Genomic DNA, 42,315 nt, shown 5'->3' on the forward strand with positions numbered 1-42,315 from the left:
TCATTTTCCTAAAATAAATGATTTAACTAAATTTTCTGATTTTATTAAAACCATCAATCCCGAAACTACTTTTGTTGCGCATTGTAATGAAAATCTGGAGCGATTTGATTTAAATGCAATTAATCCTCAAAAAAACATTACTTTCTTAATCGGTCCAGAAGGTGACTTTTCTGATAAAGAAATCCAACTTTTGGCGGAAAAAAAAGTAAAAGCAGTTTCGCTGGGAAGCCAAAGATTGCGAACAGAAACCGCTGGTCTTTTCGTAGCAGCATGGAATTATATGAAAATATCTACAGCACTGATTGAAACAAAATCATTATAAATCTTCGACAAAAATTAATTCTAAAAAAACACCTATGAGCAAAAACAACATTCTTTTTATTTTTTTCATTACTTTCTTTTTGAAGCCTTCTGCTCTTCAATCACAGACCTTAATTCATCACACTACCAATTATTTTGGTCCGAACGCCAATCCTGTACCTGATTTCACTGATGCCACTATTCCAAAAAGTACAGAATTTTCGGTATATGGCGATTACTATTATGGATATGGCGACCAAACAATTAATTCTTTATTAAAACTAGAAATCCCTTTACTTCCTGAAAAAATATCTGTAAAACTATGGGCAGTTCCCATTGAACATTATTCTGTTACTGATGCCATTAAAAACAGACGAATGATGCAAAAAAATTCTGGTACTGCAACTGGTGATCTTTTTCTACAAACAAGAATAGCACTTTTCAGTGAGAAAAATAGCAATATCTCTGTTATATTAAATACCACTTTAAAAACGTCATCCGGAAGTGATTTTAAAAACAGAAGAACCTTTAATACTGCCGGCTATTATTTTGATACTGAAATCGGGAAAAGCTTTGCAATTTCTAATCATTTCTTGAATGAAATCCGTCTGGTTGGCAATATAGGATTTTATTCTTGGGATGTGCTAACACCCAATAACAATGTACAAGATGACGCTCTGATGTATGGGTTAAAAATGATTTTAAAAAAGAAAAACATCTCTTGGGAAAATACAATTTCCGGTTATAACGGCTGGATCAAAAGAGCACCCGACTATGGTGACAAACCAATTATACTCGGAACAAAACTTAATTTAAAAGGAAAACAAAACACGTACTTTTTACAGTATCAATATGGAATTAGATATTTTCCTTTTAATCAAATTAGAATTGGAGCAGTTTTTTCACTTCCAACTTTGACTCCTCATTTTCTGAAATAAATTTCAACCTCATTTTCCTGAAATTCATTTAAAATTGTTCTTGATCTTTCAAAAGAGTTCATCGGTCAACGAACTTCTATTTACTATAATTTTTCTGGAGCAAGTTTTTTTTTAATGCATTTGAAATGCCTTGCGAATCCAAGGATAAAAATAATGATAAGGAAAAAACAAAACAATTAATCCATATTTCATACTTCGCCAATCTGCTAGCACAAAATAGACATTGTAAAAATGAAAAGCAACAAGAAACACCAAACAAAAAGTAAGATATTTTCTGCTGAATGCTCCTAAAAAACACAATGCTTGTAGAACAATGCCAATAATCGTAATTACAATCCACAGATTTTCATATTCGTACATTTTAAACATCCATTGCGGTAATTTTTCGTCAACGATAAAATAGTTCAACATGGAATTATATTTTGCAGCGTTGGTCTCAAACCATGAAGTTTCTGGGTTTGCAGTAATCCAATCTCTCGCTATTGAAACGAGTTTCCAAAATCCTGCTAAGGAGTACGTTATTAAAAGACCCAAATAATAAATCTGTACATACTTATAATCTTCGTCTTCAAGCTTTTTAGGATTTAAAAATATACTGAAGAAATAACTTAAGATCAAGACGTGATTATGATGACCAACTCCTCGGTAAGCGATTACTGGGAGAGAAATATAAGCTACGAGAAAAAACAATGAAATATTTACTAAAACTGAAAACCTAAATAAACTATATACAAGCATGAGTACCGTTACAAATACAACAGAATAATAAAGAAAATCTGATGGAAATACTGGCATCACAATTTTCTGCAGCCATATTGTCGGCTCGTAAAGATCACTAGGCCGTTTCGCAAATATTTTGAAAAAATTCACTTGTTCAAACAACCAGAATAAAGTGAAAATTCTAAAGAGATAATAACTTACTTTAAAATTGAAAACGGTGAGTTTTGGATAGGTCATTGGAGTTCGCTTATTATTTCAGTATTAATTTTAAAATCTTTTTCATCAATTTTCTGCGCATTAAAAGACTCTTTTACAAGCAGATACTTCTGATAATTGGGTTCTATTACTTTTGCAAAATGATACAATTTCACTTTCGAATCAGCATCGTTTCTATTTTGATCAATTTTACTCCCAAGATTATTAATCATCGATTCCTTTTGGTTTCCATCAAAAAGTGGAGATTCGGTATTTGTTAAACGCACAGTATCTTGCTCGGAAACCCCATACAATTTATATCGAAAATCAGTTGTGGAGGTACCAGAAGGTTTTGTAAAAAGGCGCCATGTGTAAAAAGGAAAAACCTCACCATATCCACCTTTATTAGTGCAAAAAGATAAAAACGAAAACACAAGGCTAAAAGCAAAAAGATAATAGGTATATTTCTTCATGTTGAATCTTAAGAATTATGAATATTTAAAAACACTGTATATTTTTCACATAATGATCTAAAATCTGTTCGCCACTTTTAATGGAATTTAGCGCCCAACGAACTTTCATTTGCCACAATTTTTCTTCGGAGAGTTGGTAATCCAAATTTGATTTGATGAGTTTCTGTTTTAATTCGTAAAAGCAAATCGCCGCCGCCACAGAAACATTAAAACTTCGGGTAAAACCATACATCGGGATCGCTAAAGTTTCATCTGCGAAATGTAATATTTCCTCGGTAACTCCTTCTTTTTCTGTCCCGAAAACCAAAGCGACAGGCTCGTTCAGTTGATAATCAGGAAGCATTGTTGCATTATTTTCTGGTGAAACGGCAACAATTTTATAACCACGGCTTTTAATTTCCTTTAAAGATTCAAGATTGTGCGGAAGTTTTTCCACTTCAACCCAAGTTTCGGCACCTTTCGTAACTCTTAAATTAGGATTAAATTCATTCTCACTTTCCATCGCCACGATTTTATGAAATCCGCACGCTTCCACCGATCGTACAATTGCCGCTGCATTTCGAAACTGAAAAATATCTTCCATCACGGGCAAAACAAAATCGGAACTTCCAGGCGCAAAATGGCTGATTTTTTCTAATCGTTCCTCTGTTAAGAATTGCTGAAGATATTCAAAGGTTTTTTGATCATTCATGGGTTCAAAAATAAGGATTTTTTTTGAGCGTAGAAAAGTGCTATTAATGCTTTCAAGTCAATGTTTTCGTTATTCTGCAAAATACTGTATTTTTGAAGTTATGAAAAGAAAAGTGCTTCTAATTTATACCGGTGGAACAATCGGCATGGAAAAAGATTACGAAACGGGCAGTTTACAAGCTTTCGATTTTGGAAACATCTTCCAAAAGTTACCCGAAATGAAATTAATTGAGTGCGAGGTTTCGGTATATCCGTTTCGAAAACCGTTGGATTCATCCGATATGGGACCCAAAGAGTGGAAAATAATTGCAAATCATATCGCTAAAAATTACGAAAGCTACGATGGTTTTTTGATTCTTCACGGCACAGATACGATGTCGTACACTGCTTCTGCACTGAGTTTCATGTTAAAGAATTTAAAAAAACCTGTAATTTTAACAGGATCTCAATTGCCCATCGGAGATTTGCGAACCGATGCAAAAGAAAACCTTTTAACAAGTCTTTATTATGCAAGTTTATACGAAAATAACGAAGCAGTTATTCAGGAAGTTGCGGTATATTTCGAATATAAATTATTGCGTGGAAACCGAACTTTGAAATATTCTGCAGAGTTTTTTGATGCTTACCAAACCCCGAATTATCCGGTTTTAGGACAATCTGGTGTTCATTTAAATATTGCAAAAGATTTTTTGTGGCGCTCGAAAACTAAAGATCCGTTTACAGTGGACACTCATATTTCGCAAGATGTTTTGTTTTGGCGAATTTTCCCAGGAATGCATCTGAATCATTTTACTGAAATCCCGAATGTAAAAGTTTTGGTATTGCAAGTTTTTGGTTCGGGTACCATTTTCAACACTGAAAAAACAAAGGAAATTTTACAAACACTTCGAAATAATGGAACTGAAATCGTAGTCATTTCGCAATGTGTTTCTGGCGGAATTAGTTTTGGCAAATATTCAAACTCGAATATTTTCAGAGAAATTGGCGCCATCAGTGGAAATGACATTACTTCAGAAAGTGCCATTACCAAAGCGATGCATCTTCTCGACAACCCAAATTATGAAGGTAGTTTTGCCGATAATTTTGTTAAAAGTCTTTGCGGCGAAGTTTCCGTATAACTCTTGTTTCAAATGTTTTTTAAAGCAGAATGAACTATTTATTTCTAAAATTATGAATTTCGGTTTTTAGAATTCAATAAAATACGCTATTTTTGCAGTCTTCAATTAGAGAGGTGTCCGAGTGGTTGAAGGAGCTAGCCTGGAAAGCTAGTGTACGGGCAACTGTACCGTGGGTTCGAATCCCATCCTCTCTACAATTTCGATTGATTGCCAATTCTTAAGGTAATTATAGCTAAAAACACAGCCAAAACTTATTGAGTTTTGGCTTTTTTATTGAATGATAGGATTATAGCCTTTGCAGACCATAATCAAAACCTGGTGACAACAATTGTATTCGAGTCGGGTTTATAAATAAATTTGCCACGAATCACGAATTGAAAATATTCGTGTATTCGTGGCAAATTCTTCAAAGCATGATAAGAATTAATATTGTAGAAACAACCGATGATTCTGTCGCTTGTAAACAAAAATTTAATTGATCGTATTATTCCATTTTTAATTATTTATCCCTTTATTTTTTCACCACGGCTTTCATTAATCCACTATCAATTTTATAATCGGTACTGCCGTTGATTTTTACATTTTCAAAGACTAAATTAGAAGCGTTTTTCCCTACGACGCCGCGCTTGCTGTTAATATTAATATTTTTAAAATAAAGGTTTTCAATGAATTTATTCGGAAGTCCTGTAAAACTAAAGGCGGTTTCGGCACTTTCACAATTTACATTACTGATGAAAAAATCGTGTAAATATGGTATTTTATCACCAGTGAATTGGGCTTCCTGACTTTCTTTACTGCTACCAGCGGGAGCGTCTGCATACAGTGTATCAAATAAAACCGCTGCTTCCACAATATTTTTCATTTCGATATTCTGAATATAAATTTGACTCACATCTCCACCTCTTCCAGAATTACTTTTCACACGAATTCCGATATCGGTTCCGTCGAAAAGACAATTGGAAACAAAAATATTTTTCATGCCGCCATCCGTATTACTTCCGATGACAAAACCGCCGTGTCCTTCGTAAACGGTACATTCAGCAATGATGATATTTTGAAGTTGTGCTTCTCCGTCTTTCGGTTCTCCGCTGGATTTCATGCAGATTCCATCATCCCCGGCATTTACTTTCGTATTGTAAATAATAACATTTTTGGAGGCGCTGATATCAATTCCATCTCCATTTTGTGCCCATTTCGGATTATAAACGGTGGTATTTTTAATGACCAGATTGGTAATGTTTTTCGGGTTAATGACAAATTTCGGAGAGTTTCTGAAGGTTGGTCCATCAATCAATAAATTAGTTACTTTTGACAAAGTAAACATCATCGGACGCAGAAAATGATGAAGTATTTTATAATCTTCAATGGTCGGATTTTTAGTAGCAGCAAGCACTTTTACCCATTTCTCACCGTTCATTGCATTGACACTTGGCCACCAAATTTTGCCATCTTCGCTTACTACTCCACCTTTAGCAATTAATTTTGCCCAATCTTCTTTGCTCAGTTTAAATTTCTTCACGGGTCTCCAAGCTTCACCTGCACCATCAAAAATTCCTTCGCCCGTAAATGCCACATCATTTAAATTATTCCCCCAAATTGGCGGCGTAACATCGAATTTTCCTTTTGAATATTCACGCAAAGGGAATTGATTAATGTCATTTGAAAACTGGACAATTGCCCCTTTTTCCACATGAAAATTAATTTTACTTTTCAGCTCGATTGGTCCTGTGAGCCAAATCCCGGCAGGAACAATTAACTTTCCGCCCCCTTTTTCATTGATGGCTGTAATAGCTTTTTCAAATGCTTTGGTATTCAAAGTAGTTCCATTTCCTACACCACCGAAATCCTTAATATTATAAGATGTTTCGGGAATTGTGGGTAAAACCATCTCACCAAAATCGAAAGGTGCATTTTTAATGTAATATTCGATGCTATTTTTTTGGGCTTTACAGCTTGCAATTGCGAGAAAAAGGATAAAAAAGAATGCTATTTTTTTCATGGTATTTAAATTAAGGGGTTCAAAATCACTATGATATTAATGGTTAAAATTATTTTTTTTCAAACGAAAATCTGCGGTCTCATTGAAAACAGATATTCTAAATTTTTATTTTAAATAGTTCGCCAAAGGATGTTTTTGATCTTTTAAATCTTTAACAAAAAGTTTGGCAATTTCGGTGGCTCCCAAAACAGACAAATGGGTATTATCATCAATCCCTTTTGGATAATAAGGATGTTCCCCCGCAAAATAATGAAGATGAAGTTTTTTTGAATTTTCTACGCCATATTTCATTTCTAAATTTTCGGTAAGATATTGCATATCGAAAAAGGGAACATTCATTTCCTGTGCAACCAATCGTGCAACTAAAGTATAATTTCCGTGGGCATCTAAAAGGACACCTTGTTCATTAAATTTCCGCCGGGCAATTGAGGAAAACATCACTGGAATTGCCCCTTTTGCACGAGCTTCTGTGATATAATTCATAAGATTATGGCGATAAGAAGTTTGCGGATTGGTGTATCTTGTAGAATCGGTTTCTTTGGCATCATTATGACCAAACTGAATGAACAAATAATTGCCCGGTTCCAAAGAATCCACCACATTTTTCCAATGTCCCAAAGTGCGGAAGCTTTTCGTACTTCTGCCATTTACTGCATGATTCTTAATAATAACATGATCATTAAAGAATGGTGCTAAAACCTGAACCCAACCTCTTTCCGGGTTTTTTTCCGGATCTGGTTTGTTCGCCATGGTAGAATCTCCAATGGTAAAAATGGTCATTTTTTTTGAGTTTTTATTTTGTGAATCTGCACTTTTACAGCTCGAAATAAGCAAAATAAAAATAAGTAATAAATGATGTATTTTCATAAGTTTAAAGTAAAATTAATTTTTCAGCTCAAACCAATTTTGATGAAACTGATCTTTTAGAACGATTGGTTTTTGATATTGAGATGCTTCTTTTGTTGTAAGTTGATAAGACCATTTCACACGCAATTTAGAATTTGAACCTGCTCCAGAATTATTAAATTCCGCAAAAAATGATTTCGTTTCAGCCTCTTTTTTATCCCAATTACTCCAACCTTCTGGGAGAATATGATTTCCAAGATTGGAATTCAGAATCACCGTTTTTGCATAGATTCTCCACGGTCTGCCCAAATAAACTTTAGAAACGCCTTTAGTAGAAATAAATTTACAATCATTAAATACAAATCCAAATTTCGTATTTTCTGGTGTAGAAGCCGCCGTAATATAAGAGTCTTTTTTGCTGACGATTTCGCAGTTCTCAAAAAAAGCAGTTGCACTACCGAAAATAAAATCCGTAGTTCCTTCAATGAAGCAGTCTTTAAAATAATGTTTTCCTTCTCCTGTTAAATAAAGCGTATCTTGATTTCCCAGGATTTTGCAATGAAGAATACCTACTCGATTCGCATTAATACTCAAAGCGATTGCTTGCCCGATATCTCCTGCCGAATTTTCAATCGTAAGGTTTTTTAGAACGACATCATTTGCTTCTACTAAAAATGTTGGCGTAAAAAAAGTGTTATTTCTCCCCAAACCCATCTTATCAAAATAATCATCGAAAGTGATGATCGTAGAATCCCGATTTTCACCAATCAAAGAAAGATGAGAATTCCATTCGTGGAGTTTTATTTTTTCTTTGTAAATTCCGTTTTTAATGAAGATGGTCATTCTTTGATAAGGAAAAGCTTTTGTATTATTAATGGCTTCCTGAATGGTTAGAAAATCTCCTTTTCCATCTTTTGAAACTACAAACGAATCTTTCTCCTGCGCAAAAGTGAGCGAGGAAATGAAGAGTGAAAAGACGATTAAAAAAAAGTTCATCTTTTTATTTATTCAATTCTAAAGCTGCCAGAATAAAAGGTCCGGTTGCTTTCGGATCGTTGTCCTTCTTTTTTTCATTGACGTAATATTCAAAAGAACCATCTCGGTAAGGCGTGCCACCCAAACCGGCAACAGCACAAGCTTGAGTAATCGTTACCAATCCATCTGGGGAAATTTTTACCAAATTATTAATTAATCCATCAAAACCTTTTTCCGCTAAATTTTTATATTCTTTGGGCAAATAACCTTTGTTGGCACCTTTCGCAAAAGCGTAAACGAACATTGCGCTTCCGGTTGCTTCCAGATAATTTCCGCCTTGGTTTCCTTTATCCGTCACTTGATACCATAATCCTGATGGATCTTGAAACTTCGCAATCGCTTTTGAATTGGAATTCAAATAAGAAATAAGTTCCGCTCTTTTAGGATGATCTTTCGGAAAATAATCTAAAACATCCACCAAAGCCATGACATACCAACCTAAAGATCTGGACCAGAAATTGGGTGACGTTCCCGTGGTTTTGTTTGCCCAAGGCATTTGTTTACTTTCGTCCCAACCGTGGTAAAGCAAACCGGTTTTTGAATCAACCAAATGTTTTTGAATAATTTCAAACTGAAGTGCGACATCATCTAATTTTTTTCCGTTTTCATATTTCGCAGTGTAATGCGCATAAAACGGCGCTCCCATAAAAAGTCCATCCAACCACATTTGATTCGGGTAAATCTTTTTGTGCCAAAAACCACCTTCTGAAGTTCGGGGCTGTACATCCAATTGACTGCGCAAGATTTGCATCGCCGTGAGGTATTTTTTATCCTGGGTTTTATCGTATAAATCAAAAAGTATATTTCCCGCTTCAATCATGTCGATGTTATAATTATCGAATTTATATGACGGGATTTTTCCATTTTCATCGATGGTGGCATCAGCGTAACCTTTTACATAATCGTAATATTTCTGGTCTTTTGTTTTGTCATAAAGTCCTTCAAAACCAGTCATCACTAAACCATGAACATAATCCCATTTCGGTTCTTTTTTATCATCTAATTGATAGGCTTCAGGATATTGTTTCATTAAAGTCAAAGCCATTCTCTCCGACCATTTTTTATTTTTCGAAATCGTGGAATCGTCAGTTGAATTGATCCTTTTCTTTGCTGTACAACTTAAAAAAAGAGCTAGTGTAAGAAAAGGAATTCCTTTAATAATATTTTTAAAATTCATAATTTCATTCTTAAATTTCAGATGGATTTAAAGTTTATTCTTGGAATCCAATTGATTTAACTTCTCATTCAAATAATTAACAAACTCTTCCTGCGTTTTCAAAGCATCTTGTTCTTTTTCCCAAGAAGCTGTAAAATAATAAGTTACCGGTTTTGTCGTCGGTTTAAAAACCAATAAATGATCGAAAGGCCCGTCTTTCACTTCGGCAACGGTAGAAGTTTCATAGAAAACTGCCATTCCTAAACCGTCATCAAACATCGACTGATTTCCGAACGTTGCAATATAAGCCCATTTTCCAGAGTTGCTTTTTTTCTGAAGGAGAACTGGCGATTGATCTTTTGTTTTTACTTTTACAATTCCGGTAGCGATTCCCGAAACTGGAGCCGAGGGCGTGAAAGTATATTTGGTAAATCTTTCATTTGGGTAAATAGACAGATTTGCCTTCAAATCAATTTTATCATTTAAAGTTTCCCAACCTTTGTAATCGATAATAACGGTAGATTTTTGGGCTGAATTTTGAACTTCCGCAGAGGTTTTATCAACGGTTTCGAAATGGTACATTTTATTGTCAACAATTCTGGCGATGGAACCTAAACCTACTCCTTTCCCCACTTTCAGAACATCGGAACCCCAATCTTGTTTTAAATGATAGGAATCAAAACCATCTTGTCCTACTTCTGGCAGAATAATCTTCTCGCTAGTTTTCCCAAAGATATCGATTGCATTTCGCCAATCAAGATACAATCGGTAAGCGATTTTATTACTTTCCCAACCCGGACCTTCATAGCGGATGTCAAAGGAATGATCGGTATGCAAAGGATCAAGGGTATGCGATTTCACATTTTTCCAAGTTCCGCCTTCATATTTTCTACCATTCCATTTTCCACCTTCTTTTACAGAGATTTCTGCATTTGTTTTTCGGTCTTTATGTAGATTTCCGTTTTGCGAATTACAACTTATAATTTGACTTAATACTACTGCGATTGCAGTTGTTTTATAGATTTTCATTTTGATCTTTTTTGAAAGTGAAATTGAGAAAATTAACAATATATTTTGTGGTCGGTTGAAACCAAGGATCGAAAAGCCAAAAAGTGTGCGGACTGTTTTCTATTCTTTCGACTTTAGAATAGATTCCGAACCCGTTCAGTTTTTTGATAAAATCGCTTTGTCCGGCACTGAATCTTTTGAATTGACTATTGATGAAAAGAAAAGGAGGTGTTTTATCCGAAACATGAGCTAAAGCAGAAGCATCATTCCAAACCTCAGGGATTTCTTCATAAGTTCCTCCTAACCATAACGCAGCCATTTTTCCTTCTTGGGAATCGGGATGGTGAAAAGCTAAAATCCCATCAATATCGATTACCGCATTTACTTCTGCTGGATATTTAGCCCCAATTAAGGAAGCCATTTGTCCTCCGGAAGAGCAACCCAAAATAGCAATCTTAGCAGCATCAATTTTAAATTCTTTTGCATTTTTTTTGATGAAATTAATAACATCATGGACATCATCAATTGCAGCAGGATATTTTGCTTCCTCTGAAAGTCGGTATTCGATGGTAAAAGTTTGATATCCTTCAGTAGCTATTTTTTCTGCTAATGCATTTTGCATTTCTTTCGAACCCGATTTCCAGCCGCCGCCATGAACCAAGAGTACGGCAGGTAGATTTTCTTTAGACTTATGAATGAAGGCATCCAAATGCAACTTTCTGTTCGGTAAATTTTTATAGACCAGATTGTCTTCCATTTTAATTAATGGATTATTTTGAACTCCTATTTTTTTAATAAATGGATATTTTTTTAGTTGTTTTAAATATTCAGATTGGAGGGCAAAAGAATATTCTTCCTTCATCTGTGCAAATACGATGAAGAAATTAAAGAGAAAAAAGGGAAATAGAATCTTTTTAAACATTGAGCGACATATTGCCTTAAAGCAATCGATTACACAAATCTAATTATTTTTGAGTTAAGAGCAAAACAAATGCTTTTTTTAGATGCTTTTTTTCACATTGATTTAATAAATCACTAAGTAAACCGCTGAAAGCATTCCGATTAATGCAGGAGTCTCTGCAAATAATTAAATTTATTTAAAAAAATATTCAACATTTCGATTTTTTTTATAGTTTTGTGTAATCCATTACATAGACGTAATACATTAATATCTAAACAGTTTTACAATGAAAAAATTATTATTTTTGATGACATTTTTTATGATGTCAATTTCTTTTCAGGCGCAGTCTGTAAACATCACCCAGGAAACAGGATGGCTAGAATCTGCCTACCTGAAATGGCTTCCGGTGGATGGCGCGGATAGCTACAACGTTTATTACACTGGAGGAGGTCTAACCGATAAAAAAATAGACACTCAACTAATCAGAAGTTACGGATCGTATTTTCGTGCCGACATTTTGGGTTTGACAGCAGGAAACTATACCATCAAAGTGGTTCCTGTAATTGGAGGAACAGAAGGAACTGCAACAATTTCTAATCCTATTGCCGTTGTGGCGCACGACCGAACAGGTTTTGCATACCGAGGAGGCAGATTGCCAGGAGGCTATAAATTTGACGGGACTTTGAAAGATAATGCACAGGTAATTTATATTACTCAAAATACAAAGAATACAGTTTCACTCAATGTTACGGGAGCAACAGCTAATCCATGTATCGGTTTACAAAACATTCTTGATGGTTTCAAAAAAGGAAGCGATTCTCGACCATTGGTTGTAAGAATGATCGGAAACATTACTGATTTAAGCAATATGCTAGCAGGTGATATTGTAGTTGAAAATAAAAACAATAGCAATGGTTCGATTACTATTGAAGGAGTTGGATCTGATGCCGTCGCAAATGGTTGGGGAATTCGGATAAAAAATGCTTCAAATATAGAAATTAGGAATATCGGATTTATGCTGACTGATGCTGCGGAAGGTGATAATGTTGGGTTGCAACAAGGCAATGACCATATTTGGGTACATAACTGTGATATGTTTTATGGTGCGCCAGGTGGTGATGCCGATCAAATCAAAGGAGACGGCGCTTTAGATTGCAAGAAATCTACCGATGTTACTTTTTCTTACAACCACTTCTGGGACAGTGGGAAAAGTAATCTTTTAGGTTTAAGTGAAGGAGCCATGGCTAATCTATACATTACCTATCATCATAATTGGTATGATCATTCTGACTCTAGACATCCACGAGTGAGATTTTATTCTGCCCACGTTTATAATAATTATTATGATGGAAATTCAAAATATGGAGCAGGTTCTACCATGGGATCATCTGTATTTATGGAAGGCAATTATTTCAGAAACTGTAAATACCCTATGCTAACTTCAATGCAAGGAACTGATGTTTTTGGCGGAGCACAAGGAACATTTTCTAGCGAAGCTGGAGGCGTTATCAAAGCTTTTAATAATCAAATGAGCGGCCAGACAAGATTTGTGACTTATGACGCTGTAAATTATCCGGTAGAATTTGATGCTTATGCTGCAGACACCAGAAATCAAACCGTTCCGAATTCCATTAAATCTAAAAAAGGCGCCAATATTTATAATAATTTCGATACCGACCCCACTTTATATATCAATGCTTTGGTAATTGATGATCCAGAAACCGCAAAAGATAAAGTCATGCAGTACGCAGGCAGAGTTTCGGGAGGTGATATCAGTTTTGAATTTAACAATGCGATAGATGACACTTCTGCTGCCATTAATACCGCTTTAAAAGCATTGCTTACGAATTATACCTCGCAAATGGTATATGTGCAAGGAGAAACTCCAGTTGTAGTGAGTTCTCAAACATTAGAAGTTCCTGCCAATAATGACCAAACAGTATCTGCAGGTATTGCAATTGCTGATATGGTTTATACTTGGGGCGGAACAGCAGATGACGTTTCGGTAACTGGTTTACCAGCCAATGGAATCGCATTTGTAAAAAATATGACTGCAAAAACAATTACCGTTTCTGGAACACCTACTGACGATGTTTCATTTACAATAACAACGAGCGGATCTGCAGGAACTCCAGTATCAGCTGGCGGAAATATAACCATTGGAGAAACTTCTACAGAGAGTATTTTCATTCACAACTTCACGACTGATGGGAAAGAAAGTACCTTTTACACCATTTCAGGAAATATTAATTCTACTGACGGATTTACGAGCTACGACGGTAATGACTTGATTAAAAGGCTGAAAATGGAGAGCGCAACTTCGATTAAATATACCACCACTAAAACATCTACCCTTACCTTAGTTTTCGATACTACCTTTGCCGGTAAGGTTAAAGTGAATGGCACTACTTACACTGTGCCGGCTGCAGGAAACGGAGTAATCACGATACCAAATATCCCAATTAAAGCTGATATTGAAATCCTGAAAGGAGACACCACAAATCTTTATTACATCAAAACAGTTTATGATACACCGGTTCTTGCTGCGGGTGAGCAAAACAGCAAAAATGAATTATTAATATACCCGAATCCGGTTTCAGATGTAGTTTACCTTAAAACGAACGAAAATGTACAAAACGTAAGTGTTTTCAGTGCAAACGGAATGTTGGTAAAATCACTGAACGGCAATATTAAATCAGTGAATGTACAGGATTTAAACGTTGGAATTTATCTGATAAGAATCACCACTAAATCCGGAATTACAACCAAAAAACTCATTAAAAAATAAGGATTGATTTTTTTAATATTTTAAAGAAAAAGATGGCATTATTGTTAGCGATGGTCGGAAGAAATTCCGGCCATTTTTTTTGTAAAGCGAGGAGCAAAAATAAATTTTCATTTTAACACTTCCCTTTCAACGGTGAATTTGGTGAAAATCGCACATTGGCCTAAGTCGAAAACTGATGAAATTCCATTCTCAATGTCTGATGTAAAAATGGTATATTACAATAGCTTACTGCCAGATAGATTTGTTTGCAAGTTCCGATAAAATCCGAACACGAGAAAAATAAACTTAAATTACAGCAACTCTACTGTTTTGGTCGAATTGCTATTTGAAAGTTTAACGAAGTGTTGTAAACAAGTTCTTACTAATTACGGATATTCATAATTTTTTAATAATTAATTGCCTTATTTTAAATTAATTTCATACTTTTACTACAATTAAAACATACAATTATGGGAATGGTTCAAGAATTTAAAGATTTTGCATTTAAAGGAAATGTAGTTGACTTAGCAGTTGCTGTAATTATCGGTGCTGCTTTCGGAAAAATCGTTTCATCTTTGGTTGAAGATGTGATTACTCCGTTAATATTAAATCCTGTTTTGAAAGCAGTGGGAGCACAAGACATCGCAGCACTAACGTGGCACGGAGTGAAATATGGTAATTTCCTTTCGGCTGTTCTTAGTTTCTTATGTATTGCAATTGTGTTATTCATGATTATTAAAGCAGCAACCAAAATGCAAAAACCTGCTGCAGCACCCGCCCCAGCTGGTCCTTCTCAAGAAGAACTCCTTGCAGAAATCAGAGATTTACTGAAAAATAAATAATAGCATTTGCTAATAACAAAAAAGACGTATCCATTGATGCGTCTTTTTATTTGTATATTAATCTAACTTAGTAAGTCTGTAAAATACTGCAAATCTGTTCAGCTAAAGAGAGCCCGATTCGGTCTTGTGCTTCAACGGTAGAAGCTCCAGTATGCGGACTTAAAGAGATTTTCGGATGGTTTAAAATTTCTTTTGAAGGCGTTGGCTCATTATTGAAAACATCTAATCCTGCGAAAGCTATTTTCCCTGAATTAAGAGCATTGATAAGCTCATCTTCGTTAATAACGCCTCCTCTACTACAATTTACAATCACCGCTCCGTCTTTCATCTTACTAAATTCTTTTGCGCCAATCATACAACCGCCTTTCTGAGCGGGAACATGAAGCGTGATAAAATCTGCATGTTTCAAAACATCTTCCAAAGGTTCTGTTTCGATATCAACATTGATGAATTGATTGTTATAAAACTTCACTTTAATGCTGGCTCTTCCGATATTATTATCCGCTGCAATGACTCGCATTCCCAACCCTAAAGCTATTCTTGCAACCTCTTGTCCGATCCTGCCCATGCCAATAATCCCGATGGTTTTGCCACGAAGTTCAATTCCTTTCTCGTATGATTTCTTTAATTGATTAAACTGGGTATCACCAATTAACGGCATTTTTCTATTTGAATCCTGCAAAAATCTTGCTCCACTGAACAAATGCGCAAAAACCAATTCTGCCACCGAAGCCGAAGAAGCCGCAGGTGTATTGATGACATGAATATTTTTCGAACGAGCATAATCTACATCAATATTATCCATACCAACGCCACCACGACCAATAATATCTAAACTCGGGCAAGCATCAATTAACTCTTTTCTAACCGTAGTTGCACTCCGAACCAGCAAAGTACGAATCGAATGTACATTGATGAAATCTGCCAAAAATTCCTGCGGAACTTTAGTCGTAATTACTTCGAAACCTTTTTCTGTTAATGCATCAATTCCTGATTGATCTAAACCGTCATTTGCTAATATTTTCATCCTTTATTTTAATCGTTAATTGGGCTAAAATGATCTTTGATCTTCTAATTCCATCTCCAAAAATTTAAGCGGCAAAATTACAAAATTTCATTGATTTACAGACTATTAAATATTCGCAATCGTTATGCATTCAGGTTTCCTCCTTTGTTGATGGCGTTTGATTTTTTTTTAAAAACAAACTTAAAGGTTATTATTTTTTAAGAAATGCAGTTAAAACGCTTCTGCACTCGTCCCCGTTTTGGAAGGTTAAATTGCAGTTAAAAATTTTCCCAATAGATTTATTAACCTTAATTTTGTGAAAATGGAAGAACAAGTAGTTTTAATCTCAGAAAATGATGAAGTGCTGGGTTTAATGGATAAAATGCAGGCACACGAAAACGGAATTTTACATCGTGCTTTTTCGGTTTTTTTGTTTAATGAAAAAGGAGAAGTTCTGTTGCAAAAGAGAGCTGCAGAAAAATACCATTCTCCAAATCAATGGACCAATGCCGTTTGTTCTCATCCGAGAGTTAATGAAACGTATTTGGAAGCTGCACAGCGCAGATTAAATGAAGAATTGGGTATTGAAGGAATGGAACTCACTCCGAAATTTCACTTCATCTACAAAGCCGATGTTGGTGGAAATCTTTGGGAACATGAATTAGACCATGTATTTACCGGAACTTATAGTGGTGACTTTTCTTTAAACGAAGAAGAAGTTTCTGAAATCAGATATATCACCATGGAAGCATTGGATCAAGAAATGGAATCGAATCCTGAAAATTTCACCGAATGGTTTAAGATTATTTTGGGGGAATATAAAGATAGGTTGTAGTGAGTGTTTGAGTATTTGGGTGAATGGTGAATGGTGAATGGTGAATGGTGAATTTACAAATAACAATCTTTATTATTCAATTACCGAAACACTAAAAAAACCTTCGAAAGAAAAAAAGAAAGTAATTATAGCCCCGATGGTAGCGGCATCCTTTTTTGAAAGGGCAAAAGCGGTGGCGAAAAAAGATATAGCGGACAGCGGGACTGGATTTTCTAAGAAGCGAAAATAGTCTTGCTCCTAAAAAAAGAAATTAATAAAAATAAAATATGAAAAGAACTCCTTTATTTGACAAACATGTGTCGCTTGGTGCGAAAATGGTTCCTTTTGCAGGTTTTGAAATGCCCGTACAATATGCTGGCGTAACGCAAGAACATTTTGTTGTTCGTGAAAAAGTGGGCGTTTTTGATGTCTCGCACATGGGTCAGTTCTTCGTAGAAGGTTCTACCGCAAAAGATTTGCTACAATATGTTGGAACGAATAATGTAGATACCCTAGAAAATGGAAAGGCGCAATACACGTGTTTGCCCAACGGAAATGGCGGAATTGTAGATGATCTGATCGTTTATAAAATGGCTGATGAGAAATATTTCCTAGTCGTAAACGCCTCAAATATTGAAAAAGACTGGAATCATATTTCGAAATACAACGAGAAATTTGGTGCGAAAATGACGAATGCTTCAGATGAAATGTCGTTGTTGGCAATCCAAGGACCAAAAGCGACGGAAACTTTACAAAAATTAACCGACGTAAATCTTTCTGAAATGCCGTATTATCACTTTTCAGTGGGCACGGTTGCGGGAGTTGCAGATGTCATTATTTCAAATACCGGTTATACAGGAAGCGGTGGTTTTGAAATCTATTTTAAAAACGAAGATGCTGTAAAACTTTGGGACGCAATTATCGAAGCGGGTGAAGAATTTGGAATCGAACCTTGCGGATTGGCTTCCAGAGACACTTTGCGTTTGGAAAAAGGATTCTGTTTATATGGAAATGATATTGATGATACAACTTCTCCACTAGAAGCAGGATTGGGTTGGATCACCAAATTCGATAAAGATTTTGTGGATAAAGAACGTTTTGCAAAACAAAAAGAAGAAGGAGTTACTAGAAAATTAGTTGGTTTTGAAATGCAGGAAAGAGCGATCCCAAGACATGATTATCTGGTGGTTGATGCAGAAGGAAATGAGATCGGAAAAGTAACCTCAGGTACGATGAGCCCGATGAAAGGAATTGGAATCGGTCTGGCTTATGTAGCGACCGCACACAATAAAATTGGATCGGATATTTTTATTCAAATCAGAAATAAGAATGTTCCAGCGAAAGTGGTGAAAACTCCTTTTGTCTAAGGATTCATTTTTAAATTTCAAAATAGTATAAAAAGTCTGAAAATTATTTCAGACTTTTTTATTTATTGACGAAAAAAATTTCTAAATTTTCAATATTCTTTTTATCATTTCCGATGAAAATTTCTTTGTCTGTAAGGAAAATTGGTCGTTTCAAAAAAGAATAATGGTCTAAAATTAGTTTTTTAAAATCTTTTTCCTGTAAAGATTTCAGATCGATATTTCTGGCTTTGATTTGAGTTGATCTTCTGCTGAAAAGCGATTCATAAGATTTGGTCAGCATATACATTTCTGCTAATTCTTGTTCGGTAATCGGTGCGCTTTTCAGTTCACGAAGTTCCCAATCGGAAAGGTCAAACATTTTTAAAATCTTGGTACAAGTTCCTGGTTTTCCAGTTATTGACAGAGGCTTACAATCTACTCGGACTATGAAAGAGTTTGACAAAAATTCGATTAAATTTATTGACCTATCCAAAGAAAACCGAAAATTTGAAGAACTCGAATCTTTCCTTAATACCGAGAATGTTCAAAAATGGGAAGACTAGGAAGTTCGTAAAAGATAGTAACGTGAATTTCTACACTGAAAAAAAACATCCAAAACAAGCATAGAAACCTTCATTACAGGGAAGAAAAGCTATAAGCTGGATTTCGTTTGGTTATGGTTTATATGACAATGATTGCAGCGATGCTTTTATTGATCAATAAAAAAGTAAATAATTTAGGTTATAAAACAGCCTAAAGACGTATTGCAATGGAACTTCGATACGTGATAACTGCTATCCTTATCGCGCTTGCAGGAGGTGATTCCACTAAAAAAAAGTCGAAATTTCTTCCGAATATGACTAAGACTTTGCTTGTTTTACCGCTCTGTATTTACGAAGAAATTAGAGCTAATAGAATAAATCAAGGAGATAAAAACAATTGACCAAACACCGACGGCAAAAAATACAAATACAGAAGAAATCCCCATTAGAAAAGGTAAGTTGATTGCTTGCGATAATTTTACGGTACAGACCGTGTACATTCCCAGAGGAAAGACCATTCCCCAATATTCCGGAGTATATTTTAAGGGGACTTTTTTTATGAGATGTCGCCAGATTCCCAAGATAAGCATCAGTGGAATCCACCAGGTTCCGATTGCCCAGAATAATAAAGTAAACCCTTTAAGAAAGGGAACTATTCCAATCAATACCTCCCATTTATCTGCATTGAGAATTAAAATTGAACCTGCTAAAACACTGATTGCGTCGGCACCCATATTGATCCAAAAAGGAGGACTAAGCTCTTCGGCATGCATTTGAAAAAAGAAAAATCGATAAATAATCAAGGTGATCAATATGATATAAAACAGGCAACCACACAAAAATAAAATGAGTGACAAAAAAAGCACTTCATGATTCGAAAATGGAAGAAATCCTTCCAATTGAGCAAGCAATATAGAAAGCGCCTGCGTAGCAACTACAATCAACAACCATGTACCATTGATTGCTTTTATAGAAGGTTTATTTCGTTTTTCGATAAGAATAGCAAACAGTAAATAAATAAGAAAAATCCAAGATAAAAAACCAATTGCAAGAAAGAAAATCGCAATATGGGAATTATTTTCGATCAAAATAAATTGGGTACCCAGAATACAATTAGCAGCAACGAAAGAAAGGAATCCCATATTTTTTCGATCATCCATAAAATCTGATAGAAATTCCTTTCTATACTCAATAAAACGAACTATGAATAAAATAAAAATGATGGTATAAGCAATACTATTGATGTAAAATAATGCCTTCGCAAAAAATGTAAAATGGTATAAATGAGCAGCAATAGATACAATGCCCGTCGCCATCGCCAAAGCAAAATAAGCTGGGGATAATTCAGCTATCCCAATAAACAATTTTGATCTCGTCTGTTTATTAACTTTTCTTTGTTTGTTATTTGCTGACATATCAATTTAAATTCAGAAATTGCTTTTATCATTCCTTTTTTAAGGGAAGTTTCACGGTTTAATTTAAATCCTCAATCACCAAAATTGATAATCGGTAATCTTAAATTTATTGATCGTCTTCAATAATAATTCTGTCCGGATAATGAGGATGAGATGTAACTCACTATTATGAATTGTTTCCCTTATCGCCACGGAAGCTGATGGATAAAGCCCTTTGGATTTTAATTCAAGTTTGCCCAATTCATCGATGATGATATACCCTGATCTATTATTCTGCGTGGCATTTTTTATGATATCATTTCCTTTTTCAAAAGCGGATTTTAGAAAGCGATACCGCCCAACAACGATCACATTAGGCGTTTCTAAATCTGCCTGCATTTCAAAATGTTCTTTGGTATTTATATCTAAAATATACCGGATATCATTTTCGTTTCTTGGGGTCAAAATCCCAAATACATCATTCCGCCCATTTGTCCATTTCAACAAAGTGGTCGTTTTTCCAGTTTCGATATTTCCCGATAAGATAAAAATCATTTTTTAATACTCTCAAAATAAAGACTGTATGCAATGCTTCTGGCGAGAAAATGCGATAATCTATTGAGTCCTTTAAAGTGCTTACATTCTCTCCAGGAATGGAAAATAATTTGTTTTAAAGTTGGCAAAACATTGAGTATATCTTTCAAATCGGCTTGATAGAAATCTCGTTTTTTTGAAAGAAATTTATTTAAAATCTTCATTAAAAATGGACCTAATAAAGTGTACCAAATCACTACTATTAATACACTGCGAATGATTAGATATACTGCATTTCGCCAAGATTCAGAACCATTATTAAAATAAAAAACCGGGAGAAGTATGACAATTAATACTATTAAAAAAGAATATATTATTTTGTTCTTGAATTTCTTTTTCTTAGTATTAAATTCGGGCAGCGTTGTATCCAAATCAAGATCAATCTGCGAAATATTTATCTGTTCTATTAATTTGATCGTTCGTAAAATTAAAAATCCCGCAACAATTCCACTCAAAAAATAGATTCCCAGAAAACTATATATCAAGGCTTTGCTATTTAAAATGAATGGCAAAAAAGAAAACTGATGACCGATCCAATCCACATAAACATCTGCTGCCTTCCAAAATGTCTGACCGAAAACAATGGTTAAAGTGACCAGTTTTTGAAGTGCAGATTCCAGAAAAGTAACAACACACAAAACAATAATAGTTACAGTGTTTACCGAAAACATACCGTACAGAAGTATTCCTAAAAAAGCCTGAAATGAAACTGCAAAATACGCTGGGAGAGGGGTATATGGACTAACACCAACTTTAATCATTAAAACAATTGTTAGTGCTTTTAACAATGTTGACCCCGTTTTATTTGCAGACAATGCAATTAATGTAATGAGCAATACTGATATACCACCAACAAAAATTCCGGTGAATGGTAGTTTAAAAACGTGCATTACCCCTCCCAATCCGCATTCATTTAAAGCCCATAAAGCTGTTAAACGCTCTACAGTTTTGGTAGGGTTTATTTCATGTGATTTCAGAAATCCTTTCTGCTGACTCATTTTCTTGAGGTTAATTGAATTTTATCCAGTACATCTTAAAAGCCAATAAAACGCTCACAACAAAACAGTTATCTTTAAAAACAATAGATTTAATCATCTTAAAGTATCTTGCTGGTAAAGAAAATCTGCTCGAAGTTACAATTAACCCATTTTTAATTGAGATGAGCCCGAAGCATCCAAGCGGTTTTTTCATGATACTCCATCAAGCCGGTAATGTAGTCGCTGATTCCTTCTGCTTTTAACTTATCTGCCATCGGTTTTATATTTTCTCTTAAAAAAATAATAATACTTTCGTGATCCCGCAATAATTCCGCAAAAAGACTTTGGGTATCATTCTTATCAAGCGGCTGTTCTGAAAGATGAGTTAATTGAAGATATTTACTTAATTGTCCTGGAACATAGTGTCCTACGGCACGTATTCTTTCGGCTACCTCATCAACAATTCCCTGTTGATCGTTATAGAGTGTTTCGAGATATACATGTACAGTATGGAAATCAGGACCTTCGATATTCCAATGTGCATTTAATGTTTTGGAATAAAGCAGAAATTCATCTGCCAATATTTTTGATAACTGGTCGGCAATTATTTGTCTGTTTTCGTCGGAAATTCCGATGTTTGCATTTTTCATTTTTTTTGTTTTTAAAATTAATATTATTTGTGTGTGTATTTTATTTGAAATAAAGCATCTACATAACTTATAATCAAGCATTTTAACTTCGTGTAATTTATTTTAAATTACTGAAATCCAGAGAAAGTCCGATGATCGATTCTTTGATTTTGGATTTTAGACAAATCTACTATTCAATTGCTTTTTTAATGAGCATCCTTTTTTTAATTATACTTTCCACAGATTGAAAGAATTTATTAAGGATGGTTAAATTTAGAGTCATCAAAAATCGGACTATCTTTTATCGTTTCAGTAGAAATATTCACAATAATCTTGGTATTTTCCCATTGAATCTCTTTAATGGCGCTGGTTTTAATTAAAACCTTTGTTCCTCCAAACCATTTATGAGTATCAACAACGAGGTAAATGATTTGCCAAGTTGTATCATCGAGAATAAAATCGCTAACATGCCCAAAATCACCATCGATCGTATGGATCTGATAACCTTTCACTTCCTTGGTACTTCTTAAGTGAAGATCGCCTTTTTCATCTTGATCATTGATGACAGGATCATTATCCATTACCGCTTCCAAACCTCCGGCATAAAATCCACTGCCATACCATTCCCAATCATAATGCCCATATAGTGGCATCGTTTGTTGTCGGGAAACGGGCTGATCTGTATCAATATCCGGACTCGTTTTGATTTGTTCCTTCGTAAGGTTTACGGGAAATACTCCTGGCTTGGCATCGCTTTGTTTGATGGCTTGCGGTATGATCAATACCTTTCGGTTAAGAAGCCAATTGCCTGTTTCTACAATGAGATAACGGATCAGCCAGTTGGTATCTTCAAAGTAAAACTCTTCTACTTTTCCGATTTCGCCATCCGTCGCTTCCATACGGTAGCCGATTAAACTTTTAATATTATGTTGCATAATTTTATTTTTTAAAGTTCTGATTGCGAAACGGTCTCATCTCCTTTTAACACATTGGTATTCTCTTGTAATACAGCAGCATTTTCTTTATCTTTTTTCTCCTGACCAATTCCCATTGTTAAAGCCGTTATTCCTGCCATACTTCCCAATTGCATAGTTTCAACTGCCGAACTTGGTACAATTACAATTGTTGAATTTTCCTTTAATCCTTCATAAAGCATGTTCATCGCTCTTAAATGTAAGGCCACAGGATTGTTGGTGTACGTAAGCGCCGCTTCTCCAAATTTTTCCGCGACCTGTCTTTCGGAATCTCCCAGAATTACCCTTGCCTGTCTCTCTCTTTCTGCTTGCGCCTGCATCGACATTGCATTCTCTAATGCTGGAGGAATCAACACATCTTTTACTTCTACGGAATTCACGTGAATCCCCCAAGGCTCGGTGCGTTCATCAATAATATTTTGTAGAGTGGCACTGATCTTATCTCTGCCTTCCAGCATATCAGAAAGCATGGTCTTTCCAATCACGTCCCGCAATGCGGTTTGAGAAGCCCAACTGATTGCACTTAAATAGTCGGCTACTTCAAGGGCTGCTTTTTGAGGATCCATTACTTTCCAAAACAAAACCGCGTCAACATCAACAGGTACAGTATCTTTCGTCAGTGTTTTTTCTGCTTTAAAAGAAGTGGTAATTACTCTGGTATCAATCCAGTAGGGAATATTGTCGATAATCGGGACAATAAAAAACAATCCCGGACCTTTAAGCGCTTTAAATTTACCAAGTCGTAATATCACTGCTTTATCCCAAGGATCAGCAATTTTTATTGCAGAAGAAACAATAAGTGCAATAATAAAAGTGATTACTGCAATAGTGAAGGTTTCTAAAAAATTAGAAGTCGAATAGGCTGAGAATGTCCCTAACAATCCAATCGCCATGATAATGACGAATATGAGTCCGGAGAATAAACTTTTACTTTTCATGTCAGTGTTTTTTTTAAGATTTATTTATAAGGTCTCTCAAAGGAATTTTATAGAAAATAAAATATTTCACTCTATTTCTTACGCTTCAATCTTACTTTTAAATTTCGCTTGAAATCCCTTTTTATTTACATTTTTAAACTATTTAATTGTTAACTGTCTGCCATTAAATCAAAATATTCATCGTCTTCATTTGTTCCGCCAAAACCTTTTCCTAAATCTTTTGGTGATTTTACAAACTCGATTCGTTGGATCCATTTAACCATTTTATAACCCAATTGATTTTCAACACGCAACCTCAGCGGTGCTCCGTGTTCAAGGGAAAGCGGCTCATAATTCATTTCCCAAGCGAGTATGGAATCAGGTTTCAGGCAATTGCCTATGGTATGCGTGTCGTAATAGGTGCCACCGTATAAACCTTCACCATAGGAGTAGAAAGCAACGGTCGTTACAGAAGAATCTGGTTTTACGAGTTCTATAATTTTTCTTAACGGTACTCCGCCCCATTCTGCAATACCCGACCAACCTTGAATACAGTGGTGCATGGTAATATTCTGTTCTTTTCCCAGTTCTTTCAGATCTTTTAACGAAAGCTCGACAGGATTCTCTACCAAACCCCCGATCTTCAATTTATAATCTGCAAAATTGTTTTCAGCTAAATTTTTCCATTCTGAGGATTCAGGCATTTTCCCATTCAACCAGAAATAGGAAGTAATCTCTTTTTTTTCATAATCGGTTTTCGCTTTAAAACGGTTGATTGTATATTTCCAAAGTTTACCGTTCGTCGACGCCTGCAACTGTTGAAGGAAACGGTGTTTGTACCAGGAAAGCCAGTGGACCAAAAAGGCAAAAGCAATCGTTATTAAAACAATAGCTATTCCTATATAAAGTCCAGTATAACTTTCAGAACTATCAGTTCCCATTACAATATGATTCATGTTTCCCACCAAACCTGTCGCCGCCACCAACCCTACATGAATGACGATAAAAACACAATAGGAAATCATGACTAAAAAGTGAATAGAACGCGCACTTTGTCTATTACCAAATAATTTCGGATACCATCGGAAACGGTTTTCTATCGCAGGTGCCATTGCCATACCAGTGAGCATAGCCAGTGGTGCTAAAATAAATATTACTCCAAAATAAGACAACTGCTGTATCGCATTATAATGATAAAATCCATTGGGCTCTACAGGAAAATTGAAAGTGGCATAATGCACAAAAACACTCCATGAATCAGGAATAATTTGCCAGGATTGAGGAACTAAGCGTTTCCATTGATTGGTGAAAAATAAAAGGGAAATAAAAACAGCACCATTTAAAACAAAAAAAGGAACGGTCAAAAAATGCCAAACTCTTGCAATGCCCACCGTATGTTTATAACCCGGCAAACCAAGAATGGGATTGAGGTAGCGAGCGTCTTCTTTTGCAGTATATGGTCTGTCCAGAGGCACATTTATCGGCGTAAAATAAATCCAACCCGAGTTGGGTTTACAGCTGTTGTTCCAGTATAAACGGGGATGATCTGCCAAAATAGAAAGCCCGCTTCTTATCATTAAGATTAAAAAAAAGAAGTTAACCCAATGGCTTAAACGGATCCAAACCGGAAAACCCGACGGCTCACCTAATCGTAAAGGTAAAAACGAAGCAGAAGGATCAATTGGCAAACCGAACAGAAGATACTGTAACCATGCCGCACCAAATACGCCAACAAAAAGAACAAACAGTATAATCTTCATATACCGTTTCATCCCTAGATAAGCGCGTCTGTCTGCAGGGTAATGTACTGCTCTTTCAGCGGCTGTAAAATGCGGTATCATTCCATTTCAGTTTTAATAAAATTTTTTGGCTTAAATTATCGATGGGTAATCATGAAGTTTTTTTTCGCCAATTTTAAATAAGTACAGATATTGCTAATTCGTTTCCAATATTTTTTTCTGCTCCAAATACTGTTCTTTGGATATTTCTCCCGAGGCGAAACGCTTTTTCAGAATATCCAATGGTGAATCAATGTTTCTTCTATTTCCAGGAATGTACCAAGGGGTAAAGAAAATCCAGAATATAAATACGATCCAGACAAACCACCATATTAGGTGCATTCCACCAAAAGTATAATTATACATGTCGATTATTTTTAATTATTAAATATTCACTTTATTAAAAAAGTTTTTTCGATATGATATCCGCTGTTGCAGGATGAACCAGTCCGCAATTTTCAGCGATTAATTTTTCATTTTTCTTTTTATATTTCATCCAACTCAACAAATGAGTAATCAACGCAATATGTGTTTCCGTTTTATCATCTGCATTGACTACGAACCAAGGTGCATTTTTGAAATTTGTCTTGCTCAACATGACATCGCGGGCAGCAGAATAATCTTTCCAGTGTTTTATTGCAACCTCATCTATAGGACTTATTTTCCATTGTTTTAACGGATTTGTTTTTCGGGATTCCAACCTTTTTTGCTGTTCTTCTTTACTGATGTCCAGATAATATTTCAAAATGATGAAACCGGCATCCGCCAAACCATTTTCAAATAAATCAACTTCGTTGAAAAATGACTTATATTCTTTATTCGTGCAAAATCCCATTACTTTTTCAACACCAATTCGGTTGTACCAACTTCTGTTAAAAAGAACAAGTTCACCGGAAACAGGCAGATGAGCCGTGTAACGCTGAAAATACCATTCTCTTTCCTGAATATCAGTAGGCTTGCCCAACGCCACTACAATTGTTTCGCGGGGACTTAGGTGTTTTATAATTCTTTTGATCGTTCCGTCTTTACCGGCGGCATCTCTTCCTTCGAGTATAATCAGGAGTTTAAGATTAGAGGAAATCACCTCTTTTTGCAGCTTTACCAACTCTATAAAAAGCTGATGCAGGATTTTTTTCTTTTTCTTTATCATTTTAATCAATCTTTACTCGCTATTATTACGCTTCATTTAATTCATAACATTAAAGTTCTAAAAATCAAATAGAGAAACCATTACAGAACTTGGTAAAGAAATTATACCATTCACCCGTTCTAAATGTATTTTTATCAGCGCCATAAGAATACACTTTATGGTTTAAGTTATCTTACTTTTCAAATCGGATTTTTTTTAAATGAACTGTAAATCATTTACTTATTTGCTAACCTTCCATTGAGGAACTATATTCGCCACGGCGAGCTGCAGCAGCAATTTTCGCACGGCGACTTAATAATTTTTGTGCTTCTTTGACATTTGACTGTTCTCCTTTCCAGACATCCAATGCTGGTTGTTGAATGGCTCTTGCAAAAGAAAAAGCAACAATCCAAGGGAGACGATCTTTAAAATTTTTATTGATGGCATTCAGATGTTCAGCGGCTACTTGAGGCGACTGTCCACCAGATAAAAAAGCGATTGCCGGTACAGAAGCCGGTACAGAAGAACGCAAGCATTTTACCGTGGCTTCAGCGACCTCATCAATACTGTTTTGAATAGGACAACTTTTTCCGGCAACAACCATATTTGGTTTTAAAATGATTCCTTCCAAATCAATTTTAAATTGATATAATTGATAAAAAAGTTTTTTTAATACTTTCTCTGTTACCTCATAACATCGTTGAATAGAATGATTTCCATCCATCAAAACTTCAGGTTCAACAATCGGCACCATATCTACCTCCTGACATAAAGCCGCGTATCTAGCCAAAGCATGAACATTTGCTTTAATGCAGGCATCCGTCGGAATATCATCACCGATCGTAATTACGGCGCGCCATTTCGCAAAATGGGCTCCCATTGTTGTGTATTCCTTTAAACGTTCTCGCAAACCGTCTAAGCCTTCCGTAACCAATTCCTTTGGAAAGCCTGCCAAGGATTTAGCGCCCATATCTACTTTGATTCTGGGAATAATTCCGGCATTCATCAATACTTTCGCCATTGGTTTACCATCATCAGTTTGTTGCCGAATGGTTTCATCAAATAAAATAGCACCGCCAATACTTTCATTCAAACCAGGAGTAGTCACAATGAGTTCACGATATTTTCGGTACATCTCGCTGGTTTGTGGAATTCCCGCTGCTTCAAAACGTTTTTCGCAAGTTGGTGTACTTTCATCCATCGCAAGAATACCTTTTCCATTGGCAAAAATTTGGTCGATAGTATCTTTTAATATTTGTGAATTCATGATTTATATTTTTAATAGTTCATACTCAAAAATCTTTACCATTCTTTTGAAAAGTACTCCCTCACAAAATCATGCTCCTGATTCATAGACATTTTATCTGTTGGTAATACTTCAAATTTTATTTTAGAAAAAAGGTGATTCTTATCTAAAATATTCAACAGTTCAGTTTTAGCGTCGGTAGGACCGAACAATAATACACTATCATAATTCCTGATGATCTCACCCAATTCTTTGTAATATTGAGCGTTATCATGCTGCTCCGTATTGTGCATCGTCTTTTCACTCATTTCTGGAGATTCTACTTTTTCAGCTTCAGTAAATTTTGAAGTCACCACCTTTGTTACCATAGGTTCGGCATATTCAATCAAGTGGGCATGTGAATGATCCATCCAAATGCCTAATCTATTTTTAGTTTCCATTGTGTTGAATTTTTTGTGATTTAAAAAATTATTTTTTGTCTGTATTCTACCATTTCCAAATACAAATTTCAGTAAGATCTTCGCCGTGTTTATGGTCTATCAATCTTGTTCAAAGAAAATCTTGATACTGCACGAACCTCTATTAATCGATAAATTATGCAGATTAATCATTAAGATATTCGTACAAATGATGAGTTAGTTCATCTTTTCAATATCATTATCTTCTTTCATGGGTTTAGGATAATCATCATTTAATTCCTTCTCGAATTCCTTTTCATCTTTTTGATTTCGGATGATAAGAAATACAAGTAATGCAATTGCAAAAACACCAAATATTATTAAAATTGACCAGCTCATTGATTTGATTTTTTACTGAATAAATTAGTTGAGAATTAAAATATCCATCTGCTGAAAATACTTTATCAGTTATCTACTGCAGTAGATATAATCCTTTGATTGTTCCTATACTTTTCTAGTAATACATTCTTTTTAAAGAGTACTGAAAATCAAAAGTAAAGTTGGTACATAACAACCTGAAAAGCGTTATAATATCTGAAATTAAGTTTATAAATTTCACACTTAAAACAATCAGTAGAATTCTTACCCATTCCAATCTGGAATTTGCAAAGTAAATTTTCTTTTGAAAAGCATTGTATTTCAACAGAATACCGAATGTAACACCTTGCTTAAAAGCTGCTTATTCTTTGATTAAAAGTGATTTATTTTTATAATACAATGAGAAACTGATTGAAAAGCTACATTTAACAGCGTGTAATTTTTACTGAATTTTAACTTTACACCTATTAATAGTACATTTCAAAAAGATTAACAATTTGCACATATTTTTGTATCTTTAAACGCTAAAATAATAGGAATAAATCAATAAATAGTCTTTTTGTAAGGTGATTTTATATTATTTACTCTGAATGGTTTTTATATTTAAGCAAAAGCAATTACTTAGGCCATAATTTATTTAAACCATAGAAGAGATTTATAAAAACCCATTTTAATATTGATTTCATTCTTGTCGTAAAAAAAACTAATTTCCAAAAGCTATGTTCATATACATTAAATATATGGTAAGCTTGCGCTGCAAAATGATAGTGAAGCAAGAGCTCCAAAAAATAGGCCTTCATTGCGTAAATGTAGAGCTAGGAACGGTTGAGATTCGAGAGACGATGACCGATTTACAAAAAGAACAATTTCGCAAAAACTTACAAGTCTACGGACTACAACTTCTAGACGACAGACGGAATATTATTATTGAAAAAATCAAAGCAATTATTATTAAAATGGTTCATTATTCCGACGAAATACCCAAAGTAAATTATTCGGATTACATCAGCGAAAAACTGGGATACGACTATACCTATTTGGCCAACACGTTTTCCGAGGTAAAAGGCATCACCATTCAACAGTATATCATATTAAACAAAATTGAAAGGGCAAAAGAACTTTTGATGTATGACGAATTGAATCTGACTGAAATTTCCTATAAACTGCATTACAGCAGTGTCGCCCATTTATCGAATCAATTTAAAAAAATCACTGGTCTCACTCCAACTTATTTTAAAAGCCTTAAAACGAAACGCCTGAGAAATTTAGAGGATTTATAATGAAGAACGAAAACTGCCTTTTCTGCCAATTCTTTATTTATTAAATCTTTTCAAATCTACTTCGGGCATTAGCTTGTTTCCGTTTTCGATGTGCTCATACAGCTCTTTTGAAAAATAACAGCCATTGAGAATTCCTCTTGCTCCTAATCCGTTGAAAATATAAAAATTTTGATGGTCAGGAAGATTCCCTATAATTGGTCGCCGATCTTTTACCGTAGGGCGAAAACCGTAATTCACTTCTTCGATTTCAAAATCGTGTGGATAAAATTCTGAAAGCCCATCTTTTAATTCGATTGTTTTAAAGTCATCAATTTCATTTTCCCTTTCATTAGGATCATAAGTTCCACCGTAATAATAAAGATCTTCATTTAAAGGAAATAGAAAATGTTTCTTTTTTAAAGTATATTGATGATTCAATTTCACTGAAAGCTTTACTTTTAAATGATGTCCTTTATTCGCAATCACTTGAATATTGGTGAAAAACGGATTTTCCCGCACTCCCATTCCTTCGCAGAAAACAATATTTTTAAAATTAAAACCTTCGTACGTCGTACCTTCAATTTTGGTATAATCAAACTTTTTTTTCACTAGCATTTCATGTTCTTCTAAATACGTTGAAATATCTTTAAAAAAGCCATTCACATCTAGCCGAGCAGATTGATTTACTTCACCAGTTCCGAAAGGATTTTTAATAATTCCAAGACTTTCGAAATCTGGATTTAAAAAGGGTTTTAATTCATCAGTTTCGGATTTCATCAACCATAATTGCCTTTCATTTTCATCATGAAAAATACGATGGATTCTTTCTTGAATTAAATAATTCTTACCGGTATAACTTTCAATCTCCGCCATGGTTTTGGTGAGAAATTCTATTTGTTCGGCAGCCATCCAAAAGGTAGTAAACTTCTTCAGTACCAATGGATTTACAATTCCCGCAGAAACTTGAGAAGCACTTTTTTGGTTGGCAGAAAATAAAACAAAAGATTTTTTCTGAAGGATCAATTGATGGGCAAAAAAGAAAGCGGCATAACCGTCGCCAACTATTATATAGTCTATATTTTTCATTGATAATTTAATTTCTAAAAACTTTACTTGAATTCAAAATAAGTTCAAAAAAAACCTGAGTAAAGGTACTCAGGTTTTTGATTATCTTCAAAGGAATTGCTTAATAATTCCACATATCGCTTTCCATTTGTAGGATTTGCGCTTTGATTCTTTCGCTTTCTTCTAGCTGCTCATCGGCATCGTTCGGGATATAATCTTTAATAATTCCATTTCCTAGACCATTATCAGATTTGTAAATAATCGAAGAGAATCTTCTCGCGTTGAGTAAATCATCAAAAGTAATATCTGAAGATAAATTTTTATTGTTAAAAGCAACAGCGTTGGCTAACACCTCTCTCGCATTTGGATAATAAACCCAAAACAAATCGATTAATTCATCTTTAGAAGCTAGTGGCTTTCCGTCTGGTCCAAATATTCCCAATGTAGAAGGATCTTGTCCCATTGCAGCAATACCTAACAATCTGTATTTCATTTGGCTATCTCTACGATCGATATACCACATTCCTTTAATCTTCAGAACCTTTACATTTTCAGTTTTGGTTTCGTAAATATTGGTAAATTCTTTTTTCTCTGCATCTGTTAATTTGCCCACTTCGTTGATTCGATCTATACCTGCATCGCTCATCACAACGTTTTTAATTCGAGATTGGATTGCCTCTGGACTTAATCTGGTCATAAAAAGCTCATCGTCGTAAACCTCCTTAATTCTACCATCATTAATTGCATCAAAAAGGATTTGATAGAGTGATCTATTTTGAGATACTAATCCATCTTCATTATGATAATACGGTTGATTAATCTTATCATTCATATCAATAATTTCCCAAACGACCATACTTTTCAGAACATCTTTCTGCTCGATGAATCCATAATCTAAAGGAGTAACTTTTGTAGAAACCATGGAATCTCCTTTCTTAATTAAGTTTAAATCTCTGTATTTCCTAAATGATTCTGGAGATTTTGCATTTAAAATAGACATTGAAGTTATCGGCGTATCATCTACCTCTACTCCGCCAGCAATTTCTACAGGTACTTCTACAACAGGCTCTGCTACAATAACAGGTTTAGATGCTGCAGTAGTTTTCGTTTTGGATTTCGCTTTCGGTTTTTTCTTGGTTTGGGCTCCAACAGCGCTGAAACTCAAAGCAAGTACTATAAATATGATCTTTTTCATTCTATTTTTTTTCTTATAATTACTAGTAATATGATATCAATAACGTAATTATTGTACATTTATCATAACGTTACCAATATTTTTTAACGTTTGGTTTCCTAGTCCTGTCGCAGTTGCTTGGATATTAAATATGAAAGCCACATCTCCATTTCTTAGACCTTTGGTAAGACTCTCAACTGAGCTCAATGAATTTCCATTTACTAACATGGCTGCTTTTCCTGGAACCTTAAACATAAAACTATTTACGGTAAAGGTAACAGGGAAATCGAAATCTGGCATATTTGCTGTTACTTTCTGATTTGTGATAGAACTTGCAGGCATCGACACAACGGTTTTTCCTTGAACTTCGCCAACTGGTGGCGGCACATTTTTAATTCTAAAAGGGAAAGTTTTAGATATCGTTTCTCCTTTAGGTCCTTTACCTGAAATTGTTAAAGTTGTTGTAGCTCCAGATCCTGGAGTTACCACCCATGTTCCTCCTCCTGTTTTTGAAACACTTGCTCCAGATGCTGATAATGTTGTTTGCGCATTATTTGCTCCCAGAATTGAACCTGAAATTGGATTTGGTAAACCTCTATATAACACTTGCATTTTGTCAGCTGATAATAGGGCACCACTTTCAAAGGCAACTTCCTTTACACCAGGAACAACAGTATAAGGATGACTGTAGGCTAAAGGATGTTCTTTTCCGTTCACATCGGTGAAAGAAATAGTACCTTTAAATACTTGATCTCCTAAAGTGCTTGTATTCAAATTACCAATCCCTTGACCGTTCTGTATGGTTAATCCTGGCATTGATAGTCCTGGTACATTGCTAGAATAGTTCCCGATTGTAACTTTGCCTTTTGCTGGTTCACCTTGAATTACAATCGTTGGTGCAGAAACTATGGCTTCGTAAGCATCAAACTTAATGTCCGCATCTACTTTTTCTTGAAGCATAATAGACAGTGCATCCCCCTGAATTCCTCTTACGGATGATTGAATGACCTCTAAATTAGATAAGGCAGCCACCAAAGGCTGATTATAAAATTTATATTGCAACCAATTTTTACCGTCTTTATGTTTTTCAAATTCGGTAATCATTTGTTTATTGGCTCTTACAACGACCGCTTTCATCAAATTATTTGCACCAAAAGTTTGGTTTACATACTTTTTAAAATCTTCGATTTTTGCTACTAATTCAACTGATGATTCTGATGGTTTTGCTTCGTTGCCATCTTTAAAGAATTTCGACGTGGAGGGTTCTGTATTATTAAGAGCGGCAAAACTTTCCTGAATTTCAGGTTCCTCTTTATTATATCCAACTTCTTCACTTAGTTGCCTCTTCAAATTCTCTATCATATTTACCAAATCATTCGCTTTCGTTTCTAACCCTTGATATTGGTTTAATGGCGCTGTAAAAGTCTCTGGTGTATTTTTCGCTTTATCTTCTAAAGCTTGTTTAAAAATGGAATTATTATTTTCTGTTAGTCCTCTGGTATCCTCCAAGGAACCAGTAGTATCTATATAGGATCTGATTATTTCTTGATCAATCTGCATTGCAAGCATCGCAATGAAGACCAGATACATCAAGTTGATCATCTTCTGCCGCGGTGACTGTTTTCCTTGTGCCATTCTAGTAAATTTCGTTAATGATTATAAATTCTAAATAATAATGGTACAAAAACTATGATTTCATTGCGCTAAGCATTCCGCCATAAACTTTATTAAGGCTATTAAGGTTTGAAGTTAATACTGATAATTCTTCGTTAAACTGCGCTGAGTGGGCAGCAGATTTCTGCATATCTTCCACATATTTCTTGCTAAATTCAGTTTGGGTTTTTCCATGTTCCAATTGAAGAGCATATAATGCATTCACACTTTCAAGATGACTTGCCGCCAACATCAATTGATCATTATATTTTTGTGTAGCACCTGTAACATCAACCGTTTGGTTAATTTGATCTACAGAAGCTGAAAATTTATCAATTCCCGTTCTCAATCGATCAAATAAATTAACATCCAATTTAGCATCAGCAAGCATTTTATCTAATTTATCGGATAAGGATACTTCTAGCTCTTTTATTTCTGCTAATTGCATAGATCCACTTACATGTTTTGGATTTGGAGTTGCATCCCTATCTAATAATTCTGGATATACATTTTCCCAGGCATAACTATTTTCTGCTGAGTCAGGAAAAAATGCCATAAATAGGAAAACCAAAACTTCTGCTCCTAAACCAATGCCTAACATCAAGTTACCACCCAATGGACCAATATTCCAGTGAGTCATTTTAAATAAAGCTCCTAAAAGCACGATCGCAGCAAAAAATGAATAGATAAAATTTGTAAGATTAGATTTATTTTTAAACATGAGTACTGAATATATTTAGTAATTATTAATATTTGTTTGTTTTTTTAATTTGTTCTCTTCTTGTACTTAACCGTTCCTTCTGGAATATCTTGTACTGTTCTAAAGCCAATATAACTTCTTGCAGAATCTTTCATTTCGTAATCTCTTGATCCTGTCATTAATAAATATCCTATATCTTTCCAAGATCCACCTCTTACTGTTTTTTTAGGTTCTCTGTACGCTTGATTTGATAAATAAGGATTCAAGGTTGAAGCAAATTGATAGGTTGAATTGTTGTAAGGAGACTCAGTCCACTCTGCTACGTTCCCTGCCATATCATAAAGACCGAAACCATTTTTAGGGAATTTCTTAACGGGTGCAGTATAGGTATAATTTCCTTTTTTCTCATCTTCAATATAATTACCTCGCTTAGGTTTAAAGTTGGCTAGGTAACAACCTCGGTCATCTTGTAGATAAGGCCCCCCCCAAGGATAAGTCGCATTTTCTTTACCACCTTTGGCTGCATATTCCCACTCAGCTTCTGTTGGAAGACGGAATGACATTGCTTTTTGCTTTTTTTGACTCTCATTCCAATCCGATTTTGCTTTAGATCTATAATTACAAAAAGCTCTAGCCTGGTCCCAAGTCACCCCCACCACAGGATAATCCTTATAAGCACTGTGCCAAAAATAGCCATCATACAAAGGTTCGTTATAGGCATAATTAAAATCTTTTAACCAAACCGTGGTATCCGGATATACTGCAATACTTTCTTTTTTCAAATATTTAGCACCTCTTGATTTATCTTTAACAGCAGACTCAATATCTTCCCATTTGTAAGCATACTTCAATTTTCTGGTATCGATAATTCTCTCATTATTGATTCTCTCTGCTGGTGGAATATACACTGATTCTAAAATCTCTGCATATTGAGCATCTGGATAATTTGAAGTTTTCCATTGCAAAGGAACGCTCCAATCCAATTTTTTAGATTCATCGTAACCATCTCTGCCACCTTGAGATTCCATGAACTCTTGGTAAGCATTTGGATTGCCTGCCTTCTTAGAAGCATAGGCAAAATTACCAATTCCTGTTCCGCCGCCATCTCCAGCTGCTTCAGCTAACAAAGATCGCACAACACTATCACGAACATAATTGATAAAAACTCGGTACTGTGCATTTGTAATTTCAGTTTCATCCATAAAAAAGGAAGAAACAGTAACAGTTTTAAGTGGTGCTTTTTCTGGAGTATTGGTAAAATCCTGATCAGCAAGTCCCATTACATATGAACCGGCAGGAATAGCAACCATACCGTAAGGTCTTATTGAAACAAAAGATTTGGACTTGTTTTTGGGCACCAACTCTCCTTTTATTCCAGGTTTTCCAGCAGAGGTTCCTCCTCTTTTTGAACAAGAGATAACAACTGATGCTGATATTAATATAAGAAATATTCTTTTCATGCTATTTTATAAAAATTAAGCGGTAAATATATAATATTTTGAAAAAACAATTGTGATTTTTTTTCCAAAACGTAAAAATGTTTGTATTATTTTACAAGCGATTACTTTTTTATTCTACAGTAACAGATTTTGCAAGGTTTCTTGGTTGGTCAACATTGGCACCACGGTACACTGCAATATAATAAGCTAATAATTGTAACGGTACTGAAGCGATAATCGGCGAGAAACATTCTGATGTTTCTGGGAATTCGATCACATAATCTGCTACGGAAGAAACCTGTGTATCCCCCTTATTCACCACTGCGATAATTTTTCCTTTTCTGGCTTTAATTTCCTGAACATTACTCACAATCTTGTCATAGTGACCTTGTTTTGGCGCTATAATTACAATCGGCATATTTTCATCGATCAATGCAATTGGCCCGTGTTTCATCTCAGCAGCTGGGTATCCTTCTGCATGAATGTACGAAATCTCTTTCAACTTTAATGCACCTTCTAGCGCTGCAGGGAAATTATATCCTCTTCCTAAATAAAGGAAATTTTGAGCATCTATAAAATCTTTCGCTATTTCTTTGGTGATTTCGTGGGTGTTTTCTAAAACTTCCTGCACTTTTTGTGGAATGGTATCCAACTCCGTAATGAGTCGCATGAACTCTTGATTGCTCAAATGCCCATTATGTTTTCCTAATTTTAAAGCAATCAAAGATAGAACGGTCAATTGTGCAGTAAATGCTTTGGTGGAAGCCACGCCAATTTCCGGACCTGCATGGGTGTAAGAACCTGCGTCAGTAACTCTAGAAATAGATGAATCTACAACATTACAAATCCCATAAACGAAAGCCCCTTTCTCTTTCGCCATTTTAATAGCAGCCATTGTATCGGCAGTTTCACCTGATTGAGAAATCGCAATTACGATATCTTTTTCAGAAATGATTGGATTTCTATATCTAAATTCAGAAGCATATTCTACTTCTACAGGAATTCTTGCAAATTCCTCAATCAAATACTCTCCGATGAGACCAGCATGCCAAGAAGTACCACAAGCGATAATGGTGATTTTCTGCGCTTGGTTTAATCTTTCCAAGTTATCCCAGATTCCAGCCATTTTGATGATCCCTTCCTCTACCAACAATCGTCCTCTTAAAGTATCATGAATAGATTTTGGCTGTTCAAAAATTTCTTTTAACATGAAATGTTCATAACCTCCTTTTTCAATCTGCTCCAAACTCATTTTTAATTGTTGAACTTCTGGAGTAATTTTTACATTATCTTTAATATTTCTAATATCAACACCATTTTCTAAAGAAATGGTTGCCATGTGTCCTTCTTCTAAATAAACTGCTTCTTTTGTAAATTCAACAAAAGGAGAAGCATCGGAAGCAATAAAATATTCATTGTTTCCTAGGCCAATTGCTAAAGGTGATCCTAATCTCGCAACAACTAATAATCCTGGGAAATCTTCATGCATCACGGTAATTGCATACGCACCAAAAACTTCATTTAAAGCATAACGAACTGCGGTTGGGAAATCCATTTCCTTATTAACATCCATTATATATTGGATGAGATTTACCAGAACTTCTGTATCTGTTTCTGAATGAAAGACGAATCCTTTTTCAGTCAACATAATTTTCAGCGTATCATAATTTTCGATAATGCCATTATGAACCAATGCTATTTTTCCGTCATTTGAAAGATGAGGATGTGAGTTTTTATCACTAGGAACGCCATGAGTTGCCCAACGGGTATGCCCCATTCCGACATGAGAGGTACCTGCTAAATCTTTTGAAATCGCAACCAAATCGTCAACTTTCCCTTTCGTTTTTGAAACACTAAAAACTGAATTATTATTTTCGAGCACAATTCCCGCACTATCATATCCTCTATACTCTAATCTGCGAAGTCCGTTGATCACAACTTCATACGCATCTTGAAAACCAGTATATCCTACAATTCCACACATATTAATATCTTATTTTTTTAGTTACCGTTTTTCTAATTATTGTTTTTGTCCGTAAGTCAGAATTAATTTTACACTTTTATCATTTGCCAGATTAGTAAGATCTGTACCTACAAATACTGCTCTGTCAGGAGTATAGCTTCTCGTATTAAAATTCTGAGCCCCTAAAGCTGAATATAAAGATCCTAGTAAATTGCCACCTGCATCTGTGGTATAAGCACCTACATTTAATACTAAATCATAATTTGGAGCTTCTTTTTCAATAACATTTTTGAAAGTCTGCGTAATTCCAATATCATAATACGCTGGATTTTTTTCTAAATCGTATGCTTTCACCAAATTATAAATTCCAGTACCATATAAAGCACTCATATCCGTAAGAAAATCATTCAGATATTCTGGTTTACCGGGTTCAGGAGTTAAATTTCTTTGTCTTACAACAAAATAATTAGGCTTTTTATAGGTATTCGACCAGTTAGCTACATCAGTATAAATACGAATTTTAGCTGAAATAATACCAATCTTATTATTGTTAAATAAAGTTCTGATATTCGCTACAGTTTCTTCTGGAACTCTAAGCCCTATCCCAGGGCCACCCATACCTTGCGCAAAAAGTTTATCATCTCCTGTTAATTGGTTTGAGGTATCAATAGCAGTTGCAGAAGATGTCCCAGCTCGATTAAAAACTATTTGATTAAAGTAAGCATTAGAAGCACCCATATTCATCATGTAAACAGATTGCTCTCTGGTCGTTACCCCATTATTAACCTGATCATTTTTGTAATAAAGATTAAGCTCTACTGTGGTTGGATCGAAATTAAGTAGATACCCATCGTTTTCATCAACAGCAACCTTAATCCCTTTAAAATATCTGATAAACGAAGCTGCATCAGAAAGATCTGGAGAAGATGCCTTATTAATAATCTTATTTGCGAAAAACGTACTGTCTAATGGAATTCTAAGTGCTGCACTTCTTTCAAACAATACTGTATCATCACCATCTTTCGTAACTTTTACCAAATGAACATTTCCGTCAAAAGTTTTTGAACCAATCTGCGCTCCTGTATTCACCACTTTATTAGAATACACGATATCAGCATTTGAACCTAAGAAATCGGTCACTTCATAAACTTTAAAGTTCAAAAGTGTTTTACCCGAAATTTTGGTATTCCCATATTTAATTACTGGATATGTGCTAACAACTTTTTTTGCAGGCACCGCACCTTGAGGAAAAATATAATCTTCGTTGGTTACTGTGGTAACAGAATCTGCGGCGTATTGTGGCTTTATCACCAACACTGCTGAATCAAGTTTTGCATTAGTCCCAAAATCTGGATTTGAGCCAACCAGTCGAACTTGTGTAACGTAGGATGATTTCTGCAATCCAAATTGCGATTCCGAAAAGGCTCCCAAAGTTGCTGTCTGCAGTCGTGCTGCATCGGTTCTTATTGAATCGTGATTATTGGAATTATAAGCGATAATCGGGTAAGATGCTTCTGTACCTTGTGCTCCGTTTTGAAAAAATTGTGAACCCAATTGATCTGCATCCGGTTCACAATTTACTAAAATTAAACTCCCAATTACTAATGTTGCAGTAATTTTGAATAATTCTTGAATATTTCTTATCATTAAATATAAATTGATTTAGTATAACTTGTTGATTGATTCCGCGTCTATATATTCGGATTTGGCAGTTTTGGTTTCAGCAAAAGCTTTATTAAGATCCTCTTCTAGGAACTCGTCACCTTTGATTACTAAATCAACCATATCAATACTTTCGATTACGAAACTCTGAAAACTTGGTTTTTTAAACGCTTTTAAGTCGGTAATATTATCGAACTTCATTTTTTCTTCTATAGACCCAGATAATGCCATATCCTCTTCATTATAAACAGAAAGAACTATTTTGGAATCATTAAAATAAGAATCATTTTTATAGAAAGTCTTTAAATACACAGGGATAAATGAGGCCATCCATCCATTAAGGTGAATCACATCTGGAACCCAATTAAGTTTCTTGATGGTTTCGATCACTCCTCTGGCAAAGAAAATAGCACGTTCATCATTATCGGTGAAAGGCTGCCCTTCATCATCAATATAGAATTGTTTTCTTTTGAAATATTCTTCATTGTCGATAAAGTAAACTTGTAATCTCTCTCCAGGTAATGAAGCTACCTTAATAATTAAAGGTTGATCCAAATCATTAATAATAATATTCATTCCGGATAGACGAATTACCTCATGCAATTGAAATTTTCTTTCGCTGATTTGGCCAAATTTTGGCATAAACACTCTCACATCATTTCCGTCTTGGTGCATTTTGAGAGCCATCTTACTCACCATTGTCGCCATATTGTTATCTTCCTGATAAGGAGACATCTCCGTGGTTACATATAAAATCTTTTGGTTCGGCATAAATTCTAACTTTCTTCTAAATTTTTGGGCAGAATATTCTACAAGGCAAATTTACGAAATTTTAATGTAATAATTTTTAATTAACATTATTTAAGATTAATACCTAAGAAAATCGACATTATTCGAAAAAAAAATTAAAATCTATTATCACTGTTTACAAGAATTTGTTATTTTTACAAGGACAATCTAATTAATTATGAAAATCTTCAGAGACAAAAAAACTCTTATAGACTATGTTGAAAGACAGAAAGAAATGGGCAAAAGAATCGGGTTTGCTCCTACGATGGGCGCATTACACCAAGGTCATCTTTCCTTATACAAAATAGCCAATACAGAAAACGATCTAGTTATCTCCTCTATTTTCGTAAACCCTACCCAATTCAATAACCCTGATGATTTAAAAAAATACCCCAGAGATATCGAACGAGATATTATGTTATTGAAGAACACAGGAATTATTGATGCCGTATATCTCCCAGAAGTTGTCGATTTATATCCCGACGGATTAAAAAGCAAATCTTACGATTTTGATGGCCTGGAAAATGAAATGGAAGGAAAGTTTCGTCCCGGACATTTCGATGGAGTAGGAACCGTAGTTGAAGAATTGTTGCGCCAAGTAAAACCCGATAATGCCTACTTCGGTGAAAAAGATTATCAACAACTGGCAATCATCCAAAAGTTGGTAGATAAATTACAACTCCCCGTGAAAATTCATGGCGTTGCAATCTATCGTGAAGAAAATGGACTCGCCATGAGTTCCCGAAACGAAAGATTGAATCATATCCAAAGAGATGCAGCCAAAGTGATTTACGAAACTTTACTCAAAGTAAATGATTGGTTTCACCTCATTACCGTTTCAGAAATAAACAAACGTGTAAAAGACATTTTTGATGACAAACGCGGAATGACTTTAGAATATTTTGAAATCGCCGACGAAAAAACTTTAAAAGAAACCGATTTCTTTTACAAAGATAAAAAATACCGCGCCTTTATTGTCGTAAATGTGGGCGTAGTGCGATTAATTGATAATTTGCATTTGGACTAAAAAGTATGCAAACAACAAAAGTCTTCCTAATAAGAAGACTTTTGAACACCAAATCACAAAATATTAATATGAAAAAAAAATTACTTCCGAAAAAGTAATTTTGTGACCCGGCTGGGATTCGAACCCAGGACCCATACATTAAAAGTGTATTGCTCTACCAGCTGAGCTACCGAGTCGGTCTTTTTTATGAGTAATGAGTAATTGGCAATAAGCAATTTAACATTACTCATTTATTGATTACCCATTGCTGATGTTGTGTGCCTGCGACTGGACTCGAACCAGCACATCCTTAGGAAACCACCCCCTCAAGATGGCGTGTCTACCAATTTCACCACGCAGGCAAAAAAAATCCGTAAAAACATACGGAGTTTTTTCGCTTGTGACCCGGCTGGGATTCGAACCCAGGACCCATACATTAAAAGTGTATTGCTCTACCAGCTGAGCTACCGAGTCGGTCACCTTTTAAATCTGAAC

The 42,315-nt window shown here is 35.0% G+C and carries 40 protein-coding genes and 4 tRNA genes; 10 read left to right on the forward strand and 34 right to left on the reverse strand.

Annotated features, from left to right (window positions below; genetic code table 11):
* Nucleotides 1-322 (forward strand): RsmE family RNA methyltransferase (locus tag WBY99_RS03890; RefSeq protein ID WP_423975023.1); only part of this gene is annotated, 322 nt, incomplete at its 5' end.
* A gap of 34 nt (nt 323-356) precedes the next feature.
* On the forward strand, nt 357-1,238 hold the full coding sequence (locus WBY99_RS03895; RefSeq protein WP_423975024.1) for a hypothetical protein: 882 nt from the start codon (nt 357-359) through the stop codon (nt 1,236-1,238).
* 111 nt (nt 1,239-1,349) lie between these two features.
* Here WBY99_RS03895 and WBY99_RS03900 read toward each other — a convergent pair whose 3' ends face one another.
* The 3 genes from WBY99_RS03900 to WBY99_RS03910 are packed head-to-tail and all read right to left on the reverse strand — an operon-like array spanning nt 1,350 to nt 3,317.
* A complete protein-coding gene (locus WBY99_RS03900) occupies nt 1,350-2,195 on the reverse strand; it encodes a hypothetical protein (RefSeq protein ID WP_423975025.1) in 846 nt (281 codons plus the stop codon).
* Nucleotides 2,192-2,626 (reverse strand): hypothetical protein, encoded by a 435-nt coding sequence (locus tag WBY99_RS03905; protein WP_423975026.1) that lies wholly within the window; start codon nt 2,624-2,626, stop codon nt 2,192-2,194. Before WBY99_RS03905 ends, WBY99_RS03900 begins: the two co-directional genes overlap by 4 nt.
* A 25-nt stretch (nt 2,627-2,651) precedes the next feature.
* Nucleotides 2,652-3,317, reverse strand: a complete 666-nt coding sequence (locus WBY99_RS03910) for a TrmH family RNA methyltransferase (RefSeq protein ID WP_423975027.1) — start codon at nt 3,315-3,317, stop codon at nt 2,652-2,654.
* A gap of 100 nt (nt 3,318-3,417) precedes the next feature.
* Here WBY99_RS03910 and WBY99_RS03915 point away from each other — a divergent pair, with 100 nt between their 5' ends.
* Nucleotides 3,418-4,434: an asparaginase gene (locus WBY99_RS03915; RefSeq protein ID WP_423975028.1), complete on the forward strand. Its 1,017-nt coding sequence runs from the start codon at nt 3,418-3,420 to the stop codon at nt 4,432-4,434.
* A gap of 107 nt (nt 4,435-4,541) precedes the next feature.
* Nucleotides 4,542-4,628: transfer RNA gene (locus WBY99_RS03920), tRNA-Ser, on the forward strand.
* A gap of 317 nt (nt 4,629-4,945) precedes the next feature.
* Here the strand turns inward: WBY99_RS03920 and WBY99_RS03925 are convergent.
* From WBY99_RS03925 to WBY99_RS03950, 6 genes are all read right to left on the reverse strand, one after another.
* Nucleotides 4,946-6,433, reverse strand: coding sequence for a glycoside hydrolase family 28 protein (locus WBY99_RS03925; protein ID WP_423975029.1), 1,488 nt, complete (start codon nt 6,431-6,433; stop codon nt 4,946-4,948).
* A 105-nt stretch (nt 6,434-6,538) separates the two neighbouring features.
* A complete protein-coding gene (locus WBY99_RS03930; RefSeq protein WP_423975030.1) occupies nt 6,539-7,213 on the reverse strand; it encodes a rhamnogalacturonan acetylesterase in 675 nt (224 codons plus the stop codon).
* Between the two features lie 102 nt (nt 7,214-7,315).
* The gene (locus tag WBY99_RS03935) at nt 7,316-8,275 is read right to left on the reverse strand and encodes a pectinesterase family protein (protein WP_423975031.1); all 960 of its coding nucleotides are present in this window, start codon (nt 8,273-8,275) and stop codon (nt 7,316-7,318) included.
* Nucleotides 8,276-8,279: 4 nt separating this feature from the next.
* A complete protein-coding gene (locus WBY99_RS03940; protein ID WP_423975032.1) occupies nt 8,280-9,491 on the reverse strand; it encodes a glycoside hydrolase family 88/105 protein in 1,212 nt (403 codons plus the stop codon).
* Between the two features lie 27 nt (nt 9,492-9,518).
* A complete protein-coding gene (locus WBY99_RS03945) occupies nt 9,519-10,499 on the reverse strand; it encodes a DUF4861 family protein (RefSeq protein ID WP_423975033.1) in 981 nt (326 codons plus the stop codon).
* Nucleotides 10,486-11,400: an alpha/beta fold hydrolase gene (locus WBY99_RS03950; protein WP_423975034.1), complete on the reverse strand. Its 915-nt coding sequence runs from the start codon at nt 11,398-11,400 to the stop codon at nt 10,486-10,488. The genes WBY99_RS03945 and WBY99_RS03950 overlap by 14 nt, the downstream gene beginning before the upstream one ends.
* A 265-nt stretch (nt 11,401-11,665) precedes the next feature.
* Between WBY99_RS03950 and WBY99_RS03955 the strand changes: the two genes are divergently transcribed.
* Both WBY99_RS03955 and mscL read left to right on the forward strand, forming a co-directional pair.
* Nucleotides 11,666-14,167, forward strand: coding sequence for a T9SS type A sorting domain-containing protein (locus WBY99_RS03955; RefSeq protein WP_423975035.1), 2,502 nt, complete (start codon nt 11,666-11,668; stop codon nt 14,165-14,167).
* A 449-nt stretch (nt 14,168-14,616) separates the two neighbouring features.
* On the forward strand, nt 14,617-14,988 hold the full coding sequence (gene mscL / locus WBY99_RS03960) for a large conductance mechanosensitive channel protein MscL (RefSeq protein ID WP_423975036.1): 372 nt from the start codon (nt 14,617-14,619) through the stop codon (nt 14,986-14,988).
* A gap of 67 nt (nt 14,989-15,055) precedes the next feature.
* Here mscL and WBY99_RS03965 read toward each other — a convergent pair whose 3' ends face one another.
* Nucleotides 15,056-16,015, reverse strand: a complete 960-nt coding sequence (locus tag WBY99_RS03965; RefSeq protein WP_423975037.1) for a D-2-hydroxyacid dehydrogenase — start codon at nt 16,013-16,015, stop codon at nt 15,056-15,058.
* 301 nt (nt 16,016-16,316) lie between these two features.
* Between WBY99_RS03965 and idi the strand changes: the two genes are divergently transcribed.
* Both idi and gcvT read left to right on the forward strand, forming a co-directional pair.
* Nucleotides 16,317-16,829, forward strand: a complete 513-nt coding sequence (gene idi / locus WBY99_RS03970; RefSeq protein WP_423975038.1) for an isopentenyl-diphosphate Delta-isomerase — start codon at nt 16,317-16,319, stop codon at nt 16,827-16,829.
* A 266-nt stretch (nt 16,830-17,095) separates the two neighbouring features.
* Nucleotides 17,096-18,175 (forward strand): glycine cleavage system aminomethyltransferase GcvT, encoded by a 1,080-nt coding sequence (gcvT, locus tag WBY99_RS03975; protein ID WP_423975039.1) that lies wholly within the window; start codon nt 17,096-17,098, stop codon nt 18,173-18,175.
* Nucleotides 18,176-18,233: 58 nt separating this feature from the next.
* On the opposite strand, the gene WBY99_RS03980 is transcribed toward gcvT, so the two are convergent.
* From WBY99_RS03980 to WBY99_RS04040, 13 genes are all read right to left on the reverse strand, one after another.
* The gene (locus tag WBY99_RS03980; RefSeq protein WP_423975062.1) at nt 18,234-18,578 is read right to left on the reverse strand and encodes an arsenate reductase family protein; all 345 of its coding nucleotides are present in this window, start codon (nt 18,576-18,578) and stop codon (nt 18,234-18,236) included.
* A 453-nt stretch (nt 18,579-19,031) separates the two neighbouring features.
* Nucleotides 19,032-20,111, reverse strand: coding sequence for a tellurite resistance/C4-dicarboxylate transporter family protein (locus tag WBY99_RS03985; RefSeq protein ID WP_423975040.1), 1,080 nt, complete (start codon nt 20,109-20,111; stop codon nt 19,032-19,034).
* 75 nt (nt 20,112-20,186) lie between these two features.
* Nucleotides 20,187-20,645 carry a nucleoside-triphosphatase gene (locus WBY99_RS03990; RefSeq protein WP_423975041.1) on the reverse strand — a complete coding sequence of 153 codons (459 nt, stop codon included), beginning with the start codon at nt 20,643-20,645 and terminating at the stop codon, nt 20,187-20,189.
* Nucleotides 20,642-21,682 carry a hypothetical protein gene (locus WBY99_RS03995; protein WP_423975043.1) on the reverse strand — a complete coding sequence of 347 codons (1,041 nt, stop codon included), beginning with the start codon at nt 21,680-21,682 and terminating at the stop codon, nt 20,642-20,644. The genes WBY99_RS03990 and WBY99_RS03995 overlap by 4 nt, the downstream gene beginning before the upstream one ends.
* Nucleotides 21,683-21,834: 152 nt before the next feature.
* Complete coding sequence (locus WBY99_RS04000) at nt 21,835-22,311, reverse strand: Dps family protein (RefSeq protein ID WP_423975044.1); 477 nt, start codon at nt 22,309-22,311, stop codon at nt 21,835-21,837.
* 236 nt (nt 22,312-22,547) lie between these two features.
* A complete protein-coding gene (locus WBY99_RS04005; RefSeq protein ID WP_423975045.1) occupies nt 22,548-23,225 on the reverse strand; it encodes a PRC-barrel domain-containing protein in 678 nt (225 codons plus the stop codon).
* A gap of 11 nt (nt 23,226-23,236) precedes the next feature.
* Nucleotides 23,237-24,202 (reverse strand): SPFH domain-containing protein, encoded by a 966-nt coding sequence (locus WBY99_RS04010; RefSeq protein ID WP_423975046.1) that lies wholly within the window; start codon nt 24,200-24,202, stop codon nt 23,237-23,239.
* Nucleotides 24,203-24,351: 149 nt separating this feature from the next.
* Entirely contained in the window at nt 24,352-26,022 is a 1,671-nt protein-coding gene (locus tag WBY99_RS04015) for a molybdopterin-dependent oxidoreductase (protein ID WP_423975047.1), read from the reverse strand.
* A 93-nt stretch (nt 26,023-26,115) separates the two neighbouring features.
* Nucleotides 26,116-26,325, reverse strand: coding sequence for an SHOCT domain-containing protein (locus tag WBY99_RS04020; protein WP_423975048.1), 210 nt, complete (start codon nt 26,323-26,325; stop codon nt 26,116-26,118).
* A 34-nt stretch (nt 26,326-26,359) separates the two neighbouring features.
* A complete protein-coding gene (gene ppk2, locus WBY99_RS04025) occupies nt 26,360-27,109 on the reverse strand; it encodes a polyphosphate kinase 2 (protein ID WP_423975049.1) in 750 nt (249 codons plus the stop codon).
* A gap of 226 nt (nt 27,110-27,335) precedes the next feature.
* Nucleotides 27,336-28,355 (reverse strand): class I fructose-bisphosphate aldolase, encoded by a 1,020-nt coding sequence (locus tag WBY99_RS04030; protein WP_423975050.1) that lies wholly within the window; start codon nt 28,353-28,355, stop codon nt 27,336-27,338.
* Nucleotides 28,356-28,390: 35 nt separating this feature from the next.
* Nucleotides 28,391-28,774, reverse strand: a complete 384-nt coding sequence (locus WBY99_RS04035) for a hypothetical protein (protein WP_423975051.1) — start codon at nt 28,772-28,774, stop codon at nt 28,391-28,393.
* A 195-nt stretch (nt 28,775-28,969) separates the two neighbouring features.
* Nucleotides 28,970-29,131 (reverse strand): hypothetical protein, encoded by a 162-nt coding sequence (locus tag WBY99_RS04040; protein ID WP_423975052.1) that lies wholly within the window; start codon nt 29,129-29,131, stop codon nt 28,970-28,972.
* Nucleotides 29,132-29,829: 698 nt separating this feature from the next.
* Here WBY99_RS04040 and WBY99_RS04045 point away from each other — a divergent pair.
* Nucleotides 29,830-30,390, forward strand: coding sequence for a helix-turn-helix domain-containing protein (locus WBY99_RS04045; protein ID WP_423975053.1), 561 nt, complete (start codon nt 29,830-29,832; stop codon nt 30,388-30,390).
* A 33-nt stretch (nt 30,391-30,423) separates the two neighbouring features.
* Here WBY99_RS04045 and WBY99_RS04050 read toward each other — a convergent pair whose 3' ends face one another.
* From WBY99_RS04050 to WBY99_RS04085, 8 genes are all read right to left on the reverse strand, one after another.
* Nucleotides 30,424-31,455 (reverse strand): NAD(P)/FAD-dependent oxidoreductase, encoded by a 1,032-nt coding sequence (locus tag WBY99_RS04050; RefSeq protein ID WP_423975054.1) that lies wholly within the window; start codon nt 31,453-31,455, stop codon nt 30,424-30,426.
* A gap of 100 nt (nt 31,456-31,555) precedes the next feature.
* Complete coding sequence (gldN, locus tag WBY99_RS04055) at nt 31,556-32,434, reverse strand: gliding motility protein GldN (protein WP_423975063.1); 879 nt, start codon at nt 32,432-32,434, stop codon at nt 31,556-31,558.
* A gap of 243 nt (nt 32,435-32,677) precedes the next feature.
* Nucleotides 32,678-34,243 (reverse strand): gliding motility protein GldM, encoded by a 1,566-nt coding sequence (gene gldM, locus WBY99_RS04060; RefSeq protein WP_423975055.1) that lies wholly within the window; start codon nt 34,241-34,243, stop codon nt 32,678-32,680.
* A 52-nt stretch (nt 34,244-34,295) separates the two neighbouring features.
* On the reverse strand, nt 34,296-34,982 hold the full coding sequence (gene gldL, locus WBY99_RS04065; protein WP_423975056.1) for a gliding motility protein GldL: 687 nt from the start codon (nt 34,980-34,982) through the stop codon (nt 34,296-34,298).
* Nucleotides 34,983-35,026: 44 nt separating this feature from the next.
* The gene (gene gldK, locus WBY99_RS04070) at nt 35,027-36,421 is read right to left on the reverse strand and encodes a gliding motility lipoprotein GldK (protein WP_423975057.1); all 1,395 of its coding nucleotides are present in this window, start codon (nt 36,419-36,421) and stop codon (nt 35,027-35,029) included.
* 109 nt (nt 36,422-36,530) lie between these two features.
* Nucleotides 36,531-38,384 (reverse strand): glutamine--fructose-6-phosphate transaminase (isomerizing), encoded by a 1,854-nt coding sequence (gene glmS, locus WBY99_RS04075; protein WP_423975058.1) that lies wholly within the window; start codon nt 38,382-38,384, stop codon nt 36,531-36,533.
* A 36-nt stretch (nt 38,385-38,420) separates the two neighbouring features.
* Nucleotides 38,421-40,010 (reverse strand): DUF4270 family protein, encoded by a 1,590-nt coding sequence (locus WBY99_RS04080; protein ID WP_423975059.1) that lies wholly within the window; start codon nt 40,008-40,010, stop codon nt 38,421-38,423.
* A gap of 15 nt (nt 40,011-40,025) precedes the next feature.
* Complete coding sequence (locus tag WBY99_RS04085) at nt 40,026-40,796, reverse strand: glycogen/starch synthase (protein WP_423975060.1); 771 nt, start codon at nt 40,794-40,796, stop codon at nt 40,026-40,028.
* A 196-nt stretch (nt 40,797-40,992) separates the two neighbouring features.
* Between WBY99_RS04085 and panC the strand changes: the two genes are divergently transcribed.
* Nucleotides 40,993-41,841 (forward strand): pantoate--beta-alanine ligase, encoded by an 849-nt coding sequence (gene panC / locus WBY99_RS04090; protein ID WP_423975061.1) that lies wholly within the window; start codon nt 40,993-40,995, stop codon nt 41,839-41,841.
* 103 nt (nt 41,842-41,944) lie between these two features.
* Here the strand turns inward: panC and WBY99_RS04095 are convergent.
* From WBY99_RS04095 to WBY99_RS04105, 3 genes are all read right to left on the reverse strand, one after another.
* Nucleotides 41,945-42,017 (reverse strand) — tRNA-Lys (locus WBY99_RS04095).
* Nucleotides 42,018-42,099: 82 nt separating this feature from the next.
* Nucleotides 42,100-42,182, reverse strand: a tRNA-Leu gene (locus WBY99_RS04100).
* A gap of 39 nt (nt 42,183-42,221) precedes the next feature.
* Nucleotides 42,222-42,294: transfer RNA gene (locus tag WBY99_RS04105), tRNA-Lys, on the reverse strand.
* Nucleotides 42,295-42,315 lie beyond the last annotated feature (21 nt).

The sequence above is a fragment of the Kaistella sp. genome, assembly GCF_049588135.1.
Classification (GTDB): Bacteria; Bacteroidota; Bacteroidia; order Flavobacteriales; family Weeksellaceae; genus Kaistella.

Bases quoted from the DNA above. Each gene is read 5' to 3' on its own strand.
- WBY99_RS04020 (WP_423975048.1), bottom strand. From the start codon at position 26,325: ATGTATAATTATACTTTTGGTGGAATGCACCTAATATGGTGGTTTGTC.
- WBY99_RS03935 (WP_423975031.1), bottom strand. From the start codon at position 8,275: ATGAACTTTTTTTTAATCGTCTTTTCACTCTTCATTTCCTCGCTCACT.
- gldL (WP_423975056.1), bottom strand. From the start codon at position 34,982: ATGTTTAAAAATAAATCTAATCTTACAAATTTTATCTATTCATTTTTT.
- WBY99_RS04080 (WP_423975059.1), bottom strand. From the start codon at position 40,010: ATGATAAGAAATATTCAAGAATTATTCAAAATTACTGCAACATTAGTA.
- WBY99_RS03995 (WP_423975043.1), bottom strand. From the start codon at position 21,682: ATGAGTCAGCAGAAAGGATTTCTGAAATCACATGAAATAAACCCTACC.
- WBY99_RS03955 (WP_423975035.1), top strand. From the start codon at position 11,666: ATGAAAAAATTATTATTTTTGATGACATTTTTTATGATGTCAATTTCT.
- panC (WP_423975061.1), top strand. From the start codon at position 40,993: ATGAAAATCTTCAGAGACAAAAAAACTCTTATAGACTATGTTGAAAGA.
- WBY99_RS03990 (WP_423975041.1), bottom strand. From the start codon at position 20,645: ATGATTTTTATCTTATCGGGAAATATCGAAACTGGAAAAACGACCACT.
- gldN (WP_423975063.1), bottom strand. From the start codon at position 32,434: ATGTCTATTTTAAATGCAAAATCTCCAGAATCATTTAGGAAATACAGA.
- WBY99_RS04015 (WP_423975047.1), bottom strand. From the start codon at position 26,022: ATGATACCGCATTTTACAGCCGCTGAAAGAGCAGTACATTACCCTGCA.
- glmS (WP_423975058.1), bottom strand. From the start codon at position 38,384: ATGTGTGGAATTGTAGGATATACTGGTTTTCAAGATGCGTATGAAGTT.
- WBY99_RS04005 (WP_423975045.1), bottom strand. From the start codon at position 23,225: ATGCAACATAATATTAAAAGTTTAATCGGCTACCGTATGGAAGCGACG.
- gldM (WP_423975055.1), bottom strand. From the start codon at position 34,243: ATGGCACAAGGAAAACAGTCACCGCGGCAGAAGATGATCAACTTGATG.
- WBY99_RS03905 (WP_423975026.1), bottom strand. From the start codon at position 2,626: ATGAAGAAATATACCTATTATCTTTTTGCTTTTAGCCTTGTGTTTTCG.
- WBY99_RS04040 (WP_423975052.1), bottom strand. From the start codon at position 29,131: ATGAGCTGGTCAATTTTAATAATATTTGGTGTTTTTGCAATTGCATTA.
- idi (WP_423975038.1), top strand. From the start codon at position 16,317: ATGGAAGAACAAGTAGTTTTAATCTCAGAAAATGATGAAGTGCTGGGT.
- WBY99_RS04045 (WP_423975053.1), top strand. From the start codon at position 29,830: ATGTTCATATACATTAAATATATGGTAAGCTTGCGCTGCAAAATGATA.
- WBY99_RS03915 (WP_423975028.1), top strand. From the start codon at position 3,418: ATGAAAAGAAAAGTGCTTCTAATTTATACCGGTGGAACAATCGGCATG.
- WBY99_RS04000 (WP_423975044.1), bottom strand. From the start codon at position 22,311: ATGAAAAATGCAAACATCGGAATTTCCGACGAAAACAGACAAATAATT.
- ppk2 (WP_423975049.1), bottom strand. From the start codon at position 27,109: ATGATAAAGAAAAAGAAAAAAATCCTGCATCAGCTTTTTATAGAGTTG.
- WBY99_RS03940 (WP_423975032.1), bottom strand. From the start codon at position 9,491: ATGAATTTTAAAAATATTATTAAAGGAATTCCTTTTCTTACACTAGCT.
- gldK (WP_423975057.1), bottom strand. From the start codon at position 36,421: ATGAAAAGAATATTTCTTATATTAATATCAGCATCAGTTGTTATCTCT.
- WBY99_RS03910 (WP_423975027.1), bottom strand. From the start codon at position 3,317: ATGAATGATCAAAAAACCTTTGAATATCTTCAGCAATTCTTAACAGAG.
- WBY99_RS03925 (WP_423975029.1), bottom strand. From the start codon at position 6,433: ATGAAAAAAATAGCATTCTTTTTTATCCTTTTTCTCGCAATTGCAAGC.
- WBY99_RS03895 (WP_423975024.1), top strand. From the start codon at position 357: ATGAGCAAAAACAACATTCTTTTTATTTTTTTCATTACTTTCTTTTTG.
- WBY99_RS04030 (WP_423975050.1), bottom strand. From the start codon at position 28,355: ATGAATTCACAAATATTAAAAGATACTATCGACCAAATTTTTGCCAAT.
- WBY99_RS03900 (WP_423975025.1), bottom strand. From the start codon at position 2,195: ATGACCTATCCAAAACTCACCGTTTTCAATTTTAAAGTAAGTTATTAT.
- WBY99_RS04010 (WP_423975046.1), bottom strand. From the start codon at position 24,202: ATGAAAAGTAAAAGTTTATTCTCCGGACTCATATTCGTCATTATCATG.
- WBY99_RS03945 (WP_423975033.1), bottom strand. From the start codon at position 10,499: ATGAAAATCTATAAAACAACTGCAATCGCAGTAGTATTAAGTCAAATT.
- WBY99_RS04035 (WP_423975051.1), bottom strand. From the start codon at position 28,774: ATGGAAACTAAAAATAGATTAGGCATTTGGATGGATCATTCACATGCC.
- WBY99_RS04050 (WP_423975054.1), bottom strand. From the start codon at position 31,455: ATGAAAAATATAGACTATATAATAGTTGGCGACGGTTATGCCGCTTTC.
- WBY99_RS03985 (WP_423975040.1), bottom strand. From the start codon at position 20,111: ATGTCAGCAAATAACAAACAAAGAAAAGTTAATAAACAGACGAGATCA.
- WBY99_RS03965 (WP_423975037.1), bottom strand. From the start codon at position 16,015: ATGAAAATATTAGCAAATGACGGTTTAGATCAATCAGGAATTGATGCA.
- WBY99_RS03930 (WP_423975030.1), bottom strand. From the start codon at position 7,213: ATGACCATTTTTACCATTGGAGATTCTACCATGGCGAACAAACCAGAT.
- WBY99_RS04085 (WP_423975060.1), bottom strand. From the start codon at position 40,796: ATGCCGAACCAAAAGATTTTATATGTAACCACGGAGATGTCTCCTTAT.
- WBY99_RS03950 (WP_423975034.1), bottom strand. From the start codon at position 11,400: ATGTTTAAAAAGATTCTATTTCCCTTTTTTCTCTTTAATTTCTTCATC.
- mscL (WP_423975036.1), top strand. From the start codon at position 14,617: ATGGGAATGGTTCAAGAATTTAAAGATTTTGCATTTAAAGGAAATGTA.
- gcvT (WP_423975039.1), top strand. From the start codon at position 17,096: ATGAAAAGAACTCCTTTATTTGACAAACATGTGTCGCTTGGTGCGAAA.